This window comes from Bacteroidota bacterium, from assembly GCA_016183775.1.
Lineage (GTDB): Bacteria > Bacteroidota > Bacteroidia > JABDFU01 > JABDFU01 > JABDFU01.
In genome coordinates this window covers 1-57671 of record JACPDY010000098.1, presented here as the reverse complement: position 1 = coordinate 57671, position 57671 = coordinate 1, and the positions used below count along the sequence as shown (strand labels likewise).

49 protein-coding genes, 1 tRNA gene and 1 pseudogene (1 of these 51 running past the window's edge) are annotated in these 57671 nt (G+C 38.5%); 26 read left to right on the top strand and 25 right to left on the bottom strand.

All coding sequences use genetic code 11. The features are described 5' to 3' along the window. The 10 genes from HYU69_12685 to HYU69_12640 all read right to left on the bottom strand — a co-directional run. Positions 1–710, bottom strand: partial view of an enoyl-CoA hydratase/isomerase family protein gene (locus tag HYU69_12685; protein ID MBI2271193.1) — the 5' portion only. It extends 64 nt beyond the left edge of the window; 710 of the gene's 774 nt are visible here — the first part of the coding sequence; the start codon lies at positions 708–710; its stop codon lies off the left edge, out of view. A gap of 2 nt (positions 711–712) precedes the next feature. After that, positions 713–1813 carry a 6-oxocyclohex-1-ene-1-carbonyl-CoA hydratase gene (oah, locus tag HYU69_12680; GenBank protein MBI2271192.1) on the bottom strand — a complete coding sequence of 367 codons (1101 nt, stop codon included), beginning with the start codon at positions 1811–1813 and terminating at the stop codon, positions 713–715. Between the two features lie 16 nt (positions 1814–1829). Continuing rightward, a complete protein-coding gene (had, locus tag HYU69_12675; protein MBI2271191.1) occupies positions 1830–2894 on the bottom strand; it encodes a 6-hydroxycyclohex-1-ene-1-carbonyl-CoA dehydrogenase in 1065 nt (354 codons plus the stop codon). Next, positions 2884–3075, bottom strand: a complete 192-nt coding sequence (locus HYU69_12670; GenBank protein ID MBI2271190.1) for a hypothetical protein — start codon at positions 3073–3075, stop codon at positions 2884–2886. The genes had and HYU69_12670 overlap by 11 nt, the downstream gene beginning before the upstream one ends. Before the next feature lie 3 nt (positions 3076–3078). Beyond that, positions 3079–4341 (bottom strand): thiolase family protein, encoded by a 1263-nt coding sequence (locus HYU69_12665; protein MBI2271189.1) that lies wholly within the window; start codon positions 4339–4341, stop codon positions 3079–3081. Next, positions 4338–6167 carry a 2-dehydropantoate 2-reductase gene (locus HYU69_12660; protein ID MBI2271188.1) on the bottom strand — a complete coding sequence of 610 codons (1830 nt, stop codon included), beginning with the start codon at positions 6165–6167 and terminating at the stop codon, positions 4338–4340. Before HYU69_12660 ends, HYU69_12665 begins: the two co-directional genes overlap by 4 nt. Further along, on the bottom strand, positions 6164–7381 hold the full coding sequence (locus HYU69_12655; GenBank protein MBI2271187.1) for a 2-hydroxyacyl-CoA dehydratase: 1218 nt from the start codon (positions 7379–7381) through the stop codon (positions 6164–6166). The genes HYU69_12660 and HYU69_12655 overlap by 4 nt, the downstream gene beginning before the upstream one ends. Before the next feature lie 2 nt (positions 7382–7383). Further along, positions 7384–9129 (bottom strand): AMP-binding protein, encoded by a 1746-nt coding sequence (locus tag HYU69_12650; GenBank protein ID MBI2271186.1) that lies wholly within the window; start codon positions 9127–9129, stop codon positions 7384–7386. After that, positions 9129–9968, bottom strand: a complete 840-nt coding sequence (locus tag HYU69_12645; GenBank protein MBI2271185.1) for a benzoyl-CoA reductase subunit D — start codon at positions 9966–9968, stop codon at positions 9129–9131. The genes HYU69_12650 and HYU69_12645 overlap by 1 nt, the downstream gene beginning before the upstream one ends. 336 nt (positions 9969–10304) lie before the next feature. After that, positions 10305–12986 carry a TonB-dependent receptor gene (locus HYU69_12640; GenBank protein MBI2271184.1) on the bottom strand — a complete coding sequence of 894 codons (2682 nt, stop codon included), beginning with the start codon at positions 12984–12986 and terminating at the stop codon, positions 10305–10307. 287 nt (positions 12987–13273) lie between these two features. On the opposite strand from HYU69_12640, the gene HYU69_12635 reads away from it, so the two are divergent. Beyond that, the gene (locus HYU69_12635; GenBank protein MBI2271183.1) at positions 13274–13942 is read left to right on the top strand and encodes a response regulator transcription factor; all 669 of its coding nucleotides are present in this window, start codon (positions 13274–13276) and stop codon (positions 13940–13942) included. Here the strand turns inward: HYU69_12635 and HYU69_12630 are convergent. The 5 genes from HYU69_12630 to bcrC all read right to left on the bottom strand — a co-directional run bounded on the left by HYU69_12630 (position 13931) and on the right by bcrC (position 19702). Further along, positions 13931–14533: a 1-acyl-sn-glycerol-3-phosphate acyltransferase gene (locus HYU69_12630; GenBank protein ID MBI2271182.1), complete on the bottom strand. Its 603-nt coding sequence runs from the start codon at positions 14531–14533 to the stop codon at positions 13931–13933. The genes HYU69_12635 and HYU69_12630 overlap by 12 nt on opposite strands. A 185-nt stretch (positions 14534–14718) precedes the next feature. Then, on the bottom strand, positions 14719–15537 hold the full coding sequence (locus HYU69_12625) for a 1-acyl-sn-glycerol-3-phosphate acyltransferase (protein MBI2271181.1): 819 nt from the start codon (positions 15535–15537) through the stop codon (positions 14719–14721). A gap of 72 nt (positions 15538–15609) precedes the next feature. After that, complete coding sequence (locus HYU69_12620; GenBank protein MBI2271180.1) at positions 15610–17028, bottom strand: benzoyl-CoA reductase subunit A; 1419 nt, start codon at positions 17026–17028, stop codon at positions 15610–15612. Positions 17029–17054: 26 nt separating this feature from the next. Continuing rightward, on the bottom strand, positions 17055–18356 hold the full coding sequence (gene bcrB / locus HYU69_12615) for a benzoyl-CoA reductase subunit B (GenBank protein MBI2271179.1): 1302 nt from the start codon (positions 18354–18356) through the stop codon (positions 17055–17057). 182 nt (positions 18357–18538) lie between these two features. Further along, complete coding sequence (bcrC, locus tag HYU69_12610) at positions 18539–19702, bottom strand: benzoyl-CoA reductase subunit C (protein ID MBI2271178.1); 1164 nt, start codon at positions 19700–19702, stop codon at positions 18539–18541. 109 nt (positions 19703–19811) lie between these two features. On the opposite strand from bcrC, the gene HYU69_12605 reads away from it, so the two are divergent. The 7 genes from HYU69_12605 to HYU69_12575 all read left to right on the top strand — a co-directional run bounded on the left by HYU69_12605 (position 19812) and on the right by HYU69_12575 (position 29232). Next, positions 19812–20432, top strand: a complete 621-nt coding sequence (locus HYU69_12605; protein MBI2271177.1) for an NTP transferase domain-containing protein — start codon at positions 19812–19814, stop codon at positions 20430–20432. Next, positions 20416–21204 (top strand): XdhC family protein, encoded by a 789-nt coding sequence (locus HYU69_12600; protein ID MBI2271176.1) that lies wholly within the window; start codon positions 20416–20418, stop codon positions 21202–21204. Before HYU69_12605 ends, HYU69_12600 begins: the two co-directional genes overlap by 17 nt. Beyond that, the gene (locus HYU69_12595) at positions 21180–21920 is read left to right on the top strand and encodes an SDR family oxidoreductase (GenBank protein MBI2271175.1); all 741 of its coding nucleotides are present in this window, start codon (positions 21180–21182) and stop codon (positions 21918–21920) included. Before HYU69_12600 ends, HYU69_12595 begins: the two co-directional genes overlap by 25 nt. A gap of 1 nt (position 21921) precedes the next feature. Continuing rightward, positions 21922–24723 carry a molybdopterin-dependent oxidoreductase gene (locus tag HYU69_12590; GenBank protein ID MBI2271174.1) on the top strand — a complete coding sequence of 934 codons (2802 nt, stop codon included), beginning with the start codon at positions 21922–21924 and terminating at the stop codon, positions 24721–24723. Positions 24724–24733: 10 nt separating this feature from the next. Next, positions 24734–25657 (top strand): FAD binding domain-containing protein, encoded by a 924-nt coding sequence (locus HYU69_12585; protein ID MBI2271173.1) that lies wholly within the window; start codon positions 24734–24736, stop codon positions 25655–25657. Positions 25658–25674: 17 nt separating this feature from the next. Beyond that, on the top strand, positions 25675–26901 hold the full coding sequence (locus HYU69_12580) for a HAMP domain-containing histidine kinase (GenBank protein ID MBI2271172.1): 1227 nt from the start codon (positions 25675–25677) through the stop codon (positions 26899–26901). Positions 26902–27231: 330 nt separating this feature from the next. After that, positions 27232–29232, top strand: a complete 2001-nt coding sequence (locus HYU69_12575) for a T9SS type A sorting domain-containing protein (GenBank protein MBI2271171.1) — start codon at positions 27232–27234, stop codon at positions 29230–29232. Here HYU69_12575 and HYU69_12570 read toward each other — a convergent pair. Beyond that, on the bottom strand, positions 29219–31198 hold the full coding sequence (locus HYU69_12570) for a 4Fe-4S binding protein (GenBank protein ID MBI2271170.1): 1980 nt from the start codon (positions 31196–31198) through the stop codon (positions 29219–29221). The genes HYU69_12575 and HYU69_12570 overlap by 14 nt on opposite strands. A 380-nt stretch (positions 31199–31578) precedes the next feature. Here HYU69_12570 and HYU69_12565 point away from each other — a divergent pair. The 6 genes and pseudogenes from HYU69_12565 (at position 31579) to HYU69_12540 (ending at position 36982) form a co-directional block, all read left to right on the top strand. After that, positions 31579–31741, top strand: a pseudogene (locus HYU69_12565) (ferredoxin). A gap of 34 nt (positions 31742–31775) precedes the next feature. Beyond that, complete coding sequence (locus tag HYU69_12560; GenBank protein ID MBI2271169.1) at positions 31776–33623, top strand: 2-oxoacid:acceptor oxidoreductase subunit alpha; 1848 nt, start codon at positions 31776–31778, stop codon at positions 33621–33623. After that, positions 33620–34651, top strand: a complete 1032-nt coding sequence (locus HYU69_12555; GenBank protein MBI2271168.1) for a 2-oxoacid:ferredoxin oxidoreductase subunit beta — start codon at positions 33620–33622, stop codon at positions 34649–34651. The genes HYU69_12560 and HYU69_12555 overlap by 4 nt, the downstream gene beginning before the upstream one ends. A 15-nt stretch (positions 34652–34666) precedes the next feature. Beyond that, positions 34667–35200, top strand: a complete 534-nt coding sequence (locus HYU69_12550) for a hemerythrin domain-containing protein (protein ID MBI2271167.1) — start codon at positions 34667–34669, stop codon at positions 35198–35200. 12 nt (positions 35201–35212) lie between these two features. Continuing rightward, complete coding sequence (locus HYU69_12545) at positions 35213–35419, top strand: hypothetical protein (GenBank protein ID MBI2271166.1); 207 nt, start codon at positions 35213–35215, stop codon at positions 35417–35419. 351 nt (positions 35420–35770) lie between these two features. Further along, the gene (locus HYU69_12540; GenBank protein ID MBI2271165.1) at positions 35771–36982 is read left to right on the top strand and encodes a radical SAM protein; all 1212 of its coding nucleotides are present in this window, start codon (positions 35771–35773) and stop codon (positions 36980–36982) included. A 62-nt stretch (positions 36983–37044) separates the two neighbouring features. On the opposite strand, the gene HYU69_12535 is transcribed toward HYU69_12540, so the two are convergent. The 7 genes from HYU69_12535 to HYU69_12505 all read right to left on the bottom strand — a co-directional run bounded on the left by HYU69_12535 (position 37045) and on the right by HYU69_12505 (position 43784). Next, positions 37045–39012, bottom strand: coding sequence for a glycosyltransferase family 39 protein (locus tag HYU69_12535; GenBank protein MBI2271164.1), 1968 nt, complete (start codon positions 39010–39012; stop codon positions 37045–37047). A gap of 149 nt (positions 39013–39161) precedes the next feature. Beyond that, positions 39162–39884, bottom strand: a complete 723-nt coding sequence (locus HYU69_12530; GenBank protein ID MBI2271163.1) for a Crp/Fnr family transcriptional regulator — start codon at positions 39882–39884, stop codon at positions 39162–39164. 143 nt (positions 39885–40027) lie between these two features. Beyond that, a complete protein-coding gene (locus HYU69_12525) occupies positions 40028–41407 on the bottom strand; it encodes a tryptophanase (GenBank protein ID MBI2271162.1) in 1380 nt (459 codons plus the stop codon). Positions 41408–41418: 11 nt separating this feature from the next. Further along, positions 41419–41880, bottom strand: coding sequence for an acyl-CoA thioesterase (locus tag HYU69_12520; protein ID MBI2271161.1), 462 nt, complete (start codon positions 41878–41880; stop codon positions 41419–41421). Continuing rightward, positions 41877–42293 (bottom strand): hypothetical protein, encoded by a 417-nt coding sequence (locus tag HYU69_12515; protein MBI2271160.1) that lies wholly within the window; start codon positions 42291–42293, stop codon positions 41877–41879. Before HYU69_12515 ends, HYU69_12520 begins: the two co-directional genes overlap by 4 nt. Before the next feature lie 31 nt (positions 42294–42324). Beyond that, the gene (locus HYU69_12510; protein ID MBI2271159.1) at positions 42325–42552 is read right to left on the bottom strand and encodes a ferredoxin; all 228 of its coding nucleotides are present in this window, start codon (positions 42550–42552) and stop codon (positions 42325–42327) included. Beyond that, on the bottom strand, positions 42549–43784 hold the full coding sequence (locus HYU69_12505) for a U32 family peptidase (protein ID MBI2271158.1): 1236 nt from the start codon (positions 43782–43784) through the stop codon (positions 42549–42551). The genes HYU69_12510 and HYU69_12505 overlap by 4 nt, the downstream gene beginning before the upstream one ends. A 145-nt stretch (positions 43785–43929) precedes the next feature. Between HYU69_12505 and HYU69_12500 the strand changes: the two genes are divergently transcribed. Next, on the top strand, positions 43930–44004 hold the full coding sequence (locus HYU69_12500; protein MBI2271157.1) for a hypothetical protein: 75 nt from the start codon (positions 43930–43932) through the stop codon (positions 44002–44004). A 152-nt stretch (positions 44005–44156) separates the two neighbouring features. Here HYU69_12500 and HYU69_12495 read toward each other — a convergent pair. Next, positions 44157–44230 (bottom strand) — tRNA-Ala (locus HYU69_12495). Positions 44231–44480: 250 nt separating this feature from the next. On the opposite strand from HYU69_12495, the gene HYU69_12490 reads away from it, so the two are divergent. The 9 genes from HYU69_12490 (at position 44481) to HYU69_12450 (ending at position 54099) form a co-directional block, all read left to right on the top strand. Next, on the top strand, positions 44481–45023 hold the full coding sequence (locus tag HYU69_12490; protein ID MBI2271156.1) for a heme NO-binding domain-containing protein: 543 nt from the start codon (positions 44481–44483) through the stop codon (positions 45021–45023). 9 nt (positions 45024–45032) lie between these two features. Further along, the gene (locus HYU69_12485; GenBank protein MBI2271155.1) at positions 45033–47450 is read left to right on the top strand and encodes a response regulator; all 2418 of its coding nucleotides are present in this window, start codon (positions 45033–45035) and stop codon (positions 47448–47450) included. An 82-nt stretch (positions 47451–47532) separates the two neighbouring features. After that, a complete protein-coding gene (locus HYU69_12480; protein ID MBI2271154.1) occupies positions 47533–48225 on the top strand; it encodes a response regulator transcription factor in 693 nt (230 codons plus the stop codon). A 185-nt stretch (positions 48226–48410) separates the two neighbouring features. Further along, positions 48411–49046 (top strand): response regulator, encoded by a 636-nt coding sequence (locus HYU69_12475; protein MBI2271153.1) that lies wholly within the window; start codon positions 48411–48413, stop codon positions 49044–49046. Positions 49047–49085: 39 nt separating this feature from the next. Continuing rightward, on the top strand, positions 49086–49595 hold the full coding sequence (locus tag HYU69_12470) for a response regulator (GenBank protein ID MBI2271152.1): 510 nt from the start codon (positions 49086–49088) through the stop codon (positions 49593–49595). A 16-nt stretch (positions 49596–49611) separates the two neighbouring features. Next, on the top strand, positions 49612–49977 hold the full coding sequence (locus HYU69_12465) for a response regulator (GenBank protein ID MBI2271151.1): 366 nt from the start codon (positions 49612–49614) through the stop codon (positions 49975–49977). Between the two features lie 69 nt (positions 49978–50046). Then, positions 50047–51609 carry a hybrid sensor histidine kinase/response regulator gene (locus HYU69_12460; protein MBI2271150.1) on the top strand — a complete coding sequence of 521 codons (1563 nt, stop codon included), beginning with the start codon at positions 50047–50049 and terminating at the stop codon, positions 51607–51609. A 286-nt stretch (positions 51610–51895) separates the two neighbouring features. Continuing rightward, complete coding sequence (locus tag HYU69_12455) at positions 51896–52687, top strand: hypothetical protein (GenBank protein ID MBI2271149.1); 792 nt, start codon at positions 51896–51898, stop codon at positions 52685–52687. 20 nt (positions 52688–52707) lie between these two features. Beyond that, the gene (locus tag HYU69_12450) at positions 52708–54099 is read left to right on the top strand and encodes a T9SS type A sorting domain-containing protein (GenBank protein ID MBI2271148.1); all 1392 of its coding nucleotides are present in this window, start codon (positions 52708–52710) and stop codon (positions 54097–54099) included. Between the two features lie 94 nt (positions 54100–54193). On the opposite strand, the gene HYU69_12445 is transcribed toward HYU69_12450, so the two are convergent. Beyond that, positions 54194–55213 carry a SprB repeat-containing protein gene (locus HYU69_12445; GenBank protein ID MBI2271147.1) on the bottom strand — a complete coding sequence of 340 codons (1020 nt, stop codon included), beginning with the start codon at positions 55211–55213 and terminating at the stop codon, positions 54194–54196. Positions 55214–55529: 316 nt separating this feature from the next. On the opposite strand from HYU69_12445, the gene HYU69_12440 reads away from it, so the two are divergent. After that, on the top strand, positions 55530–56207 hold the full coding sequence (locus HYU69_12440; GenBank protein MBI2271146.1) for a response regulator transcription factor: 678 nt from the start codon (positions 55530–55532) through the stop codon (positions 56205–56207). Next, entirely contained in the window at positions 56204–57466 is a 1263-nt protein-coding gene (locus HYU69_12435) for a HAMP domain-containing histidine kinase (protein MBI2271145.1), read from the top strand. The genes HYU69_12440 and HYU69_12435 overlap by 4 nt, the downstream gene beginning before the upstream one ends. Positions 57467–57671: the final 205 nt, after the last annotated feature.

Genomic DNA, 57671 nt, shown 5'->3' with positions numbered 1-57671 from the left:
TGTGTTTGCATCAGTTGATTTGCATAGATTGATTCTAACTGCGGTAAGAAATTACTGATAACATGATTAAATTTTATTCTTACAGCTTTTACAGCAAAATGAAGCGAAGACGCGCTTTTGGGAAGGATATAACTCTCCACCCATTTTTCAACCCCTGAATCCATAGTATCTCTCGTATCAAATAATTCATTTACAAGCCCGATTGACTTTGCCTCCTCAGCGGTAATTATTCTTCCGGTAATAAGCAGATCCTCGGCTTTTGCCAATCCGATTTTCTCCGGAAGAAGTATGGAAGCGGGAGGAGGAAATACTCCCAGCGAAATCTCGGGCTGTCCAAGCCTGGCAGTCTTGTCGGCAAACATGAAGTTGCACATGAGCGCGAGTTCTAACCCTCCTCCTAAACAACTTCCGCTGATTTTGGCAGCCATAGGTATTGTTAAATCACGAATAATATAAAACAATTGATGAAATTCGCGAATCATTGTCGCGGCGAATTCCCTCTTATGCTCCTCAATACTGGCTCCAAATGAGAAATGCTTTCCATTTCCTTCCATGGTAATCAGCTTTATTTGAGAACTGCTCTTAAATGAATTCAGAATCTGTTTTAACTCTTCCATCATAACATGGTCCAACACATTCCCTTTGCCGTCATCGAGAATTATCCGTGCGACAGAATTATCATTTTTAAATTCAATTTTTATCTTTTCCATATTCAAGAATTTACTTTTTGATATTGTGGAGAAATTATTCTGTGTAATTCTTCATTCCATTCATGGCCATTGGCAAGCAATTGCCGGAGTTTAATAAAATCAACTTCGCGGTTTTCTTTAGGCCCCTCATTAAATGCTTTAAAGCCGGCTTTTGCTTCGGTCATCATATTTAATGCGAGCCATTCCCTGCTGCTTTCCTTGTTTTTATCCCAATGCTCCAATTTGAACTTACGTACTTCCGAAATAGTTTTATTCGTACAATTGGGGAACGTATTCAGGAGTTTAGCTATGAGTTTATTCACTGCCGAATCCAGCATACTTAAATCTATTTCCGATGCTGCTATAATTTCCTTCGCCGCTTTTAATGCGTCACCTGTTTTGGATGTACCAAAAACAAGCCGTCCGAATTCATCAACGATCCTATCCGTGACCACCATTGGATTAGAAATAAATTTTCCATTATGCCTGAGTACAGGTACTATTTCACTGATAACTCCATAATAATATGCCTGATGCGCACTCCATGGCTCACATAATGTAAGCGACATCATAGCACGTTCCACACCTATAAAAAGAGGAAGAAAATCAGTAGCACCCCCGATAGGTGCGCTTCCATGTTTGGGTCCTGCCTGGCCGAATCGTGCCATATCGCCCGCAATACTGAAATCGCAGGCCATTCCAATTTCTTGTCCACCACCTATACGCATTCCGTTTACGCGACATATAACCGGCTTCTCACATTTTAAAATGGCACTCACCATATCATTAAAGAGGCGCATGTATTGTGAATATTCCTGTGGATTTCCGGAATAGTATTCCGCGTACTCTTTTGTATTTCCTCCTGTGCAAAATGCTTTATCACCAACGGATGTAAATACTACCGCAACAATACTTCTGTCATTTGAAGCCTCTCCGAATGCAAGAATTACTTCCTTTATGGCCTGTGTAGTATACGAATTGAATTGCTTTGGATTGTTCAGAACTATCCATGCGTTGTATAAATCTTTGACAGGTATCCCTTCCTTATCCAGGCAAGCCCTTTTTTCAAAAATAATTTCCTTGTAATTTACATCAACAAGTTTGTGACTTTTTAAATTTTCCATTTTGTATATTTTTTATTTAATTAAAATCAGGGACAAGGACGGAACGCTTATTGTATTTGTGCTCCAATGTATTTTTAAATACTTCATTTATTTTTGACATAGGGAATGTCTGAACAAATCCGGAAATTTCAAGTTTCCCGCTTTCAATTAGGTCCAGAACTTTAGGATATAATTCAGCTCTGCATCCCCATGTTCCGATTAGTTTCGCATCGAAAGCCATTAAATTACTCAGTCTTACTTCTACTTTATCCATTGTGAAACCAACTATAGAAAGCGTTGAAGTAAAAGTGATCAGATTAAATGCAAGATCCTGACCGGCCTTTGTACCGCTTATCTCAAATATCTTCCAGCCAATCTTCGGGGCTTTGATACTCTTTGCAATTTCTTTCACCCTTTCCTTAATCGCTTTTATGTCCATTCCTTTTATATTAAGAATGGCATCTACCCCGTTATTCAAAGCAATGTTCAGCTTCTCGTCACTGAGATCAAGAGCGATAACTTTTGCTCCGAATATCTTTGCAATCAACGCCCCATACAAACCGACTCCGCCAACCCCGATTACAATAGCCAGGTCGCCCGCTTCCAGTTCAGATTTTTCCACTACCTGGTAAGGAGTTGATATAGCATCCGCAATTACTGCTAATTGTTCGAGCGAATACTTTTTTAAAATATTTTCAGAAACAGGACACAAAAACTTTGAAGGAACCTTAATGTGTGAAGCAAAGCCTCCATGAAAATCATTTCCAGGCATTAGCTGGTTGCGACAAATATTGCTTCGGCCCTTTTTACATAATTCGCATTCTCCGCAGGGTAGAACGGCCGGAATGATTATTTTTTTCTTTAGCCAGTTTTTATTGCCGGCAATCACTACTCCACTGATTTCGTGTCCGAGTGTAAGTGGCAATGCATGCTTGGTTTGAACACCCGAGTGCCAAAAGCTTAAATCAGTGTGGCAGACCCCGCATCCGGAAACTTTTACAAGCACCTCTCCGTTTTTCACTTCAGGTAAATTGCTTTCTATTAAGCGAAATTCCTGATCGGTTTCCACCATTTGCCATTGATATAATCGATTAGTGCCCATGTCCTGTACTTTTTTTCTTTTGATATTCTATATATTCAGTCTCAGATGAAAATATTTTAAACACATGCGCTCTGGTTGAAACCTGGCGAATGAAACATCTTTTTCCTGTCTCCTGCTCTGCCTGTTTCAGGTATTTCTCAGCATGCGCCTTTGTATTAAATGGGTATTTCCAACGGCTCATTTCTCAATAATTTACATTTTCAAATAGTAGGGCTGTTCCTTGTCCACCGCCGATACAGGCTGAGGCAATGCCATATTTCACTTTCCTCCGGGTCATTTCTTTTGAAATTGTAAGTGATAAGCGTCCGCCAGTAGCTGCCAGCGGGTGACCTATGGCAATTGCTCCTCCGTTAACATTAAGTATACTCCTGTCTATATTCAGTTCGCGTTCGCATCCAATAACCTGAGCTGAGAACGCTTCGTTAATCTCAAAAAGACCTATGTCATCTATCTTCAACCCTGTCATCTCAAGCAGGAGCCTGATAGCAGGAACAGGTGCGAGTCCCATAATTTTCGGATCAATCCCACAACTTGCAGCGGCAACAACTCTTGAAATTGGTTTTAATGCCCGGTTCTCTATGAATAAACGATCCGCGATAATAACCGATGCAGCTCCATCAACAATCCCACTTGAATTTCCTGCAGTAAGAACGCCGACATCACTAAAAACAGAAGGAAGTTTCGACAATGCTTCAAAGGTTGTGGCCCGGATGTGTTCATCAGAAGCCAATGAAGCAATTCCTTTTGGAAGAGTTATTTTCCTTGATTTTAATCCCTCGATTTCAAATACGGAATTTTGTATGGGAACAATCTCTTCTTTAAAAACTCCTCTTTCGGAAGCAATAACTGCCCTGTCAAACGAAAGCTTCGCGTACTCATCCGTGTCTTTCCTGGTAATATTATACTTTTTAGCTACATTTTCTGCTGTATATCCCATTGGATAGCCTGCAGCAGTATCATCAAGAGCTTCCCAAAGCATGTCTTTAAATACCGGGCGCCCTAAAGGATATCCCATCCTGTTTCCAAAACTTACAGTAGGTGCCAATGACATATTTTCGGTTCCTGTGCATAACACGGCCTGTGCTTTATTAAGAGTAATCTGTTCCGATGCGGTTATAATCACCTCAAATCCGGATCCACAAATTCTTTGCACCATCAGCGCCGGTACTTCAGTGGGAATACCGGTGAATAATCCAATGTGTCGGGGCAGAAAATAGGCATCGCAGGAACTTTGACCGATGTTGGCAACAATTATTTGATCAATGTCATTAGGCGATAAGGTGCACCTGTCGAGGGCTCCACGGCTTGCATATATACCCAAATCGGTCGGAGAAACATGTGAAAGTGTCCCACAATACCTTCCGAACGGAGTACGGGCTCCATTTACCAGAAAAATATTATCAAAGATTATTCCGACTCCCTTTTGTTTATGATGATACCCTTTCATAATTTTTTAATTATTTTTTGTGATTCTGAGAATGATTCCTGTTTGGTCTGCATCAGAAGCTGTTCGCGGGCAATAAGTGCTGCTCCGAATGAAACAATATGCTGAGGATGCTCCAAGACGACAATCTGCCTTCCCAACTTTTCCTCCAGTAATATTTTTAAATATGGATGGTATGCAACTACCCCGCCAATCATGACAATAGGTACAGAAGGATGTATTCTCATTTTGGCTATGCGATTCCCGATAGAGAGATAGATTCCTTTCGCGAGATTCTCAATCGGCTGCCCGTCAAAAATCCATTTCATGATTTCAGTTTTTGCAAATACAGTACAAAAACTGTTTAATTCCTGTTTGTATTCTGACTGCGCTGCGAGGCGACTCATCTCGTTTATGTCGATTCCTGCACGTTCTGCAATTTCAATCAGAAAAACACCTGTTCCGGCAGCACATTTATCGTTGAGATAAAAATTTTCCACCCGTCCCTGAGTGTCGCAATGAATCATCTTAATATCTTCACCTCCAATATCAAGTATGTTCTTTTCTCCGGGTACAAATTCATTAGCCCCCAGGGCCGCACAATTAATCTCGGTCTTTACAATATCAGCATCTGTAAATGTTTTTCTTCCGTAACCGGTAGCACAACTATATTTGACGGGAAATTCCTCGTGTATAGCATTAATAATATGCCTGGAGGCTATTTTATCACGGTTTAGCGTCTTTAATGTATAGCGGAATACAACATTTTTATTTTCATCAATAACTGTCAACTTTGTATATGCAGAACCTAAATCAATGCCAAGGAAACAACTTCCTTTAGGGTTGATTTTGTTTTGTATATTCAGTATCGGCTTCTGTGAGATTGACGGCCTGGATGAAAATTGGGAAAGAAGCGTTTTATGTGTCATGGCTTTTACCATATTCACCATCGAAAGATTGAGCGAAGTCCGGATATAATGCTTCCTTCCGTACTCTACAATTTTTCCATTCATATAATCAATCTCTGTTTGTCGCTTGTTCATTAAATCGCCGGCGAGTGATGGATAGTGATTTCCGCCATTTTTCAGATAGCGAAGGCAATTTCGGATAAAATCATCAGGGAAGCGGATTTTTTCGGCTTCCGCCACTTCAATGGCTTCTTCAATAATTTGTTCCACAAGTTCAATTGTATCCGGAAATGCCATTGCCTCAGCCATCGTAAATCGCCCGATTCCGCAGAGCGGACTGAGGGAAGCATTTAAAATGGTCTTCTCCCATGCGCACCTGGTCAATTCGAAAGGAGTAATTGCCTTTGTTTGAAGACCCACTTTATTAAACAAATCGGAAATAACTTCGGAGCTTTCTTTTTTATTGTCGTCAAGGCAAGCCAGATAATTTGGGGGATTAAAAAAAGTTACTTTAACACAATTAGGCGACAGTGAATTACCTGCGAAATTGATAACTAATCGCATAGTCCTGGCGGCCCCTACCTTTTCCGCAATTATATTCTCTATGTCAATTCCATTTTGGGCACTAATGAAAATGGAAGTATTATCTTCCGGGAGATCTTTAAGAACACTTTCCACCTGGTAGGATTTCAAAGCAATAAAAACATAATCAGGATTTTGATCAAGCAATTCTGAAGTGGAAGCATAAATGTGTTCAAATTTTTCTCTCTTTTGAATTATATTTTCAAGTTTAATTCCCTCATTCTTTATCTGATTAATCTTGATCCTGTCATTGTCGCAAATCAGGACATCACATCCCGATTCCTGTAAATGAACAGCCAGTATCATCCCCACAGGACCTAAGCCTATAACACCTGCTTTTATTTTTTGTTTGTTACTCACGAATGTATTTTTGAAGATTCAATTTGCTCAATAAACGTTTCAATTTTTGTGATGCTTTGTCCTTCCGAGAAAAATCTCAAATCACATAAATCTCCTTCTATAATAAGGTAGGGCATACCTGTTTCTTCCTTTAAACGTAATGGCATTCCGAATTTTGCATTCGAATTATTAAAGCATGTTTTCGTATCATGAAATAAAATACCATCACACTTGTATTCGTCAAGCCAGAGTTTTAACATTTTTAATTTTGCCTTCTCACTTCTGTTTATAAAAATTTTTGTATACGCAAGTGCTGACGATTCGAATGGGTTCCTTTCATCAAACTCATCAAACACCCAACTGCTGCAATATGTGGAAGCAACAACAGCGGTATTATTCTGAACAAATAAATCTGAAAGCATCCGGATTTTTCCCCAAATTGGCATTCCCTCCCAAAAAATACGTAATTGTTCGTTTTTTACGACCCCATTCTTGTTCATCACATTCTCTTTCAGCTCCTTCAGAAGTAAAGTGTAATAATCTATTGCTTGTTCTGTTCCCCGCATCACTACAATGGGACCCATGTGAATCACTCCGTCAAAAAAGCTGATTGGCGCAGGTGATGCCGTGGAAGTTTTAAGGACCTCCTGCCAAAGATGGGTCGCTTCTTTACTTAATCTCAGCGTTTCACGGAACCTGTCAATATCAAATTTATTACCACTGACTTTTTCACATAGTGTAATTATTTTTTTATGCTGGTCAACAACAAGCGCTATCTCTTCTTTTGACACGTCATCTATATATCTCGGAGGGTGAATTCCAACAATAGGGCAATTAAATTCTTTTGCAAAAAAACCGAACCAATCCTGAACCTCACGGCACTGATTGGTATTGTATACAATCAAATCCGGCTTTGGTACACCTTTCATCCCATATTGATTTTTAAGCGGAGATATTTTTGCCAGGTACGAGCCAATATCAGCAGTAGTATATGAGCATATATGATTGGAATAGCCTAGTTTGGCGGATTCAGGAATAAGATCCATTGCAGTACGTGTTGCACCTAAAAGCGCTCCATGATTTTCAGGAAAATAAACCTCAAAGCCAAATGACCTGAGTAATTCTGCAGGACCCACGCTTGTACACCACGCAATTTTATTTTCACCGCTATCAAGCGACAGAAAATAATCGCGCATTACCTTTTTTAATTCCTGTGTGGCTTTTATCTCATACATAATTACATGCTGTGTTTTTCCTTCATCACTCCTTCTGTCTCCAGTTTTATGATATAAACATCCCCGCTCAGGAAGTTTTTCCCACCATAAAGATTTTCGATGTGAGCTTTATATGTTTCCATTAACTTATTGGGTGCCACTTTCATTGATGGAGTAAGTGTATTATTTTCGATTGTCAACTCATCATCAATAATCATTGCATATTTTACTTTAGAAAATTTTTGTGTGAGCCCGCAATTAACATCGTGCAAACAACCTTGAAGACATTTTCCTAATTCATTCATGCTTTTGGGACAAAAACAGCCCTCGTCCGGTGAGATTTCATAACTGGGATTATCCAGAGCCCTTTTGTTTGGAAACAACAGTGCGACCGGATATTCTTTGCCCTTTCCACAAATGACAGCAAAAGTGATATAATGACATTTAGTTTGAATAAGCTCCTCCACTTCCGATGGAATAACCTTTTCTCCATTAGTCAGTTTAAAAATCCTGTCCTTGCGTGATATAAGTTTTAATCCGGTGGGGGTAAATTTTCCTATGTCGCCTGTGCAATACCAGCCGTCATCAGTAAAGGCTTCTTTGTTTGCTTCATCATTATTATAATATCCCTTCATTACATTGGGCCCCTTTACCTGGATTTCTCCATCATCAGTTATCCGCAAACAAACTCCGGGAATGGGTTTTCCAACTATACCATTTTCTCTTTTCAGGGCAGGATCGGTAAGTGTGCAGCAGGGTGAAGTTTCTGTCAGGCCCCACCCTTCTATCACCGGAATTCTTTTGCGTTCAAACTCTTCAGAAATTTTTTGAGGAAGGGCGGCAGCGGCTGTAAAAATGAATTTTAAGCCGGAATGAAAAAATAACTTTTCAGCTTCTTTATCTGCTTTAGTGAGATCCACAAGTGATTGGTATACTTTAGGAACACTAAAAAATAAGTTGGGCTGAACGAGTTTCCAGTTTTCCATTATAACCTTTGAATCTTTCCCATACCCCGATTCCTGGTATATAGCAGCCCCATTATAAAGTGCAGAGAATCGCTCAAAAATGCCTCCAAAGCTGTGATGCCATGGTAAATAGGAGAGAAAGCGATCTTTTTCATTTACTTCCCATATCTTTTTCAGCGCGGCTTGCTGAGATAGTATATTTTGGTGAGTCAGCTGCACACATTTCGGAGTTCCCATGGTACCGGAAGTATACATGTTCAGACAAATATCATTGGCCGGCGCATTAAATAATAAAGAGGATGTAGCCTCGCTTTGAGGGGATAGCAGTTCACTAAAGGGAATAAGATTTCGGCGATTATGCTTTTCAAGTTTATCGAAGGAAATAATTTTATGAAGAGGAATTCCGGAACCAGTCCTGCTTAGTTGTAATTCCCCGGCTACAGCTAAAAACCGCGCGCTGGAATGTTTTATAAGAAATTCCGCTGTTTCCTTATGAAAGAATGCAAAAATAGGAACACTTATCCCCCCACTGGCCATAACTGCCAATTCAAGCTCAAGCATCTCAAGTCTGTTTGGAGAAAACATAACCATTTTATCTCCCTTTTTAAATCCGATATTGGTCAGGTTGACTGCAATATTCTGAATTTGCTCAAAAAAGATCTTCCAGGTAATGCCATTATAGCTCCCATTTTGTTTCTCCGCATAAACGATGTTGTCCGGAAAATGGACAACATTCCTTTCCAGCATCAATGCGATATTCGGAATCACATCTCCTAAATCTTTTTCTGACCTTAAATATTGCATTATGATATTACAGCTTGCTTTTCTTTCAGTTTAATATGTCTGAATCCTCCCCATAATGCAGCACCAATGGCCCCTGCATAAATAGCATCGGAATGAGTTTTAATGACAAATTTCTTCCCCGTCTCCTTTAATTGCTCTTCGATAGCCTGAATCATTCCTTTGTTAAGAGACATACCCCCCGTCAGGATTATAGGCGATTCTGCCTTGAGTGAACTCAGAAGCTTGATAATTCTTCCTGCTATAGAAATATGAATTCCTTTAATAATATTAGGAGTAGTTATACCACGTGAAACCATGTTGATAACATCTGTTTCCGCGAGTACCGCGCAAATCCCTGATGAAACTTCAGCTTCATCGGCCATGAGAGAAACATCTCCCACTTCCTCAATAGATAAACCCAGATAGCGGGAAATGTTTTCAACGAATTGACCAGACCCGGATGCGCATTGACCGGTCATCTTATAATCCAGTACCCTCGCATCTTCTGCAACTTTTACTGCACGGACATATAATGCCCCCATATCTACCACAGACTTTGCGTCAGGAAAAAAAAAGTTTGCGCCCTTGGAATGTGTCGTCATTCCATAAAAATGACCGCGTTTACGCTTTACTAAATCTCCCTCACCGGTTGAAGCCAAATATGCAATATCACAATCCTTCAATCCGTTTTTCTGAAGGATTGTTTGAATCATCTCATCTGCAACAGTTGTAGGATTCCGTTTTCGTATCTTTTCTGTATGCTTGTCGATGATTTTTGGACTCTCAGAGTAGTCCACAAGAGCCACCTTTATAAAATTACTTCCTACGTCGACTCCCAGTGTATAAAAAGATTTTACCATAGTCTTTAATATATTGAGGTTAATATGCTATTTGTATCAATCGTGTTGCGAATGAAATATTTCATTCTGGGGAAAATGACCAATTAGGTGTAATAAAGAAACGCTGAAATGCACAGTTATTCTATGATGTGCATCATATTTTATAAGGGATGAATATTACCGAGGAATACAGCTCTGCCGCAGCACTGTTAATATCCTTTGGGCAACAATTATCTGAGAAGAATGAGACTGATTACAGACTCCTATTATGAGTTGTAATGGGGGTTTTTATGTCGGATCCTACCGGCGCCATTTCCCTGCATTAGTATTTTAACGAAGTCCTGTCTCCGTTTAAAATTAAAATTTGAATTTAAGGCCGGCGTTAATTTGTCTGAATCCGCCGGGCATAATTCCGGAAGAAAGCCTGTGTAATCGGGAAGCCTGATACACTTCATCTGTAATGTTTTTTGCAGCCACAAAAAGACTTAATCCATTTAAGTATTTTGCATTATGTCTTTCAAATGAATAGGCAATATTCGCATCAATAGTTTTAAATGCCTGTAACTTTCCAATGGCACCCTCTGCTGTCTCACTATCAAAATTCAAATAGTCGGTGTATTGACTTGCCACATAATTTATATTAGCGCTAATACTTAGACCCTTGAATGCATAGGTAAATCCAGCATTTAAAATAAATGGCGGTAAATATGGGATCGAATTATTTGAAATTCCCGACTCGCCAAAAATAAAATCAAGACGCTTTATTTTACCGAAATCGACCACCGACAAATTACTTGTTATCAAACTATCCTGTCCAGCAACATTCGAAAAATAAACATCAAACCCTTTTCGTTCTGAATTGATCTTAGTAATAAGCTCAGCTTTTGTAGCGTCAGTATGCTTGGCTTTCAACAAGTCTGCATCTTTAAGTAACCCGCTTAAAATTGTCCCGTTCATCAGTGTCCCCGACAGATTTAAAACCAACTCATGGTTCTCGGCATTAAAAAGCTTATGCAAATACAGATTTATTGATGATTCAATTCCGTTAATATTTACAGCACCTAATGTCTGAAAAGCCTCATTCCTTCCTGCGGAATAATAATTCTTAACGTTGTTATTAAAATATGTTAATTGAACATTCGCAAACTTATTCAATAGATCACTCCTGATCCCGACCTCAAAATTTAAACTTACTTCAGGCTCACGGTTTATCGGCTTGGAAGTGGTTGGGGAAGAAACAATACCGTCTTCAACGTTTAAAAAGGCAAAGTCGGCTATCGGCGCGGTATAGCCCTTGTAAATACCTCCAAAAATATTTAATTTATTCGAAGGTTTGTTTATCAGATCATACGCGATCGCAGCACCCGGAATAAAACTTGTGTAAGTATTTTTTTGACTTCCGAAATATTTGCTGCCATCATTACCGCTCATTTTGGAAATGGCCAATTTATCGAAGCCATACATTTTTACAAATTCATAGCGTATAGATGGCGTAAAAGCTATTTTGCTATAGGTTAATTTATCCTTAATAAACCCTGAGTAAGCCGCCAATTCATAATATTGGTCCCTGTCAATTGTCCCGCTTCTGGCAAAGCGTGAAGAGTCATTTTTTATTTCAACATTAGCGAATGATTCCCAGTGGCCCTTTATTGTTCCTTCCAGGTTCATTTTAAACTTTTCCTTATCTACATTATACCTTAATGTTTGCTGGGCTCCTCCTACTCTGAACAAACGATTACGGGCCCTTGTACTTTCCTTACCTCCGGTTACTTTCCCAACTCTTATGTAATCGTTAATCCCAAAAGATTGGCCATCCAGGTACGAATATCTTTCATTGTATAAATTATTTCCAAGGTACGCTTTAGCAGTCGACGCTTTGATCAATGTATTTTCCTGTCTCCACCAGTCGCGCTGAAATTGAGATACGTAAATTTTCGAAGACAGAATAAAGTTGTTGCTAAGCTTGTAATTGTATGACAGATCAACGCCATAGCGTTTGGTGGTCAGGTCATCAGCATCAAATGGATTCTGCCATGGATCCATCTTAAATGTATATGGCGTAAGCGCGCTATAACTTGCTTTTGATTCCTCCTGGTGATAATTTAATTTCATATACACGGATGAACGCGCAGTTAATTCAGAATGTAATTTTGCAGTAGTGTTAAAGATGGATGATTGGGAATTATCCTGAAATCCATCAAAATATTTGTTCAACACCTGTAGCTCAGCTCCAACTTTATCCCAGGTTCCGCCATAGGTAACATACTCGGAGTGATACCCATTTTCGCCACCGGACAGATTAACTCCCAAGGTTGGTTTTAACGGTGGTTTCTTGGTTATATAATTTATTGTTCCGTACATAGTATTACTGCCATAAGCCAATATATCAGTTCCCTTCATTATTTCAATTCCATCCAGCCGGTCGGCCGGAGGATTATAATATGCTTCAGGAGCCAAATAAGGAGCAGGGGCAATTGGCGTTCCATCTTCCATCAACAGTATATTGACCGAGCGACGGGGATAAGAACCTCTGATGCCTACATTTAACCGGTTGGAAATTCCCATATCTCCGGAAACATTGATCCCGGAAACCTTTTTTAAAATCTCTTCTGTTCCAACAGGCTTGCTAAGTTCAATATCCCTGGAAGAGATTATAATATTAGAGCCCTGGTATTTATATGAATAATTGGAGAGGCTTTCAGAAATAACGATCTCCGGAAATTGAATCGCACTTGATTTTAATTTTATTTCCGGGATTTCAACCACTTCAAGTTCTGAAATAATATTGATTATACGCTCGGCCTTTTCATATCCCAAAAGAGTTATGGACAATTTATGCGTTCCTATTGCGACTTCGGAAAATTGAAATACGCCTTTTGAATCTGTATTTGTATTTGCTGTCCCGTTAATTATTACAGCAACATCTGACATTAACGCCCCATCGCTTTCGTTTCTTACAACACCTCTAATAACGGCATGCTGTGCAAAGGCTGTCACTGAAATGATCATGTACCAAAATATTACTCTGCTTTTTTTCATATTACGGATTCTCTTTAATCGCTTTACTCTAGTCACAAGTGAAAATGAAATGCGGCAATTATATTTTCCGGATCAAATTAATGAGAAAACAAATGGAATTACAATACCCATAACAAGGTATTTATAGTTTGTTCGGATAATATGCTTGTATACACTGACTTCTGTTAGGTTTGCTAAGGTTTAAGCCAATTCATGAGAAGGAGATGATTTATATCATATTTTTTAAAAGTAATAAAGTGCAGTTTAGCATGACATTAGCTTCGTAGCGGATGAATATGGATTGTTTTATGAGAAAAATAAAAATACTTATTGCTGATAATAGCTACCTGATCCGTAAAGGACTTCAATCCATTATTGACCAGGTTGAAGATTTTTCTATAGTAGGCGAGGCGGAAAAGGCGGAGGAACTTAGTGAAAAATTGTTGCTCAATAGCCCGGATGTACTTATAATGGACTACTCATCACGCTATTTTTGTTTAGATGACATCTCTATTATCCGGGAACATTTTCCAATGGTAAATATTTTGGCCATCACGTCCCTTCAGCCTAAATCTATAGTTTCAAAGTCAATTGAATATGGAATTACGAGCCATTTATGGAATGATTGTGGGAAAGAAGAAATCATAGAATCTATTTACAGTACTTCAATGAGTAAAAAATTTCTGTGCGGGAAAATTGTTGATCTGCTAATGGAGCAGAGTATGCTCATTTCATCAAATGTTTCCTGCAGCGGAGTTAAAATTTCAGAGCGCGAGATTCAGATATTGCAACTTATTGCAGATGGGCTTCCAAGCAAGCAAATCGCCGATAAGCTTTTTATAAGTGTGCATACTGTAACAACTCACAGAAAGAACCTCATGAGTAAACTCAATGTTAACAACAGGGCATCACTTGTAATGTTTGCGATTCGGGAAAATCTCATCGGCACATCAGGCATTTCCATTTCAACTAACTGATAGTGGAGTATTAATTATCGCCTGTACATCCATTTGAAGCCGGTTAATGCTTTTCTTATTTAATCCAGTTGTATTGATTGGTTTATGGATAATGATCTCAGCTATTCCAGGCCTTGCCCGGCCCTTCCAGATACCTCCGCGCTCAAGCAGTTTATAATTGGTAACGAATGTAACAGGAAGGACAGGTACCTGTTTTTGAATTGCAATAGCAAAGGCGCCTGATTTAAAAGGGCCAAGTTTTGGGGCCTCTTTGGATATTGTACCTTCAGGGAATATTGCAAGGGGATGTCCTTTATCAATCTCGGTACACATTTTGCGTAAGGCGCTAACAGATCCTGCAGCATTCTGTCTATCTACCAAAATATTCATTCCGGATGTATAAAAGATATGGAAGAGCGGCCATTTTTCAATTTCTTTCTTTCCTATAAAAACAAAGTACTGATCAAATATGCTATAAAGACAAAAAGTATCAAAAAATGAACTGTGATTCGGACAAATAATATATGCTCCATTTTTTGGAATGTTGCCGGCGCCCTTGATTTTCATAAAAACTCCCGCGAAAAGCAGTAATACAAATGCATGAAGTCTCATTAATATAAAGGCTTTGGGAAATCGCTTTGAGTCTGACAACAGGAAATAGAAGAAGGGAAATAGAATAATGAGCGAGAGCGCAAAAAAGATGAAGTAGTATATTTTATAAATGATACGAAAGGGCGCTACAATATATTGCATGTTTTCGTGATATATGGGGAGTATAAATTAAACCGTATTTTACTCTAACTTTCTTTTAAATTATATACATGTTCTTTTACTTTCCCGGCCCAATAAAGATCTGTGTGCATTTTTGTAAATGTGGTGTATGAAATAGGCTTGCCGATAGTTAGTTTGATAAATTTTCCCTTTTGCTTGTAGACTTCGTCAACAAGGTAAAACATCTCCAGGTTCGCTTTTATCCCAACTATCCTGCGAATAGATGCCAGGGTATAAAAAAAATTGCTGTTGCAGGCATCAATGTGCACAGGAATGACGTTACGTTTATATTTTATGGCCTTGGTAACAAAACTCTTTTTCCAATCAAGATCTTTGATTATTCCATTTTGCCTGCGTGAAACAAGCCCGGCCGGGAATACAATGACGCACTCATTTGATGCATACACATGGTCTATATGCCTTACATTGTCGGCGTTGTTTTTCCCGTGCTTGTTTATCGGAACTAATAAGCTATTCAGATTTTCAAGATTCATTAATATATCATTCACCAATGCTTTAATATCTTTTCTCACTCTTCCTATTTCTTTCATCACTGCAATTCCATCAATTCCGCCAAGAGGGTGGTTGCAGGCAACAATGCACCCTCCTTCCCCGGGTATATTCTCCAACCCTTCAGTAATCACCTGTATCTGGAAGTTTGCAAGCGCGGCATTTACAAAATCGTGTGCATATTCATTCCTTGTGAGCCGCAGGAACCGGTTGAATTCTTCCTGGTGAACAATTCGTTTAATGTATTGTAAAACCGGTAGAGGGAGAAGCCTGAGCAGTACGGGGTTTTTACTCGCAATAATATCTTCAACGTCTATTTGTCTGATGTTTTGCAATGGCACTTTTCAGCGAAGGTATATCTTGAATACCCCATAAACTATGATGAAACGGAAAGGAAAGTATTTTATTTATATTACCTTTTCTTTTTTCACAATTGGTAAATCTGCCTGAATATTTCTTCTGGCAAACATTGCACCGCCAAGGGCTCCCATGAATATGGAATCAGCATGAATATTTATTTTTATGCCATCTCCGTAATTTTCTTTTACAAGCTGACCCAGGTATTTTATAACTGCCGGATTCCGTGCAACTCCGCCTGTAAATGTAAATTCATTAAATACTCCTCCGGAGCGTGCAATTAAGGACATAGCACGCATGATTATTGCCTTGTGCAATCCTCCAAGTATGTCTTCCCGTTTCTCTCCAAGATTGGTAAGTTCACGCAATTCTGCTCCGGCAAATACGGTACAGGTAGAACAAATGGTCACTTCCTTTTCTGCCTTCATGGCCATGGGACCAAGCTCATTCAGTGAAATGCTCATTTCATCAGCAATGTAGCCCAGGTATCTTCCGCATCCTGCCGCGCATCTGTCGTTCATCTGGAAACTTGTAACAAGGCCATATTTATCAACTTGTATAGCTTTGGTATCCTGCCCGCCAATATCAAGTACTGTTCTGGTTTCCGGGAAAACTGCGTGCGCGCCAAAGGCATGACACAAAATTTCGGACCGAATACAATCCTGTGGAAAAGGTAATAGCGCACGACCATAACCTGTTCCGGTCATGCTGGTAATGTTGAATTCGATCTCAGCGATCTCATCAATATGTTCGCGAAGCGTTTCTGAAACATGGTTGAAATTACCCTTAAGTAAATTCATTTCCGCGTCAAAATTTACACTTGTGTTATCCGCAACCGTATCAGGAAGATTTTTATACTTATCCTTCAGTTCTCCCATCGCTTTGTGAACAAGTTCCTGAAAGTTGAATTGAATACGCTCATTTTCGGCGGGACTAATACTTTTGTCCCATACAGTCATGAGTGGCTCAAATAGAGACATGTCAAGTTTATTCACTTCTTCATTATATTTTTCCGAAACAATATCCCTGAAGAATTGATTTTTAGAACCCAGGTTATTGTAGAGATAGTCGCGTTTGATTACCGGCTTGAATGCCTTTCGGATATTTCTCAGGTGGCCGATGATTTCTTCCTTCTGTTTTTCATCTTTAAAAAAAGTATTGCACGTTTTCAATAACTCCAAGCCCAATCTATCAAGGCGAACTTTGAATTGCTCGTATTGAAAAACACTTTCGAGGTCGGTGATGTATTTCCTGTACTCAGGTTTTGCTTTTATTTCTTCCTCCAATTTTTTTTGAAGCACGAAGAATCGGGCGTTATAAAGGGCTTCATCGCGGGCAATATCAGCAGCAACTGCATAGTTAGCGCGGGTATTAGTAATTCCACGTCCGATAATTTCATCCCTTTCGTCGATGATGACCGCTTTTGAGGTAGTAGATCCCAGATCAACCCCGAGATAGTATTTATTCATTTTAGTATACAGTTTTTATTTATTAATCAGGCAGCTATGCCTTCCTGCTTCAAAATAATTTTTCGTTGTTCCAGCATCTGGAAGTACGATTCCAGGCGGTTTTTAATATTCGCATATGAGAAATACCGCGGATCGACCAGGTCGCTTTCGATAAAGCCAACCGGAACTCCCGTTCGTTGTTCAATTTCACGCATAATCATAAGCTGTCCGGCCGAAAAGGAATTACAACTTTTAATGGAATTAATAAGGAAGCCATCCGCTTTATACTCCTTCACATATTTCTCAAGAAGGCCAACACGCTGCGGTAAATTCATGTTGGTATAGCATCCCATACAATACCTGGATAAGCTTTCCAATGGTTCTTTGGGATCATGTCGGAATCCTAAGTCATAAACACCCCCTACTTTTGTATAGGAAGAAGCCACAATAACTGCACCCATGTCGTAAAATATTTTCCAAAATTCCCGAAAATTTGTCCAGTTTGGAGGGCCTTCCACTACTAAGCGAAACTTTTGCTCTTTCATCTCGCCTTCCGGCGTAACCGGTCCCAATCCAAGTTTCATCCGATCCTGAACCTCATTCCAAAGCTCTGTATAATAATTTACCGATTCTTCCGTTCCCCGAAACGCAGTGAATATGGGGCCTATATAATACACCCCGGCAAAATATGCATCAATTGGCGAAGGAACATTTTTTGCACTTTCCAGAACTTTTACAAGCAGATCTTCGGCCTTTACCGAATTCTCCATCATTTTCGACAATCTTGAAGGATCATACTTTTTTCCTGAAACCTTTTCCATTTTAGGAATTACATCTTCCTTCAGCTGCTTTACCATATACTCGATCTGATCTTTGGTTATCTTTCCGTCCTCTTGGTAGGGCGTATGAAGCATAGCAACCGGAACTCCCGGATAAAGCCTCTCCAGGTTTTCGAACCACTTGAGAAAAGTAAAGCAGCCTGTGTAACTGAGCAGAAGTAAATCGGGACTGGGAAGCTTTTCTCCTGTAGGTCCGATATTTCCATTCAACATCATGCCTATGTCGCATTTTACATATGTACACACATCTTCCGAAAACCCGATTTTTTCAGCATCCTTTATAAATGAACCTGATTTTTTTCTCATTCCCGATTGAAGTGCATTAATTTCAGGATACACAGGGAGCATATCAAATGAAAGAATCAGCTCAGTAAGATTTCCGGGAACAAAAGTGTATACAACTTTTTTCCCAAGTTCTTTTGCCATACTTAACTCGTGAAATTGCTTTGCCAGCATTTCCTTCTGGAGATTCATACTTTTCTCCTTGATAGCCTCTTGTGGATTTGCCATTATCTGTTTTTTAAAAAATAAATAACTGCCGAAGAAAAATTTAATCACCCCGGCTTTTAATACAGTCCTTTAACCAAATGAAATGACTTTAATTATACATTCCGATATCAGGGCAATTTTCATCGATCCAAAAATCTCTTTATGGAAAATTATTGCAGAATAGCCGGTATTATTGACTTGCTTCAGGCCCATAGTTTAATCGAATCTGAGAATGTACCTGCCTGTTCTTTAATAACCTTAAACTGTCCTGTGTTTTCATGAAACTGAAAATTGATATGGGGAATTCCCGCTTCATCACATTCCTTCTGCATCTGCGGCCTATCGAGCAAAGCCGGATCACAGAAGCTGGCCGCGGAAAAAATAATTCCGTCTGCATTTCTCGCTTTTGCCAATTCAACCAATCGTTTTCCCTTCGGATTTCCCACATCATAATACGCGGATGAAAATGTACTTTGATTGATATACGCATTCGCAAGGGATTTCAAAGGATTATCAGCAGCCGAATTAATTTCGCCCTGTATCCACCGTGACCCAAGCATAAAGTCATCATCCACAATATAACATCCTGCCATTTCTATTGATTTTATTAACCCGACAGGAGGTTGTTCACAAAACGAGCCCGAAACAACAACACGAATATTATCCATTGGTTCACCCCGTTCTTCATTAATATAAACCAATACCTGATCTAGTATTTTATTATGCTCTTCAACAGGTATTGTGATTCCCGCCCGGAGGATGAAATATGTTTCTACCGCAGATAACCTCCAGGGATATTGTTGCCGGATATTATATATTTCTTCGATCAACTTTCGATTTCTATTATAGAGTATAATCGCCTTATTTATATTTTCTTCAGCAACTTTAACTTTGTTAATATTATACATGTCTTCCATTACTTTTTCCATTTCCTGAACGTAAAAAGTTCCACCAACGAAAGCGTCAAAGTTTTGAGGGTAATCAAAATATCTTTGAAATTTTCCTTTATGAGAGAGCTTAAACATTCCGGAAAGATTTCTTACGCAATCGCAAATCGCAGGAAACAGGAACCCGTCAAACCCGCTTAAATTAGTATCGAGTGCCATTTCAATAATGCCACGGGGCAAATGGCAAATATAGGACTGATAATAGGCGTCGCCTTTGATTATTTGTTTTCTGTCGCCCGCCCCCATGATGCCAACCGGAAGACCACTTGCGGCATGTATGATCTCGCGCGGAATATAAATCGGTAGATACCCTACTAAAATCCGATCCTTGTGTTCCGCTTTCCATTTTTTAGCACGTGAAAAATTTAAATCGAAAGCAAGCTCTTCGCATTCTTTCAGTATGGCATCAAGAGATTTCATTTCAAATTTATTTTAAACAAAATAACTCCAATGCCAATGAAAATACTATGATTTGAATCATAATATTAAAAGGCGAATAAGAATACTTTCGTATATAAATGGACTGAGAATGAATAATATGACCGGAGCACTCATTTTGGCAGGAGGGAAATCAGAACGGATGAATTTTCCGAAAGCCTATCTCTTGTACCAGGGTGAAACGTTTCTGAAAAGAATTGTTGACAGATATTGGAATGCGGGAATAAAAAATATCTGTGTTGTATTGAATTCAGATTTCTGCAGTGATGAGTGGAGCAAATACATTGACGAAGTACTGCCAACTTCTGAAATAGTCAGAAGCCCTGCACGTGAAGCCGGAAGATTTCATTCTATTAAACTCGGGATGGAAAGGATGATGGACATGGATTGTTGTTTCATTCAGAATATTGATAACCCCTTTGTGAATATGGAAACCATTAAAAATTTGCTGGAGAACAGAAATTCATATGGATACACTATTCCTTCTTACCAGGGCAAAAACGGTCATCCTATCGTAATCTCAAAAAATATTATACGGTATGTGAGTTCAGTAATTCCTGATCAGGATTTAAATCTCAGAAGTGTTTTGTCGGGGTTTCCAAGGCGGAACATTATTGTTAACGACGAATATATATTGACCAATATAAATACTCCGGATGATTACGAAAGGGCTATTGAGCAAAAAGTAAAAATAAGTGAAGGACTTATATAAAAAGATAGCTGAAGCTGAAGCAATTAATCAGGGAGTGGCACTATGCACCGTTGTGAATACACATGGAAGTACTCCCAGAAAGATTGGTGCAAAGATGATAGTTTATTCCGATGGTCAAATTTACGGAACCATAGGAGGAGGAGAATTAGAAAGAAAAGTTATTGGTAATGCATTGTCGACAATTAGTGAGAAGAGGCCAAAGCTTTATCGGCATGATTTATTGAACCAACATAATATGTGTTGTGGAGGAACGGTGGACATTTACATTGAGCCGATTATGAAAATGAACAAATTATACATTTTTGGTGCCGGGCATACCGGCCAGGCACTTGCTAGGTATGCCAGCAATCTCAATTTCGAAATTGTTTTAATTGATGAACGTAAAGAATACATTAACCAATGTACTACTGAGGAGGTCAATAAAATGAATATACCCTGTCAAAAGGCATTGCAGCTGCTTCCATTCGATGAAAACACTTTTATCTGTATTATGACTCACAGTCATCCAAAGGACAGAGATATTCTGGCCTTTTGCCTAAAAAAGCCATTCGCATATTTGGGCATGATCGGGAGCCGGCGGAAAGTTGAAATGACAAAAAAAATATTTGTACAGGGGCTAAACATACCGGAAGAAAAACTGGAAACAGTTGATATGCCCATGGGTATTAATATCGGAGCCGAAGGGCCGGATGAAATAGCGTTTAGCATTTTGGCGAAATTAATACTAGTTAAAAACAATGTGAAACAATGGGAAAAAGAATTGCACTCGTAACCGGCGCAGGAAAAGGTATTGGAAAAGCGATCGTAAAGAAACTCATTGCAGATAACTGTTTTGTAATCGCGATTGATATAGATGAAAATGGCGGCAAAAAGCTTTTGGCTGAATTCGGCAAAGACAAATTGAGCTTTGCCAAAGCCGACATCACCAAAGAGAAAATCATCCAACAATTATTTCAGAAAATTATTTCGAAGCACAAACAGGTTGATATACTGGTAAACAATGCCGGCGTTATTCGTGATAACCTGATCTGGAACATGACTACTGCCGAATTTGATACAGTAATAAATATAAACCTGAAAGGTACCTGGTTAATGTGCCGGGAAGCGGCAATAATTATGAAAAGGCAAAATGGGGGGCGAATCATTAACATATCTTCACGCGCATGGCTTGGGAATCGCGGACAAAGTAATTACTCCGCATCCAAAGCAGGTGTTGTTTCGCTTACACGAGCTTTAGCCCTCGAGCTCGGCAAATATAATGTGTTTGTAAATGCAATAGCCCCGGGGCTAATTGACACACCGCTTACACAAAAATTGGAAAAGGAAATTTTAGGAAAATTAATTGAAGCGCAGCCAACAAAGTCCATGGGAAAACCGGAGGATGTGGCAACCGCAGTTTCCTTCCTGGCTGCAGAAACGACACAGTTTATAACAGGTCAAACAATTTATGTGGATGGCGGTAAAAGTATTGGAAGTAATATGATTTAAAATGAAAGAACTTCAACTCAGAATAAACGGAAGTCTTATTACCCTGCTTGCAGAGGAACATGAAATGCTTTCGAAAGTGATTCGTGAGAAAGTAAGATTAACGGGGACTAAAATTGGTTGTGAGCAAGGCAGTTGCGGAGCATGTACGGTATTAGTTAATGGAAAACCAGCCTTAAGTTGCATAACTCCGGCTCACCGCTGCGGGAACGCTGAAATAATAACTATCGAAGCGCTCTCTAAAAACGGTGAACTCCATAAACTACAGCAAAAATTTATTGAAAAGGGTGCGATTCAGTGCGGATTTTGTACTCCCGGTATGGTAATTACCGCACTCGAATTTGTCAGCAAAACCGTTAATCCGTCAACAGAAGAAATTAAGACGGCTCTTTCAGGAAATTTATGTCGCTGCACGGGATACAAGAAAATTATAGAGGCTGTTGCTGAATATTCATCCGAAATAGCGGGAGGAATAGTTCCATCGGAAAATATTGATACACCCGAGTTAAATACTTTGAACGTTATTGGTAAACGAAAGCCCTATATTGAATCTGAAAGGAAAGTAAAGGGAACAGCTGAATATGCAGACGATATAGAGATTAAGAATGCCCTTCATTGTAAATTTCTGAGAAGTATTTACCCTCATGCCAAAATTGAAAGCATTGATATTTCTGCAGCAGCGGGAATGGAAGGCGTGCATTATATTGTAACAGGAAAAGAGTTGCCGGTTACGTTCGGCGTTCTGCCTATTTCACAGGATGAAACAGCACTCGCAATTGACAAAGTACGGTATGTTGGAGAAATTGTTGCAGCAGTGGCGGCTGATACAGAGGCCCTGGCTCTTGAAGCATGCAGGAAGATCGTGGTTAAATACAATACCATTAAAGAATTTCTACACATTGAAGACTCTTTGAACGATGTCGGAACTAATGAGAAGATACATGAACATTGCAAGTTTAATAACAACATACATAAGAAAGCCGAACTGCGTTTTGGAAATCAGAAACAAGGACTGAGTGAATCGGATGTTACAAGTAAAATGTCATTTGAATTTGAAGGTATTAATCATGGCTTTACCGAACCTCACGCTGCAACGGCTTTTTGGAATGAAAACGGGTTGACAATAATATCAGCTACTCAGGTTCCTCATTACCTTCATCGGTCGCTCGCCAGGGTTATGGAACTGCCACTAAGCCGCGTCAGGGTCATTAAACCTTATGTTGGCGGCGGGTTTGGCGGGAAAAGTGATCCTTTTCCTCACGAGATTATTATTTCTTACCTGGCAAAAAAAATCGGACGTCCTGTGCGCGTAAGGCTTTCCCGCGAGGAAGTTTTTATTACGAATCATGGCCGACATCCTTCAAAGATGACAATAGAAATGGGACTATCAAAAGATGGCACCTTCACGGCTCTTGATGCGGATATTGCGATTGACGGCGGAGCTTATGGCAGCTTTGGAGTAGTTACATCTTATTACAATGGCGTATTGCTGCAAGCTCCCTATAAGCTTAACAACTTTGGTTTCCGGACCTTTCGCGTGTATACCAATAAACCCCAATGCGGGGCAATGCGGGGTCACGGCGCTGTAAATTCCCGGTTTGCCGTAGAGTCTGTTATTGATGATCTGGCACATGAAATTAAAATGGACCCCTGTGAACTCAGAATGAAGAATTTTCTGGACTCAAACACTCTTACAGTTGGCCATTACCGCATTACTTCGAACGGAAGCCGGGAATCCCTGCTAAAAGTCATGGAGCAGTCCGATTGGAAGAAGCGCTTTGGAAAGCTGGAATATGGTTATGGTCTCGGAGTAGGCTGTGGTTTCTTTATCAGTGGAAGCGCTTTACCTATTGTATGGAACGAATTACCGCAATCAGTGGTTCACCTTAAAGTTGATTTTGATGGACGCATAGTGATCGCTTCCGGGGCAAGCGACATAGGCCAGGGCAGCGATACAATGCTTGCCATGATAGTGGCTGAGGTATTGGGTATAAGTTTTGATAAAATATTTGTCCTTTCCGCCGATACACTCCTTACTCCTGTTGACTTAGGAAGTTATTCAAGCCGTGTAACATTTATGGCGGGAAATGCCGCAAAAAATGCTGCTGAAAATCTCAGGACTGAAATTTGTACTGCAATTGCAAAAAAAACCAGGGTGGCAATTGAGGAGTTGAATTTTTCCGGCAATCGGATTTTTAGTAATAACAGGGAAATTAACTTAACCTGGGATGAAGCGATTGATATTCTTACAGCACATCGTGGTGCGGTAAGTGTGAGCGGCAAATATATCTCACCAAAGCTCGGCGGCGATTTTAAAGGATCAGGTGCGGGGTTGAGTCCATCCTATTCCTTTGGCGCTTGTGTGGCAGAAGTAAAAGTAGATGTGGAAACCGGATCTGTAAAAGTATTAAATGTTTGGGGAGCCCATGATTGCGGGAAGGCGATAAATCCGCTCGCTGTGGAAGGTCAATTGGAAGGCTCATGGCACATGGGAATCGGACAGGCAATGTCTGAACAAATGAAATATTTCAATGGCCTATTACTGAACAACAATTTTCTTGATTATAAAATCCCCACCACGCTCGACACCCCTGATATTCACACAAATATTATTGAATCAAATGATCCGGAAGGCCCATTCGGTGCAAAAGAATGCGGCGAAGGCGCTTTGCATCCGGTAATTCCGGCCATAGCAAATGCTGTATTTAATGCAGTAGGAGTCAGGATAACCCGTTTGCCAATAAGTGCTGAAGATGTATTAAACAAAATAAAGAAGAAGCGCCTTGAAAAAAGGGCTATAGTGTAAAATGACTGCGATGGAAAAATATATCCGGCCAAAAACAGTTGAAGAAGCTGTAAAACTGGCTCACGAATGCGGAAGTGATTTTAGTTTCATTGCAGGCGGAACTGATGTCATTGTAAATACGCTGCACGGTAACAATTCATCATCCTGCCTGATTGATATATCTGATATTGATGACATGAGACAAATCAACCGGAACGGCAAACACCTGAAAATTGGCGCAGCCGTTTCCTTAGATGCTTTAAAAGAGAATCCGGATATCGTAAGTGAATTCCCATTGCTGATAGAAACCTCAAATGCAGTGGCAACGCCCGTGATACGAAAGACAGCTACTATCGGGGGGAATATTTTATGTGAAAATCGCTGTACATTTTACAATCAAACCAAATGGTGGAGAAATGCGGTCGGTAATTGTCTCAAATGTAATGGAGATACGTGTATTGCGACAGGAGGGAAAAAGAATTGCTTTTCAAAGTTCGTTTCTGATATGGCTATTGCATTAATTAGTATGAACGCATGTGTAGAAGTCATTGAATATAGCGAAGGCTATATGTCTCGTCTCGAAGACATCTATAGCCGGAATGGAATTAATTCTCTCAAGATCAAAAGAACATCACTCATCAAGGCTATTTACCTCCCGCTTCATGAAGAACACCGTTCGCGGTTTATAAAATTAAGGCCACGGGAAAGCATGGACTTTGGATCTTTAACTAGCGCAGTAACCATTAATAAACAGGGGAAAATTAAAATTGTATTAGGCTGCATTGATCCCGGACCAATTGTTATTGAAGGAAATCAATCGGATAATAAAGAGGAAATGATCCGGATAGCAGTTAAAAAGTCCAGGATTGTGGATAACGACGTGTACTCCCGGGAATACCGGAAGGAAATGATAACCGTATTTCTCAACAGGAGTTTTAAGGAATTGCAGCTATAAGCAAATTATCTGAAAAAATGCCGCCTAACAAAAATTCAAGTTCGAATTTTATATTTATTACAGGGCTATCCCTCTCGTTGATAATATTCGCTATTGACCTGCTTACACCCCTTGGTGTTGCGGATGGCATCTGGTATGTAGGTGTTATGCTTCTTTCAATGTGGGCTAATGATAAGAGATACATTGTTATCTCTGCCCTGACGGGAGTTGTACTGATAATTTCCGGGTATTTTTTTTCGCCGCCAGCTTCTGTGGGTGCGGTTGCCTATATAGCCATTGCCAATCGTCTGCTTTCTATTATGGTTGTTATTACATGCGCGATTGTTATTGTCAGGTATAAAAAAATTGAACGGAAAGCTATAGAGCAGCATGAAGTCCTGCAGCAATTGACAGCAGATCTTAAAGAGTCAAATTTTTATCTTGAGGAGCGTGTTAAAGAACGAACTGTTGTTCTGGAAAATGCACTTAAAAATCTTAAAAAGTCGGAGGAAGAGCTGCAGAAATCTTTAGAGCACGAAAAGGAATTAAATGAGCTTAAAACACGATTTGTTTCAACTGCGTCCCATGAGTTCCGGACACCTCTTGCCACCATTCTGTCTTCGCTATCCCTGGTCTCGAAATATGGTGAACAAAACGAAAAAGCAAAACAAAACAGGCATATTGACCGGATAAAATCTGCTGTAGTCCATCTTACTGATATATTAAATGATATCCTTTCTGTTAGTAAACTCGAAGAAGGAGGAATGACAACCTCATTAGAGCAGTTTTCGATATACAATGCGGTGTCAGACGTTGTCCGGGAAATGCTTTTAGTGGCCCAACCCGGGCAGAAAATCGAATACCATCACTTTGGCCAGGATGAAATTATCCTTGATAAGAAGATATTAAAACATATTTTATTAAACCTTATCTCAAATTCAATTAAGTTTTCGAAGGAAGACTGCAGAATAAGCATTAAAAGTGAAGCTCTCCATTCAAATTTAATTCTTAAAGTTGAGGATAATGGAATGGGGATTTCTGATGAAGACCAGGTACATCTTTTCGAAAGATTTTTCAGAGGAGAAAATGTTTCCGCCATACAGGGGACAGGCCTTGGACTCAATATTGTTGCAAAGTATGTGGAACTATTGAACGGGAAAATTGATTTTACCAGCAAGCTTGGAGAGGGGACTACGTTTATAATAAAATTTGATCTAAATGAAAGCGTAATATCTTCAGGTCAAAGGGAGATGAATTTAGGATGATCGGCTGTTCCCATATCTGATTTTGTTTCTGTTCATAAACAAAATCTTCTATTGCGTTTGATCATAATTTTTTCGGCCTGCATCAAATATCTTTATACCAACTTGCCGATTTCTTCCTCCCCTGGAAGTACTCATACCTGCTATTTTGAACTGCGATTTGCAAGCCTGTTTTTTCAGAAAAGTTCACATACTTAAAATGTTTATCAAAAATAATTTGTATTCCCAACTTACCAAATAACATAGGCGATGCTTTCATTCGTATTAAATTTTTCACATTTAGTTAAACGTTCAATATCCTTTTTACTTTGTTATGTTTCTTTATTACTTGCTATGTATTCCCAATCCTGCACAACTAAAGACGCCAGAGGAAGCAAATGCATTAATGAAACCACTATAAACTGCGATTTGTTGCCTGACATGACTATCTCCCGCCAAATTCTGACGGATACGGGAGGGTATATTGAATATCCTCAAAAAAACGCCGATTTTAGTATGAATGATGGCAGGCTGAGGCTCTCTGTTTCAACACCAAATATCGGATCAGGACCTCTTGAATTACGTACTACAAATTTTTTGGTATGCGGCAGTGATACCTTCTCTACCGGGTATATAGGTAAATGCCCGGATGGTCTTGAGCCCAAGCATATAGTGATACAGCGCATCTATCAAAAAACATCGGATTCTGTTTCTTATTTTGATCACGTATTGGGTGCAATGCCATATAACGTGCTGAGCTCAAGTTTTTATATTGGGAATTTTGAATTTCTGAGCTTACGGCTTAAAAATCCGAAAGAGCCTAATCCTAAAAAATGGCCAATAGTCGCAGGAGCCTACAAAAATTCATTCTGTTTAGATGATGAGCGAAAATGCTCCTCCTATCCCGGTATCTGCCGGGATTCAAAAGACAATATATTGCTTGACGATAAATTCCCCAACTCCGGAAGGGAAGGATATTATGACTGTGCTTTGGGATTTCAGGGCATATCTCCCGGCTATACTGACACATATGATAAAAATCTCTATGGTATGTGGATAGACATTCCACCAGGAACATGTAACGGAAATGATTACTATCTGGTATTAGAAATCGATCCTGACAATCATTTTCTTGAATCGGACAAGAGCAATAATATAATAACAGTACCAGTTAATTTGTCCAGGCAGGACAATGTCGGAAATCCTACGGCTATTATTTATCCCCAGGGGCCCACTACTATTTGTCAGGGAGACAGTTTAAAACTTCTTGCAACAGCCGCCTATTCTTACAAATGGTCAACCGGTGATACTACTTCATTTATTACAGTGAAGTCAGGAGGAATATACTATGTGACGCTTACAAGCCCGTGTGGGACCGCTACATCAGCACCGCTTACTGTGAATATGCTTGATCCACCTGCTCCTCCCATAACTATTGGCGATACAATTTGCTCAGGTGACTCTGTGCTGTTGAAGGCATTTGGCACTGAAAGCCTTGTATGGTACGATAAGCCAATCGGGGGGAGAGTTGTAGCAAAGGGAAATTCATATATGACCCCTTCTCTTACAAACTCAACAACCTTCTTTGTAGAAAATGTGAAAACAATACCAGGGCTGTCGGGTCATGTTGGCAAATCAGATACGAGTGGTGAAGGGAAATACTATAAACGTTCATCATACTTGATATTTGACTGTATGTCGCCCTTTACACTTGAGGCTATAACAGTTTATGCAAAAAATCCAGGAACATTTACCCTGTCAATGTTGGAGTGGAGTGGCAATGAACTTAATACAAAAAGAGTAAGTCTGGTTACCGGAAAGAATCGTATTCCACTTGGATTTCCTGTCATTCCTGAATTTAATTATATGCTCTTCATTAAAGCCGATTCTGGTCATGCCTTTTATGGAAACACCGCCAACCTCAGCTATCCATATACTATACCCGGTGTTTTATCAATAAAAACTTCAGGATTAGGGAAAAGTGATTATACCTGTCTTTATGACTGGGAGATAACAACTGCCGACTTTCATCCGGCAAGCGCCCGGGTATCTGGGACAGCATTTGTTGACAAAACCTGCCTCCTAAGAGCAAAGCGTTTTGATAAATCTATGCCAGATTACACGCTTACCCGTAATTTATTCACAGATGTATTAAACATAAAAATTGAGGAGGGTACAGTAATTAATTATCGTCTTGTAATTTATGATATTACAGGACGAATTGTTAAGACAGCGACAAATATATCTTCCGGTACAACAGTTATTGGCAAGATGGGTCTGACAAATGGCCTTTATTTCTACAAAATATTTTCAGAGAGAACTACTTTGGCAGCAGGCAAGATTACTGTTGAATAATATTATCCGACCTGTGGCTTTCCTTCTTTTCATCAAGCACCTTGGCCATGTAAGAATATATAATAGCTGAATTTGGATCCAATTCCCCTGCTTTGCCAAGAGCAACTTCCGCTTCATTAAATTTGTGCTGTTTGAAAAAAAGTATACCGAGATTACAGAATGTTTCTGCCCTTTTAGGGTTCAATTGAGCCGACAAGCGGTAATGCAGTACAGCATCTTCTGTTTGACTCATGAGCGCGTAAACTGTTCCCAGGTTAAAATGTGCTGGTGCACAGCCGGGATCAATTTCCAGGCTTTTTATCAGGCAGTCTTTTGCCCGGGAGAGTTGTCCGTTTTTTACCAGGGCGGATCCATAAGAAAGCCACAGAACAGCATTGCAGGAATCCATTGATAAAGCAGCAGAATAACAAAGAAATGCACTTCTGTATTTTTTTTGAGACACTAAAATATCTCCCAATTGCGAATTTGCACCCGCAAATATCGCTGTATCTCGTTTCGAAAATAGTTGTCCAAATCCGGAGATCAGATTCCGAAATACGTCGGAAGCTTCAGCGCTTTTACCCCAAAGGTGATATGCATTTCCCAACCGCAACCGCGCCTCATTATCAGCGGGTGATTGCAGTAAGGTTTTTTGCAAATGCTGTACAGCCAACGGATAATCCCTCTGCATCAGATATAAGGAAGCCAGCTGACGATTTATGCTCGCCGGCGTCAGTAAACCCCACCTGTCAATTTTTTTAAAATGTACTAATGCCAGGTCTGCAGTTTTAAACAGGTGAGGCGACATATAGCCCCCTGCCGAAACTTCAGCATATTTTTTGACTAAAAGATATGCCCGTGTTCCTGAATAATAATGCCAACGGATAAATATACTGTGTAACATGAAAGATAATATAAACAACCCTATGATCAGCGAAAATTTGCCGACAGAAGTATATCTCCCCATTTTTTTCAGGGTGTTGTTATTAAAAAGACAGATCCCCTTTTCTTTTATAAGCCGGTAAGCGAAAAGGAAATAGCTGGCAAATAAAATAGAAATCGCAATTGCAAGCAGAAACGGAATTGTTTCATAAAGTCCCCTGAGGATAAACAGGCTCAGCAAAAAAATTATACCGATTACAAAATCCTCAAAACGGGAGTAAGAATAATATTTTTTTACCTGGGTATCTTTGCCAAATAAAGGAGGCGAGGTAAAACTGAAATGAATGGCTTGTTCGTTGCAAACACTCACGCAATCAAGATCTTTCAGACATGCAGGATTAACTACCATTCCAAAACGGTTAATTTCTTCATGTACCCTGATATCTGACTGGCATCGGGCGGTGCATAACCCGCATTGAGTACAATCACCGGTAAGTGCAATCCGGCCGGGAGCCAGGCGATCTACAACTGAGAAAATAGCGCCATACGGACATGCGTAATTACAAAAGCTTCTGGATCCCAAAAAGTAAATCATCAGAAATCCACAGACCACAAAAGTTAATACTGTAATACCGGGACCGGGAAGATTTCTCCAAAGGTTATTGGAAATAAATGAAGACCATTGATGTACATCTGAAACAACATGAAAATCGGGCAATCCATTTCCTTCCCATAGGCGTTTTGCCAGTGGAAAAATAAAAAGATTGAACATGGCAAGTATGGGTATCCACAATAACATACGGGATCGAACAGGCTTCGGACGTATGCCGGCTTTAGAAAGTAACCATGATGACAAATCCTGTAGGGCGAGCAGATGACATCCCCAGGAACAAAAAAAACGGCCCACAATAAGTGTTGAAATAACAGCAGCAGACATAAAAATAAATCCGGCAGTTATCATTCCTAAATGAAGCGTATACGACACTTCATTAAGTTCCAGTGGTGCCAGGGAGCAGCCTGAAATTTTCCAGTGCGCAATATGCAGACCAATTAACAGGTATACACTTCCAAGAACTATTGATCGCCGAAGACTGTAATCAGGCATTGCTCAACATTTCATTTAATAATTTCTTTTTATAACGAAATTTCCGGAACTCTCCGGTGTGCAAAATATTGGGAATGGATTCATGAAGTATGCCATTCCTCCTTAATTCAACATATAGTCCTCCATACAATCTCCTGGATATCATCATATGCGCATGATATAATTATTCACAATAAGTTGAACTCAAACGATGAAAGTACATTACGAATTTCACCATTGTATGCTGCTATGCACAAGTTAATTTATCTTTTGCGCCTATTATAAACTATGACCTGCATCATAGTAATTATTTTCGGAAACAAGTTTATTTACAAAGTTTTATTGGAGGGTATTTAGGAATTACAGCGGATGCTGATACCGCGCAACCAGGCTTAAGCCAAAATATCTATTTCATTGTTCCGGAAAAATGCACTGAGTGTGCCGGCTTTTATGATGAACCCCAATGTTTTACGGTATCCTGTTAATTGTTGCATACAGGATGAGGAAAGAATGGAATCGAAAGAAGAACTCCAATTAAAAAAGAAGACATTACTTGCAGGATAGTGTGGACATATTGAAAGGACAGGAAAAGAAAATCATAAATAGTGTGGAATCGGAAAGCATAGTTATCCGCATTTCCGGCGATTCTGGTGATGGTATGCAGCTTACAGGCATGCAATTTACAGACACTGCAGCTTTTCTGGGCCAGGATCTGAATACATTTCCGGACTATCCTTCTGAGATTCGTGCGCCGGCCGGCACAGTGGCAGGTGTTTCAGGCTTTCAGGTACACTTTGGGAGCAAAGAAATCTTTACTCCGGGAGATCAATATGATGTATTGGTAGCCATGAATGCCGCAGCATTAAAAGTGGATTTCCCCAAATTAAAAATGGGCGGGATTCTGATAGCCAATACATCCGGATTCGATGCTAAAAATTTAAAGCTGGCCAATTATACGACGGGTACTAACCCCCTCGAAGACAACTCGCTTGACAATTACATCATTTATAAAGTAGAAGTAAGCAAGCTTAATAATGAAGTGCTTTCGGGCACAGGCCTTGGAACAAAAGAAAGGGAACGTTGTAAAAACATGTTTGTTCTGGGTATTCTTTTCTGGATGTTTAATAAGCCGCTTGATTATACTTTGAATTTTATAAAGGAAAAGTTTGGAAAAAATCAGGATATGGCTGACGCGAATATCAAATCGCTGCAGGCAGGTTGGAATTTCGGAGAAAACACGGAAATTTTTACTACCCGATTTAGAATCTCCTCAGCCAAGCTGCCAACCGGGAACTACCGGAACATTTCAGGTAACCACGCTACAGCTATTGGATTGCTTGCGGCTTCTGAAAAAGCCAGATTACCTTTGTTCCTTGGGTCATACCCAATTACCCCGGCATCTGATATATTGCATGAGCTTTCAAAATACAAAGCGAACGGAGTATTAACGTTCCAGGCAGAAGATGAGATATCCGGAATATGCTCAGCGATTGGCGCATCTTACGCTGGAAACCTGGCTGTAACCACAACATCGGGACCCGGTTTTTCGTTGAAAACAGAAGCTCTCGGACTGGCTGCAATGCTCGAGATTCCTTTGGTTGTTATTAATGTTCAGCGAGGGGGACCTTCAACAGGACTTCCTACAAAAACCGAACAATCAGACCTCTTAATGGCAATGTATGGAAGACATGGAGAATCTCCACTCCCTGTATTGGCTGCATCTTCCCCCTCCGATTGCTTTGATGCGGCTTATGAAGCATGCAGGATCGCGGTTGAACACATGACACCGGTGATTCTTTTAAGTGACGGATACATCGCGAATGGCTCGGAGCCCTGGCGTTTCCCTACCGAAGATCGGCTCAGAGAAATTAACGCAGGTTTTCTCACCAAACCGCATTCAGAAGCAGAAGGCTTGCTCCCATACAAGCGAAATGAGAAACTCGCACGCTCATGGATTAAGCCAGGCACAAAAGGACTTGAGCATCGCATTGGTGGACTGGAAAAACAAAATGATACAGGCAATGTCTCCCACGATCCCCAAAATCACGAATTGATGACACAGCTGCGTGCGGAAAAAATACAAAAAATAGCCGATTATATTCCGTTAGCCCAGGTAGACACAGGCAGTGAAAATGCCGGCGTGGTTGTATTAAGCTGGGGCTCTACATACGGAACAATTAAAACCACTGTGCTTGAGCTGGCCGAAGAGGGATATGATGTAGCGAATATACATCTCCGGCATATTAATCCATTCCCGAAAAACCTCGGTGAGCTTCTCAGAAATTTCAAAAAAGTATTGATTCCCGAAATAAATTCAGGCCAGCTCATTCAACTCATCCGGGCAAAATATCTTATTCCTGCTACTGGCTTCAATAAAATACAAGGGTTGCCTTTTACTACACGGGAATTGAAGGACAAGATTATTAAAACACTAAACGATAAATGAACAGTATTACAAATACAGGTTCAAAACTCATTCCCAGGGATTTTATCCCGGATCAGGATGTGAAGTGGTGTCCGGGCTGCGGAGATTACTCCATTTTGAAACAGGTGCAAACTGTATTTCCGGAATTAGGAATTCCAAAAGAGAATTTCGTTTTTATTTCCGGTATTGGCTGCTCTTCGCGTTTTACATATTACATGGATACATTTGGCATGCACAGTATTCATGGAAGAGCTGCGGCCATTGCCTCCGGTGTTAAGATGGCTAATCCCGAATTGAGTGTGTGGATTATCAGCGGCGATGGAGATGCCCTATCTATCGGGGGGAATCACTTTATCCATTTTATGAGAAAGAATTTTGATATCAAAATGCTTGTGTTCAATAACCAGATATATAGCCTTACAAAAGGACAATATTCTCCGACTTCAGAAAAAGGTAAAATCACTAAAACAACTCCCTATGGATCTATTGAAGAGCCCTTTAATCCGATAGAGTTGGCGCTCGGTGCTAAAGCAACATTTATAGCCCGCACACTCGACAGGGACCCGAAACATATGCAAGCTGTTATTAAGCGCGCTCATCAACATAAAGGAGGAGCGTTTGTTGAAATATATCAGAACTGCCCGATATTCAATGATGGCGCCTTTTTCCCGTTTTCTGAAAAGGAAACAAAAAAGGAAGAAGCGATTTATATCAATCACGGGAAACCGCTTGTGTTTGGCAACAGTGAAGAAAAAGGAATAAAGCTGGACGGATTAAAACCTGTTATTGTAAATATTAAAGAAGCCGGCCTATCTATTGAAGATCTATGGATACATGATGAAAGGAATAAAACAAAAGCCAATATCATAGCACGATTCTCAGATAGTACTGAAGTTCATTTCCCGCGGCCATTTGGCGTAGTTTACACTGAGGAAAGGACAATTTATGAAGAGGAATTGAGACTTCAGGTTGAAAATGCTAAAATCAAAAAGGGGAAGCTTCCCTTAAACAAAATATTGTCCGGAGAAAAAATCTGGCAGATAGTATAGAAATAATTTTAGGTGATGAAGGATCCGATAAAGACACTGTACAATGAACATGAAACTATAGTCCTTGCGATAGATATAGCAGGGAAATTAGATTCGCTGCTTGTAAAAGACGAAACAAGATATATAACAATTCTTAGTCAATTGATTAAGTTTTTCAAATGTTATGCGGATCAGTATCATCACCGTAAGGAAGAAGATATTCTTTTCCCGGAAATGAATAAAAAAAATGAGTTGTTGGCAGACGGTGTAATAAAGGAAATGTTTGAAAATCACGAAGACTTCCGCGGTCTGATCAGGAATATTGAAGCGTTTCTTGGTAAAAAGGATTACCTCCGTGTACAACAACAACTCCGTATTTATACAGAAGCGCTGCTTGATCATATTGCTGTTGAAAACGATGAAGTATTTCAAATGGCAGAAACCCTTCTGACTAAAGAGGAACTTGAAAAAATATACTTCAGGTTTGAAGATTGCGACCGGGCAATTGGTGAGCAACAAAAAGCCGCATTCAAAGATCAATTAAGGGAAATACAAAATAATTTGATATAAAAACATGTAATTATGGCCATCAGCAGAGCACAATTAAAATTGACAATAACGGAAGACTTACTTTTCAGGGCTCCACTATGGGCGTTAATTATTCTGACTATTTGGGGCGCAATAACTTTTGTGATGTTTTGGGTTTTAATCAATGTTGTAAAACCATCTATTGATAAAAGGATTCAGGATAAAAACAGCACCAGCGTTTCAATCACTCAGGATCGGTGAGTGATTGAATTATAGAGTAGATGAGGACCGATTAGATTTTGGAAAAGGAGACGTATGTTGGAAAGCAAAAAGGGAGATAACAGGGAAGTAAATAAAAAAGTCTTCTCTGGAGTATTGATATTGTCCGGTGTTTTTTTTATCCTGATGCTGTTTTTGCTTCTTATGATTATAGGGCTTATGGAGCTAAGTGTTCTCTTCAAGTGAGCTGTTGGATTTGTTCCATAAGCTAAATATGGGGTAGAGTAAATGTTATCTATTGTACTTTAACGGCTGTGCCCTAATATTCTAACTAAACTACAAGGTTTATTAATTACTTATTGGGTTTAAAAATTTAAGTCAAGCACCCGCCTAATGCTATTCAAAGATATTCCAGACAATACAGATCATCCTGTAATGCTGCCATTTGAAGGCAAAGATGTGCCGCACCTGATAATCGAGGTAAATCAAAAATGCAATATAACCTGCAGGGCTTGTTATAAATCCAAATTCGACTATACCAAGCCGCTGGATGAAATTAAATCCGAAGTTGACTACGCTGTTTCCCGGAGAAATTTACATGTCATTACACTGGCAGGCGGCGAGCCCAGCCTGCATCCCAAACTACCTGAAGTCATTAAATACATTGCTCAAAAGGGTGTTATGGTGCAAATGCTAAGCAATGGTTTTGCCTTAACAGATAAAAGGTTGAAGCTATATAAAGAAGCGGGCCTTTTTAAAATCTTTCTCCATATTGATTCTCAGCAACAACGGCCTGATGTTGAAAGCGGAGCTTCTGAAAATGAATTAAATACTTTACGCGAAACAATTTCAAATAGAATTTTAACTCATGGGATTAAGTGCGGCCTGGAAGTTACATTGTATCAAGATAGTTTAAAGGACTTTCCCGCTTTTTTTGAGTATTACCTGAAATCGCCAGGCTACCAATGGCTGCTTGTCACTTGCTGCTGCGACTCATCAAAAATCAGTGAAAAATTTGGGAAAGATCGTCATTACAAATCAGAAGCAAACAAAGAATCCCTAGTTCATCAGCAGGTTACTAACAAGGAAGTGTTTCACAGCTTATACGGGAATTACAAAATGCTTCCTTATGCATACATCGCTTCAAGTGAAAACTCAGAAGATATGCGATGGCTTATATATTTTTCTTTTAGCATCAGTAAAAAAAATGGCAAAACAAAAATTTTACATGTAAAGCCCTCCTTTAAGCGACTTGCCATTTTAGGGAATATGCTTCACCAAAAAAAATTCGGAACTTATTCGTTCGATGTTGTCTGGACGGAATTTCAAACATTTTCGGTTTGCCTTCTGTATGGTTTTATCAGTCTTAATTTTATTACCTTATTTCATACAATTGGGTTCTTATTAAATCTATTATTGCCGGGATCTAAAATAACATATAAGCTTACCTGTTTTCAGCAGGGCCCAAATTTGACAGCATCAGGAAGTATAGAGTACTGCAAAGATTGTCCGGATATTACTGTCAGAAACGGAAAGTTAATTCCAGTTTGCATGGTAGACCTTCTTTCTGAAACACCGAAAAATCAAAAAAGCTTCGGCAGTTAATATACTCCGGATTTGAACACAGCGTATTTAACACTTCTAAATATTAACGGCCATATTATAGCCTATCTTTTTTGTATTTGATACGCTTTCCCCCGGAGCGTATCACCTTTTCGGTAAAAGTAATTGGAAACAAAATCACTTAACTGGCTGTCGCCTTTAATCTTAAGGGATAACCCAAAATACTTTACGGATTCAAGAGTGTCTCCTTTTGCGATATATTGATTTCCCATTTCCCTATATGGCACTTCGGAATCCGGGAAAAACTTCACCGCTTCTTCAAATAATCTTATCCCCTTTTCTGAGTTTCCTTTTTCAAAATATAAAGCTATTAAAGTAGTGTACGAGATCATGAATTTTCCCCGTTCAATTGTTATTCCGCGCTCCAGCATGCTGATCGCATCATCAATTCTTGACTGACGGGTGTAGCACAATCCGAGATTGATCATTGCCTCGCCGAAAGAACTGTCAACTTCTATAGCTTTTATAAAAAGAGGAATGGCATTTTCGCAGTCATTATAAAGATTAGCGTAAAAGGTTCCAAGATTATTATTACCCATTGCAAAGTCCGGATAGATTTCCAATGTGCGCTTATAGTGTCCTATGGCTTCGGCTACTATCCGCGCACGCTCTTCCTCACTTTTTGCGAAATTACTCTCTTTCATTAATGAAGCACCTAGCGTTTCATGCGCTTTTACCGAATTGTCCAGATATTGTATGTCGTGGCGGAAAAGTGTGAGCTGGTCCTTCCAGTCATTGTTTCGCGAAATTGTTTGCCACGTAAATAGCAAAAGAATAATACCTGAAAGAAAAACAAAAGTTGGATTCCCTGAAAAGCGTTTGGATACTGATTCAAAATGCACCTTTGAAAATTTCAACAGGAAATAGGCAAGTATAATACAAAATCCGAATGAAGCGCCAAAAATAAAACGCTCAGCTACAATCCCTGCAGCCGGGATAAGAATATTTGCAATTATTGAAACGTAAACGAGATACCAAATAATTCCAAATGAAAGAATACTTTTTTTTCTCAAATTCAGAAATGCAAAAACCGCCATGCTGAGATGAATGAACAAGGATAAAAGAGGAACTACATTAAAAACACTTTCAATAGGAATTGTATTGTATCCGTAAAAATAAAGCAATGGATAATGTACAATAAGCATCCGCAGGTAGTAATAGAGTGAATTAAAAGCCACACCCAACCGGATCGACCAGTCCTTTATAAAGTATAGCGGATTATCGTGAAACTCCATAGTATTCTCTGGTCTCCCGAGGTATGGCAGATTAACACTTATCATTAAATGCACCAATATCCCCAGACCAGTCAGGAGAAGCGCGATCCAAATACCTTTCTTTACCGAAGAATTTGTGAAAAAATATACGACAAATGGAATAATAACTGCGGCCGGAGCAGTTTCCGGTTTCGAGAGGAAAGCAAAAACTGCAAAAAGAATTGAAAGCAGAAGATAGGTAAACTTGTTTAATTCAATATACCGGAGCGAGAAATATATCATAATAAAACTTCCGAGAAATGTTAACAATACATCCCGGTTTTTTATAGAGGCGACAACTTCAGTATGTATGGGATGAGATAGGAATAAAAGCGTAATTAAAAAGGGGAAAACAATGTTATAATTAGTAAGCCACTTTTTGAGCATACGGAAAATAACCACTCCGATTAAAGCATAAATAATAATATTGATAAAATGGCTCACATGAGGATTCTCTCCAAACAAACTATATTCAATCGCATAAGTTGCTTTTGTAATTGGACGATATCCATATAAATGTGTTGTATTTGAACCGGCCGTATAATACGTCGAAAAAATTTCGGCTATACCGCTTATGCCTTTCTTTACCTGATCATGATTGCGTGAAACATATTCATCGTCAAGAGAAAATCCATTCTTAATGGTGTTTCCATAGAGTAAAAAAGAGAAAGCAAAAATGAAGAAATATAGTTTTCTGTCGGAAATGGAGCCGGCTGATGATGTGTTGGAAGATTTATCTTTTCTTTCCTTTTTACTCACAGTACTTAAATAGGAAATTCGAAAAAACAGACTGCCGTACCCACTCTACTCTTTCTGATTTATTGAGCTGACCGGGCATATTTAACCAATACAACGAGAAGAGATGCCAACGAACTACTTTACTTCGGTGCCGAAAAGAATAGAGAATACTACTCATTAATATTGGCAATTTTTATCAATTCCTTGCTATTCAGGATTTTTATTCTCTTTCCTAATAACTCTATAGTTTTATTTTTATTAAGCTCGGATAAAATTCTTATCGCAGTTTCAGTTGTAGTACCTGCAATATTTCCGATACTTTCCCGCGTAAGAACAGTATTTATGGTAGCATTATCAGACTCAAGCCCGAAGAACTCTTTTAACATCAGAATAGTTTCAGCAATTCGTTCACGCACCTGTTTTTGTACCATATTCATCGCTTTATGTTCTGCTAATTTCAGGTCGGCAGAGAGCAGTCTTATAATCTGCATTGAAAGCGAGGCATTTGAAATGATTTGATTTTGATATACCCCTTTAGGGAAGAAGCATATTACTGAATCTTCCATTGCTGTAGCCGATGCGTGATAGCTATCATCGCCCAACAATGCACGATACCCAATCACATTCCCCTTTTTTGCAAGGCGTAAGATCTGATCTTTCCCATCATGTCCTAACTTGTGAATTTTTACTTTTCCGGAATATATGCAATACAAACCCTGGGGATGATTCCCTTCATAAAATATCATCTGCCCCTTTTTATATGAAATATATGACTTGCTTTCTGAGAGCTCAGCTAACTCTCCCTTGTTTAAAACACAAAAAATAGAATTATGCGAAGATTCACACTTGTCGCATGAAGGTGCTTCTTTTTGTTTGTTTGAAGGAATTATCATCTGCACCGGATATCGAATGCCCAAAGATGTAACTATTCCTCATAATATAATATGATTTGAATCATATTTTTATAATAGGAAAAGAGTAGAGAAAAAGTCATTCTTGTGCCTGGGAAACTTAAAATCCGTTGAAATAAAGCAAGTCAGGAAGCCGGCATGAAATGAGCGGTAAAATGTCTTAAAAATTCAGGTTCTTCAATAATCCTATAGCCTTTGGTGTTTTTTCGATTTAGCAAGAGCCTTTCAAAAATTTCTATTACATATTCTATGTGACTTTGAGTATAAACTCTCCTTGGAATAGCCAGCCTAACGAGTTCCATTGATGCGGGAATGAGTGCCTTCTTTTTGTCATATTTACCGAACATTACAGAACCTATTTCTACAGAACGGATGCCTCCTGCCAGGTAAAGTTCACATACCAGGGTTTGTCCGGGGTATTGATTAACCGGGATGTGCGGATAAAGCGATTTCGCATCAATATAAACCGCGTGTCCTCCAATAGGCATTATTAATGGAATACCCATTTTATTAAGCCTTTTCCCAAGGTAAGCCGTACTGCTTATTCTATAATGCAAATAATTGGCGTCAAAAACTTCTTCCAGGCCAATGGCGATAGCTTCCATATCCCTGCCTGAAAGTCCTCCGTATGTTGTGAAGCCTTCCGTAATTATTAAAAGATTTCTACAGGCATCTGCGAGCTTTTTATTTTTTAACGCCAGGAATCCTCCCATATTCACTAATGCGTCTTTCTTTGCGCTCATAATAGCTCCATCTGTGAGTGAAAACATTTCCTGCGCGATTTCTTTGTAAGTATATTTTTCAAAGCCGCTCTCCCTCTGTTTGATGAAGTAGGCATTCTCGGCAATACGGCAACAATCAAGGAAAAAATTCACCTTATATTTTTTGCATATCCGGCTTATGCCTTTCGCGTTATCCATACTTGCAGGCTGCCCACCACTACTGTTGTTAGTAACCGTAAGTATAACTCCTCCAATATTTTTCGGGCCTTTTTGCCTGATCAACCTTTCTAATTTTTTCAAGTCCATATTTCCCTTAAAGGGATGTATCAATGACGGATTAAGTCCTTCGGCAATTGGAATATCAATCGCTTCAGCACCCGAAAATTCAATATTGGCACGAGTGGTGTCAAAATGTGTATTACTGATAAATGTTTTTCCTTTGCCTCCGAGGTAACCATACAAAATACGTTCGGCTGCCCTTCCCTGGTGAGTCGGAAAAATATACTCCAATCCGGTAAGTGAATGGATTGCAGCTTCCATTCTTTGCCAGCTTTTAGCGCCTGCGTAGGATTCGTCACCCATCATTATACCGGCCCATTGATTGGAGCTCATAGCCGATGTACCACTGTCCGTAAGCAAATCAATCATTACCTGTTCCGAACTTAGCAGAAACGGATTATAGTGTGCCCGTTCTAAAAAGATCTTTCGCTCTTCACGCGTTGTCATTTTAATCGGCTCAACCATTTTTATTTTAAATGGTTCTATTATCGTTTTGAATTCCATAGTTAAGTTTATTATTGTTTTATTCTGCTCTTTCTTCTCTTCAATGCCTCGGCATATTGTATTATTTCATGGGATGTTACGGGTTTCAATGGTATAACGACGGTAGGCCTTGCGTTCTCGTCAAGAGCAACAAATGTAAAGAAGGCTTTATTTGCAAGGAACGGTTTCATATCCGGCAAGCGCTTGGCCCATACTTCCGCATAAATCTCCATAGAAGTAGTAAATGCCCTTGTAATTTTCGCCTTCACAGTTAATATATCCCCTAATTTTGCAGACTCCTTAAAGGAAACTTTATCAATAGAAGCGGTAACAGCTACCTTTCCCGAATGTGTTTGAGCGCAAACGGCACAAGCTATATCCATTAATTGTATTATTCTTCCTCCCTGCACAATTCCCATAGGATTAGTGTCATTTGGGAAAACAACTTCAGTCATAATTGTTTCCGATTCATTTGGACTTTTCGTTCTCTTCATAAAGTTTGTTTTTCAGATACTGATCTCTCCCAGCTCAGCTTTTTTCCAAATCCAAGCGTATTGTCGGTCATTTTAACCGACTGCAATTCTATTCCCCATAAATCTCCGGCAAACGCCAGGGCAAAAGGATATTTGCCATAATACTTTTTTTTCACCTGTTCGGCAAAAGCTCCGGTTGGCACAATAAATTTTCCGATAAATTGAATGCCTTTTATGGTTCCTGTTTTATCAATATCCGGAATAATTGTGCCGGCAACTTTATCATTAATAAATGCGTTATATACATGTTGTGTTTTTTTATCAGATTTAAATACAACAAAATGGCCTTCGCTTACATAAGCGTAAAAACAACTTGCACAATGAGGCGCATTATCAACCGCCGTACACAGGGTTAAATTTTTCTGACTTTCCATAAAGGATTCCATCTTTTTGTCCATTCCCATTTTACATTTGTATTAATTGTATTATTCCTACAGGGCAATTCACGGATGCCTGAATATTTTCGCTTCGCTCGTCATCGCCGACAACTGCCGAATAAATATATTTTTTTTTGATCCCGCCAATCAAAATACTTTTCCCGTCTTTCCGCGACATTCTCCATCTTGACCAGGCTGCTTCAACGCAGGCATTACATCCAATGCATTTATCGCGCTGATGAATAATCCGTATCATTCGGCTTCAACCACTTTATACAATTTATCAGAAGGACGTATTTTTTTCTTTAACGGAAGAGAAAAAACCGCTCCTTTGCTTACCGACTGAACCGATGTATCCTGTAAACGTAATTCTGCTACTTTATCGCGGATTATACCTGTTGTCGGCCCTATTATCATTATACTATTACCTATAGATAGCTGCCCGGACTCAAGTTTAAATTCTCCGACTTTTTTGTTACTGAAATACTTTATTCCCTTTCCCATATATATTTTTCTTTTCGTCGCTTTTGAACCGTAAGTATCCGCCCATTCCCCGGTTTTCTTCCCCAGGTAATAGCCCTCCCAAAAGCCCCTGTTAAAAACTGTGGCTAATTCATGTTTCCATTTATCAATTCCTGTTTTGCTGTATGTTCCATTGATATAAGAATCAATGGCCTCACGATAACACTTCGTTGCAGTATATACATAATCAGCGGAGCGTCCTCTCCCTTCAATTTTCATAATATTAACGCCGGCCTCAATAATTTTATCAATAAAGTCGATTGTGCATAAATCTTTGGATGACATGATATACTCATTGTCAATTTCAAATTCAATTTCCTCTTCCTTGTCCTTTACAATATAACTTCTCCTGCAATTTTGAATACAGGCTCCCCTGTTTGCCGAAGCGTAATGGGAATGCAAACTCATATAGCATTTTCCGGAAACAGCCATACATAACGCGCCATGTACAAATACTTCTATTTTTATCAGCTCTCCTGAGGGGCCTTTGATGTTTTTTCTTCTGACCTGCTTTACAATATCTGCAACCTGCCGCAAACTTAATTCCCTGGCAAGTACAACAGCATCAGCATATTCAGAGTAGAATAGTACACTTTCCAGGTTACTTACATTTGCCTGGGTAGATATATGAACCTGCATTCCAATCTTTTTTGCATATCCCAAAACAGCCTGATCACAGGCGATAACGGCATTAATATGATTTTTCTTTGCAGCCATTACAATTTTCTTCATTAAAGAAATATCGTGATCATAAATTATTGTATTTAATGTCAGGTATGTTTTTACCTTTTTCCCGGAACATATTTTATATATTTCTTCCAGATCATATAAAGTAAAATTATTGCCTGACCTGGCCCGCATATTCAATTGCTCTATACCAAAATAAACAGCATCAGCCCCTGCTTCAATAGCGGCATGCAATGACTCAAATGACCCTGCAGGTGACATCAGTTCAATGTTACCCATCTTTTAGTTTTTGAACTCTAATGTGGCAGATATTAAGCAGAATGAATATGATTAAAATCATCCTTTATTACATTAAAATTTATTCTTAGCAGTTACGAAGTGAAGAGAAATGTAAGTATACAGGAAATTCTATGAGCGCAATAGGATACGAGATAATGCAGTACATCCGTTACTTGTTTATACTGATTTGATAAACACAGGTGACAGAAGATGCATATAAACCGCCGAAAAAATTTACGAAAAATTTGAAACGAAAATAAAACAAACGTAGACTTCCCCTTCCGAAATTATTCAATCTGATGTCTATTAAAAACTAAGCCCCCCTTCGCTCCTCTCATCCTGTCGGATTCGAGGAGCTTCGGAGGGCGAAGGTGGAGAATACCGGAATCGAACCGGTGACCTCTTGCATGCCATGCAAACGCTCTAGCCAGCTGAGCTAATTCCCCATTGAGTTCTATGATTTAAACCTTTCATTTGCAAATAATTTGCAGGTGATTGAGCAGGTTTTAATCAAAATTAAGTTATTAGATGCAAATATAATCATTGTAGTTATAGTAACGGCTGATTTATTTAAGCATAGATTCTTTACTTTTTAGATTCTAACAAATTTCCTAACAACCACTTAGACGTTGGTTTTTGTTGTTTTTATTAACTTTAAATTAAAATAATTACTTATTATTACCTTAAAATTCAATCATGTACGGAATAGTAAATAAAGCTATACAGGGACTTGTAACTGAAAATTTTGGGGAAAAGGCCTGGAATGAAGTAAAAATAAAAAGCGGAGTGAACGTAAAATCATTTTTAAGTAATGAACCTTATCCTGATGATATTACGTATAAGTTGGCAGGAGCTGCATCAGAGGTGTTGAATATTTCGCTTAGGGATGTGCTTATTTCTTTTGGGGAATATTGGGTATTAAAAACAGGACAACAGCATTATGGATCACTGATGCAGGCCGGTGGAAATAATTTGAAAGAATTTTTAATTAATCTGCCCGGTTTTCATAGCCGGGTTATGCTTATTTATCCTAAACTTACTCCTCCTGAGTTTAAAATATCTGATATTGAGGAAAATTCTTTACATGTGCATTATTATTCACAACGAAAAGGACTAAAAGATTTTGTTTTCGGCCTCTTACAAGGGCTGGGCAAAATGTATAAAACAGAAACACAAATAACTTTGCTGCAAAATACAGACGAAGGATTTGATCATAATGTTTTTTTGGTAAAATGGTAAACAATACGCATGTCTCCGTTATCCAATATTGATCCTAATAAGTTATTTCCATTCTATTTTATTATAGATAAATCCTTATGTATTATTGATGCCGGCAAAGGTTTATTAAAATTATATCCTGCAATAATTAATGATCAATTTCCCAACCAGTTTAAGTTTGAACGTCCGTTTAGCATATTGCCTGAGTTCAATTCTATTTTAGAATATTCACAACAAATCTTTATTCTTAAATCCACTAAGGAAGAAAAGCTTATGTTCAGAGGTCAGGCTATCTGTATGGCTACGGAAGAAAAAGTAATATTTCTTATTTCCCCCTGGATTACTAATGTTGACGAACTTAAAAAACATAATTTATTACTAACGGATTTTGCGCTGCATGATACAATTACAGATATGCTCCAAATTTTGAGGTCCAATGAAATCGCAATGAATGACATAAATGAATTGGTTGACACATTAAAATATTCAGAGGGACAAATTAAATTAAACGAAGAAAAATTCAGAAGCATAATCGAAAACATGGGATTGGGATTGTTAGAAATAAACAATGATGATGTTATCATTTATCCTAATGAAAGATTTTGTAAAATGACAGGGCATATGAGGGAAGATTTGATTGGGAAAAACACATTGGATGCAATTTTTACCGGGAATAAATATAAATCAAAAATAAGCCTTCAGAATATCAAAAAAATGCTGGGTCAGGAAAATGTGTTTGAAATACAGATGAGAAAAAAAGGAGGGGAAATAATGTGGGCATTAATCAGTGAAGCTCCTCTATATGATATAAAACAGAATATCATAGGTTCTATCGGTATTTATCTTGACATAACAGAACGTAAAAATTACGAGCAGGAACTTCGTAGCGCAAAAGAACTCGCCGAAAATTCAAAAAAAGTAAAAGAACAATTCCTGGCTAATATGAGCCATGAAATTCGCACGCCAATGAATGCAATTATAGGAATGGCTAAGATATTAGAAGAAAATAATCTTAATGAGGAACAAAAAGAATGTATTACAGTAATTAACCTATCTGCTGATAACCTGCTTTCAATTATCAATGATATTCTTGATTTTTCAAAAATAGAATCCGGAAAAATTACATTTGAAAAACACCCTTTTAAGCTAAGGAAAGTAATAGAAGGGATAATACAAACCCTGCATTTTACAGTAAATTCCAAAAGTATTATACTTAATTATTCTATTTCTGACAATGTTCCCCCTGTTATTATCGGTGATATTGTGAGACTAAGACAAATATTATTAAACCTTTGCAGTAACTCAATTAAATTCACTGAGCAAGGAACGGTCAGTATTGATGTTCAGTTAAAAGAACAAAGGGATAATGACTATACGCTTCTTTTTACCGTAACTGATACAGGAATCGGAATCCCGGCAGATAAGCTGCCAACTATTTTTGAAAGTTTTGTACAGGCAAGTGGAGATACGACCCGTAAATATGGAGGGACGGGACTTGGTTTAACAATAACAAAACAATTAATAGAACTTCAGGGTGGCTGTATTTCGGTTAAAAGTAAAATTAATGAGGGTTCTCAATTTTCCTTTACTATCACTTTTACAAAAGGCGAAGAAGATCAGTTAGAGTTGGGTGAAAATGAAAAGGAATTTGCATTTACAGGACTGGAAGGAATAAATGTTTTACTGGCTGAAGATAATCCAATGAACCAGATTTTAGCAAAAAAAATATTCAATAAATGGAACCTGAAATATGATATTGCAGAAAACGGAAAGATCGCCATTGAAAAGTTAGCTCAAACTGATTACGACATTATTCTGATGGATATGCACATGCCGGAGATGGATGGATACGAAACAGTGAAATATATAAGAAAACAACTATCCCCTCCTAAATCCCTGATTCCTATAATCGCTGTTACTGCTAACGCAATTATTGGTGAAGAAGAAAAATGCCTGGCAACCGGAATGAATGACTATATTTCCAAACCTCTGAATAATAAAAAATTATATCAAAAAATGTTAAAATTGTTACGGAAGGATCCGGTTTCAGAACCCCAACAAGTTACTTTAGAACTAGAACCCAAAATAAATACCGAAAGTGTAAAATGTGTTGATCTCACCTACCTGAAACAGATTGCAGAGGGTAGCAGGGAATTTATGATTGAAATGATTAATTCTTTCATTGCTGACACTCCTAAAACACTTAGTGATATGGATAGTGCATTTGCCGGAAAAAGATGGCCTGAATTAAAAATAATTGCCCACACAATGAAATCATCCGTTGATTTTATGGGAATACATAGTATTAGAGAAGTTGTACGCAATATCGAAAAATTTGCTGAAAAAAGAACAAATCTTGAGTCTTTGCCTGATCTTATTGAGACGACAAAGTTTACCTGCATAAAAGCACTGGAAGAATTAAAAGTTGAAATTAAACGTCTCTCCTAATTTTTTTTAATGAACATATGGCGTATTCCCTGTCTGCCGACAGGCAGGCATCTGACCATTAAACGCTTAAAAATATACACAGATGAATTGTATTATTATTGACGATCACGAATTATCAAGAAAAGCATTGGAACATTTCATTGAGAAAGCAGGGTTTCTCAATTTAATCCATTCATTTTCAAACCCTATCAGTGCCTTATCTTTTATTTTAAATAACAAAGAAATAGATTTAATATTTCTTGATATTGAAATGCCTGAAATGAACGGAATGGAATTTATTAATACTGCAAAACAACATTTACCACAGATTATTTTAACCACCCACCATAAAGAGTTCGCATTAGATGCCTTTGAACATAACGTTACAGACTATATAATGAAACCTATAACATATCCAAGGTTTTTTCAGGCAGTATCAAAAGCAAGAAATATATTTGAAAAACAAGCCACGTATCATATAAGTAACGATACTGTATTTGTGAAAAGCGGGACTTCCATTTTAAAATTAAAAAAAGCAGATATTGTATATGTTGAGGCTTTAGTTGATTATGTGGTTCTGCATACAGCAAAAGAAAAATTTATTATTCACTCCTCCATGAATGCAATGGAGAATAAATTATCCCCAAAAGAATATATGCGCGTCCATCGCTCATATATCGTTAGAATTGATGCCATTGACAGCATTGAAGATAATGCCATTTCCTATAACGAGAAACTCATCCCAATTGGCAAAACATACCGCGAAGAAGTTTTAAAGCGGTTGAATATGTTTTAAATAATCTTAAGAAATTTCCGCTTAATTTTTAGTCCCTTCTTTCCCTTTCGTTTCAATACTTCCTCACCTATCCTGCCCTTTTTTATTTCCATTCACAGAAAATTTATGGCTATTCACAGAAAAATGGAATAAAGGGGAAATAATTTCCGTACAACCACTCAGAAGTAAACTAAATCATAACAGTCATGGAAACGCAAACATTAACAGTCAAAACCTCAGTTCCTTCTAAAAAGAAAGAGGTAAAGATTTTTGTAGTCGATGATGATCCAATGTATCGTCAGGCACTTGAACACAGGTTCAGGAATTATCCTGGATATCGGGTTTATTCATTCAAAACCGGCGAGGAATGTTTTAAACATATTCATGTTATTGATCCTGATATAATTATACTGGACTACTCTCTTAACAAGTCAACCCCCAATGCCATGAATGGCGTAGAAATACTCAAACGGCTAAAAAATATCAAACCCCAGATACCCGTACTCATGTTATCCGGGCAAGAAAATATTACAATTGCAACCAATTGTATTAAATACGGGGCATTTGACTATATCATTAAAAGCGAAAGCGCTTTTGTCCGATTGCAACATCTCATCACGAGAATTCTCGATAAAATAAAACTGCAACAGGAAATGAAAGAACAGGAACTTTTTGGTAAAGTGATAACAATTTCGGTAATACTCGCAATGTTAGTTCCCATAGGAACATCCTATTTCATTCCAAATTACACCCACCTGGTGATATTAGCAGCGCTCATAAGCATTTTTACATTGGTTGCAATTATCAATGCAAAATTTACAAAAGGGCATAGATTATTATGAATAGACACTGAAAATTATTTGTTATTAACTTATAATATCATGGAAGCGACAGACAACATAAAAATATTTTTGGTAGATGATGACAAGATGTTTGCCAGTGCATTAAAACATTCATTGGTCAAGAATAATATTCATCCACATGAAATTATGACTTTCCCTACCGGGGAAGAATGTATTAAAAATTTGCACAAGTATAATCCTGAAATAATCATCTTAGACTATAACCTGAATAAAAATTATCCCGATGCGATTGACGGGATCCAGGTATTAAAAAGGGTCAAACGGATCAGGCCTCATTCAGAAGTGATAATACTTTCTTCACAGGAAAATATTAATGTTGCAATGGATACATTAAATCATGGTGCTTATGATTATATTACTAAAGACGAAAGTGCTTTCATTAAAATAAAAAATATTATTACGCACATTTCCTCTGACATAGAATCGTTTGAAACGATGGACAAAGAAAGCAGGCGCTTTGGCAAAGTGACACTTCTTTTTGTAATTGGATTAATGTTGCTGTTTTTTTTACTTACGAACATATTTTAAAATGGAGGACTATTCTATGAAAATATTAATTGTTGATGACGATCAGTTGATCCGAATTGCTCTTTCAAGCAAACTGAAAGGGAAAGGATATGATGTTTTAACAGCCTCGAATGGGATCCAGGCTCTTGAAATCATAGAAAAACAAAAACCCGAATTAATTATTTGCGATATTATAATGCCGGGAATTTCGGGTTTAGAATTATTGAACCTGCTCAAACAATTTTATTTCAGTAAAACCCCCTTAATTATTATTTCGTCCTTAAGTGATTCACATATTCCCGCAATAACTGTTGATTGGGGAGCGGAGAATTTTATTCCAAAGCCCATTAACTTTAGTGAATTGTACAAAAAGGTTAAATGGGCAATGAATAATAGAATATAGCAGTACATCTTTCATACAACCCATAAACAAAGAGCTCGGATCCTAATATCTATTCAAAGGAATACTCAGATGAATACTCAGCGGACAAAGACCTTTACAGCTTCTCATAAGAAAGAGGTGAAAATATTTCTCGTAGATGACAATAAAATGTTCGTTAACGCTCTGAAGCATTCTTTGACAAGGGGAAGTAATAATATAACGGACATCAAAACGTTCTTTACCGGAGAAGAGTGTCTTCAAAGTATAGATTATAATCCAACGATAGTTATATTGGATTATTATTTAAACAGCAAATTTCCTGATGCTTTAGATGGACTGCAAATTTTAAAATCTATAAAACAATCACATCCTGGAACAGAAGTTATCATGCTTTCCTCTCAAGACAGTATTCGTTTAGCAGCGGATACCTTAAAACATGGAGCGTATGACTATATTACGAAAGGTGAAGGATCGTTTATTAAAATCCGAAATCTGGTAAAACATATCTCGGACAATATTGAGCTGAATGAGTGTATTGATTTTCATATTTATGAGTCATTGAAAATCAGAACTCTTCTTGAAGCAATTACAGATATTCTTATTGTACTGTCCCCTGAAGGAGAATTAAAATTTATTAACAGAGAAGGGGCGAATATTCTCAATATTAATCTGAGAAAGAAAGGGCAGCACAATTACTTTTTACGAAAGCTGCTTGTCAATAGCAAATGTTTCGACCGTTTTATGCGGAAGCTATTTACCCCTGTCATTAATGGTGAAAAAATAAGTAATTACTCTGCTAAACTGGTGGCCAAATCAGGACGGAAAATTTCCGTTTTGATTTCTTCTACATCCTTCAACACTCCATTAAAAGAAAAACAGATTTTGTTACTGATCCGGGATGTTTCCGGTTATATTCAAACTGAAAAACAGCTGAAGGAGCGGGAAGATCAATTAAAGGAAAGAACTGATGAATTGAATACATTCATGTATCGTGCCGCACATGATTTGAGAAGCCCCAACGCATCAATTTTGGGACTTTTAAACCTGGCTAAAAACAAATATACCGACTTGCCTGTCGAAAAAATACTTGAAAAAATTGAATTAAGCGCAGTGCGATTGGATAATATTCTTTCTGATTTTATTAAAATGATTCACCTTTCTCACGCAGAAAATCAAATAATAAAAATCGATTTCGTTAATAACATTAACGAGATATTGGGTGTTATAAAAAATTCAGAAATAGTGTCAGGAACTGCCATTAATTGGAATACAAATATCAAAATACAATCTCCTTTTTATTCAGACAAAAATCTAATAGATACTATTTTATACAACCTTATTATGAATTCTGTTAAATATAGTAAAACCGGAACTCAGGTTGTTCCTTGTATCTCTGTTGATATTAATGAGGTTGAAAAGGGGATTGAAATTACCGTTAGTGATAATGGGATCGGAATTAGCAAAGAAATCCAAAAGAAAGTTTTTAATATTTTCTTCAGGGGCACTGATAAATCAACGGGAAGCGGGCTTGGATTACATATCGTTAAACGCGCAGTAAAGTTACTTAAGGGAAAAATCAGCCTTAAAAGCGAAACGGATACCGGAACGAAATTCACAGTTCTATTACCCAGTTTGAGGCAAACTATAAACTGAAGATCTCTTTATACTATCCGCTGTTATAAAATAGCCTGTGGTATAATAGCGATCGAGAGAGAAAAATATTCAAATTAGACTACAGTATCGGGTATCGCATCAGTATTACCGCTGTATCCAAATTACATTTTCCTCTACTTACCTCTTTTTAATCCTCTTTTCCGTCACTTTCCCTATCCCATAGCGTCATTAGCAGAATATTTACAGCTGTTAACAGAAAAACGGCCTCAATGGAGCGTATTGCTTCGTACAACTTATTAGAAAAACAATTATAAAGCCATATTATATGAAAACAATCATTAAGCCAATAGAGCCAATAGCTTCACAGAAGGATGCTAAAATTATAATCATATTTTGCGCCTGTTTTATTTTATTGATCTTTAGTCTGGATGCACAGGTTAAAATAGGCGATAATCCTAATACGATCAATGCAAACTCCCTGCTTGAATTGGAGAGTACAAATAAAGGCTTACTCCCACCCAGGGTAACATTACAAAACGTAGATTCCGTTACACCATTAACCGCACCTGTCCCCGCAGGAATGCTTGTATATAATAACGGAGGAGCATTAGCAGTTGGCTATTATGCATGGAATGGAACAAAATGGGTAGGAACAATGGGGAATCAACCAAATGCCTGTTTTTCAAGCAGTGTTAGCCAGTTTGTTTCATCTACAACTACTGCAAAAGCAATAGCCTATGAGACGGATGAAGTTATTAACCAGGTAACACATAGTACAACCGTTAACCCTTCCCGTATAACAATACAAGTTACGGGAACATATCTTGTCACATTTTCTGCACAGTTACACGGGGCATCTGCCGATATTGATATATGGCTCCGCCAAAATGGTGCAGATGTGGCTCGGACAAACAGCCGCAGTTCATTACAAAATTCGGGGGATTATCGTATTCTGACAGTAACATTTATTGTTCCTGCAGTGGTAAATGATTATTTTGAATTAGTGCAATCTTCCACAAGCACTTCTGCCGGATTATTTGCCGTGAGTGCAGGAACAAATCCAACACGGCCTTCTATTCCCTCGATTATTATTACCATAAATAAAATAAGCGACTAAATACCGAAAGAAAAATAACTATGAAAAAGATATATATACAAATTGTATTATTACTTATGTGCAGTTATGCAAAAGCTCAGAACCAATTTACCAATAATGGTAATTTTAAAATCTCCAACGGAGCTAACATAACATTTTATGGAGATGTGCTTAACAACGGTTCATTTGTGGATTCGGGACAAGTGGTAAATATGAGCGGCACAAGCGGCCAAAATATTGGGGGCAGTTCTGCCATCACATTTAAAAATCTGACTGTTTTATCAGCCAATAATATAACATTGAATAATGGAATGACGGTTAGCAATGTACTTACCTTAACAACGGGATATGTTACATTAGGAACCAATGATCTTACAATTGGAAGTAATGGCAGTATTTCAGGAGGGAGCAATGCAAGTTTTATCGTTACCAATGGTACAGGTCTTTTACGACAGCAAAACATCGGTAGTGGAGGAAGAACAGGGGCTGTTTTTTTCCCTGTAGCCTATTCCGCCAGCTCAACTTCATACTCTCCTATAACATTGGATAATTCAACCGGCACTGCTGACAGGTTTGATGTAAAAGTCTGTAATTATATCAGCACCGGAGGCACCTGTAATGGCAGCACTCAAATCTCTTCCAATACCGTCAATAATACATGGACTATTAACGAAGCTACTGCCGGAGGCTCGAATGCGTCCGTTACAGCACAATGGAATGGCAGCGAAGAACTTAGTGGATTTGACCGAACCAATTGTTTTATAAGCCATCACAATGGAACAAAATGGGATGCGCTTCAGAGTGAAGGTACGTCATCCGGAATCAATCCCTATACACGAAGTGTTACGGGAATTTCAAATTTTTCTCCTTTTGGAGTGGGAAGTGTGGGTTCTCCATTACCAATTGAATTGATAATCTTTGAAGCAAAACCAAATAATAAATCCGTTGATCTGCACTGGGAAACCGCGACGGAAATAAATAATGACTACTTTACTATTGAGCGATCAGTTGACGGGGTTCACTTTGAAGAGCTGATGAAAGTAAAAGGCGCAGGGAATAGCAGCACTTCCTTAAATTATTATACCGAAGATAATAACCCTGTAAACGGGCTATCATACTATCGTTTAAAGCAAACGGATTATGATGGGAAGTCCCAGTATTCCGGAATTGTCAATATTGAGTTTATCGGCGATGCCATCATAATCGAAACCTATTATGATTCCGGAATTAATATTATGCTTTCAGGACTGAAAGATGAAAAAGGGGAAATTATTATTAATGATATGTTAGGAGAAAAATATTATTCAAAGGTAATTGTTGTCAGCAATGCTGCCACTTTGATTAAAATAAATGAAAGTTTACCGGCTGCTGCTTATATAGTTACTTTTATTACGGATAAGAAAATGTACAGTAAAAAAATTATTGTAAAATAAATTACTCTTGCTCAAACGAAACAAATTTGATTCTTGAAAAGAAATTGGCTCTTAATTATGGGATAGAATCGGAAGTGCAAAAAAGCAAACAACCTCAATGAATATTTTGCAAATCAAGCTTTCGTGCAAATACAGATCCATCAGCTTGCTGCAACAAGAATAAATACACTCCGGATGATAAATGATCAACCTGGATAGCTCTTTTTGAATCGTTATTATTCCACTCTGATTGATAAACCTGCATTCCAAGCAATGTTGAAATACTAAGTACCGCATTTATGGGAGTAGGAATTTCAATCATTATATAGCCGGGAGAAGCGCCCTGATACACTTTGATTTGTTCGGACAGAGTTTGATCGTCAATTCCAACAGGAGCGTTGACCGTCCCTGACGTACAAACGGTGCAGCCATTCTTATCGGTAACACAGACAGTATAGGTTCCGGGACCCATTGACATTAATTTTGCAGTGGTAAAATTACCAGGCTGCCACAAATAGTTATAAGGCTTGTTGCCTCCGTCTGCCGAAACAGTCATAGAACCATCATTACAGGTCGAACAACTTGCATCAGTTACCACAATGCCTGCAGTAAGTAATTGAGGCTCTGTTATAGATACTGTTCTTACAATTACACAACTTTTAGAATCAGTAATCGATACTGTATATGTACCCTGACATAAATTATTCAGATTGTCAGTTGTTTGTCCTCCGGGCGACCAGGAATATGTGTATACCGGTGACCCACCAGACGCGTCCGCATAAAGGCTTCCATCACATTGCCCAAAACAAGTAAGGTTTGTTTTGATGATAGTTAAAATATAAGTCGATGGCGCGATAACATATACTGACGTATCAGCACAGCCTGCAAAATCGCTAACAACACAGGTATAAGTACCAGGGCATAGATTTTTAGGCATGGATATGGTTTGTCCGTCAGACCAGCTGTAGGTATATGCCGGTGTACCGCCTGTAACCGTCAGTTTAATCCTTCCATCGCATGAAGCAGGACAACTTTCATCCGAAACATTAGCAGCTACCTGTAAAGTGCATTGCGGATACATAATCCTGAAAAGCATGGCAAACGCAAAAGAGAAGATATATTTAAGACCTGACATATTTGAAAACTACGAAAAACCCGGGAAATAAACAATGTTCTTGAAAAATGATTTATGATAAATAGAGATTATACCGAATTAGATTATTATATACAATTTCAAAAATATATGGGGGAAAATTTAGAGCTTTCGTGCTTTAGTGGCCAAAATTCAATTGCCACTAAAGCACAAAAACACTAAAACCCACAAAAAAGCTTATTCGATATAAACTCTAATTCTAAACCCACTATTTTAAATAATACCATCAGCTATTATAAACATGACAATGAAAACCCCGGTTTAACATTCCTTCAGAATCTATCCTTACTTTTATGACATGAAGATCCTCATTATAGAAGATGAAAAAGGCATTTCGGATTCTATTTCTACCTACTTAAGCCAGGAAGGATATAGTTGTGAATTTGCAGGCGATTTTAATAGCGGAGAAGAAAAAGCATTACTGCATAATTACGACTGCATCCTGCTTGATATTACTTTACCGGGAGGAAACGGGTTGACTATTTTGAAAAATCTAAAAAAAGAAAAGCCCGATGTCGGTGTTATAATTATTTCAGCGAAAAACTCACTGGACGACAAAGTTACCGGTCTTGATTGGGGAGCCGATGATTACCTGACCAAACCCTTTCATTTGTCGGAGCTTAATTCCAGAATTAAATCTGTCATCCGCAGAAGACATTTCAAAGGGCAGAATGAAATCACTTTTAATGAAATGCGACTCATACCCGATGAGATGCAGTTGATGGTAAACAACCAACCTGTTGTACTTACAAAAAAGGAATACGACCTGCTGCTGTATTTCCTATCAAATAAAAACAGGGTACTCACCAAGGAATCCATAGCGGAGCATCTTTGGGGTGACCACATGGATATGGCCGATTCCTACGATTTTATTTATGTACACATCAAAAATCTCCGAAAAAAAATTATTGAAAAAAGCGGGAAAGATTATATTCAGACTGTGTATGGCGTGGGATATAAATTAAATGCCACATGAAGCTATTAACCAAAACCAACCTGTATTACCTGGTTATATTGCTTGCTGTTTTCACAGTTGGCGGAGTATTATTCTATTTCTCTTTGTTATCTGTAATAAATGAAAATACTAATGAACGACTGCAACAGGAAAAACTACAAGTAACCGGGTTCATAAAAAATAAAGATGTATTGCCCGAAAACGTCTTTATGCTCGCCGATTCGCTGACATTTGTTCCTGTTACCGGACAGGTGAAAGAACAAATGAAAGACACTTTCCTGATGGATAATTTTGAAGGTGAACTTATCCCCTATCGTATGCTCCTGTTTCCTGTCAGCATTGGGAATGATTACTACCAGGCAACCATATTTAAACCAACACTCGAATCGGACGATCTGGTTGAAAGTATTATTTCGACGATCGGCTGGATACTGGCCATTTTAATTGCGATGCTGTTGTTGTTTAATTACTTTTTCATGCGAAATGCCTGGGCGCCTTTTTATTCAACACTTGAGCGCCTTAGATCTTTTGAACTTTCCAGGGGGCCCGTAGAATTTGAAAGATCAACAACCAGGGAATTTCAAGAGCTTAATACAGCACTCGAACAAATGACCTCAAAAATAGTGAACGATTACCGCAACATGAAAGAGTTCACCGAAAATGCTTCACACGAAACACAAACTCCTTTAGCGATTATCAGATCCAGGCTGGAGCTCATGATCCAGTCAGGAAAACTGGATGAGAAGCAAATGAAAGAGATACAAGTCATTTACGAATCCGCTACCCGTTTATCAAAACTTAACCAGGCCTTGCTCCTCCTCACTAAAATTGAAAACAACCAGTTTACCGGCATTCAACCGGTTAACATTAAAGAGCTCATTGAAAAAAAATTAAACCTGTTTGATGACCTGATCCTTCACAAAGAGATCAGGGTTCAAAGATCTTTGCAGGCCGGGCTAATTGTACCTATGAATCCTATCCTGGCCGATATACTGATCAGCAACCTACTGAGTAATGCCATAAAACACAATATCAGGGGAGGCGAATTATTTGTTGAAACAAGCAAGGACACACTCACAATATCCAATTCAGGCCTGCCTCTAAAACAACAGACCTATGAATTTTTTCAACGATTTAGAAAAGCAAACCCCTCTTCCGATTCCCTGGGACTCGGACTGGCAATTGTTAAGCAAATTTGCAGTTCGTATGCTTTTACCGTTCAGTATAATTACACCAATGATCTTCATGAAATAAGAGTGAATTTTACAAAACAAGCCTGATCCTTATCAACTTCAAAATTAAAACAGAATTATGTATTAGTATTGTATACTAAACCAAAAAACATAAACATGAAATGGTCATGAGCTAGAATGAAGCACACCAACCGAGGATGAATATTTAACTTCGTGCAAAACATGAAACGTAATGCAAGAAATAAAATTCAAACAGGTTGTAACAACCGGTTGCGGTATAGATGTCCATAAG

What these genes read in the sequence shown, in the direction of transcription:
- oah (MBI2271192.1), bottom strand. Translation starts at nt 1,813, where the DNA reads ATGGAAAATTTAAAAAGTCACAAACTTGTTGATGTAAATTACAAGGAA.
- had (MBI2271191.1), bottom strand. Translation starts at nt 2,894, where the DNA reads ATGGGCACTAATCGATTATATCAATGGCAAATGGTGGAAACCGATCAG.
- HYU69_12670 (MBI2271190.1), bottom strand. Translation starts at nt 3,075, where the DNA reads ATGAGCCGTTGGAAATACCCATTTAATACAAAGGCGCATGCTGAGAAA.
- HYU69_12665 (MBI2271189.1), bottom strand. Translation starts at nt 4,341, where the DNA reads ATGAAAGGGTATCATCATAAACAAAAGGGAGTCGGAATAATCTTTGAT.
- HYU69_12655 (MBI2271187.1), bottom strand. Translation starts at nt 7,381, where the DNA reads ATGTATGAGATAAAAGCCACACAGGAATTAAAAAAGGTAATGCGCGAT.
- HYU69_12650 (MBI2271186.1), bottom strand. Translation starts at nt 9,129, where the DNA reads ATGCAATATTTAAGGTCAGAAAAAGATTTAGGAGATGTGATTCCGAAT.
- HYU69_12645 (MBI2271185.1), bottom strand. Translation starts at nt 9,968, where the DNA reads ATGGTAAAATCTTTTTATACACTGGGAGTCGACGTAGGAAGTAATTTT.
- HYU69_12640 (MBI2271184.1), bottom strand. Translation starts at nt 12,986, where the DNA reads ATGAAAAAAAGCAGAGTAATATTTTGGTACATGATCATTTCAGTGACA.
- HYU69_12635 (MBI2271183.1), top strand. Translation starts at nt 13,274, where the DNA reads ATGAGAAAAATAAAAATACTTATTGCTGATAATAGCTACCTGATCCGT.
- HYU69_12630 (MBI2271182.1), bottom strand. Translation starts at nt 14,533, where the DNA reads ATGAGACTTCATGCATTTGTATTACTGCTTTTCGCGGGAGTTTTTATG.
- HYU69_12620 (MBI2271180.1), bottom strand. Translation starts at nt 17,028, where the DNA reads ATGAATAAATACTATCTCGGGGTTGATCTGGGATCTACTACCTCAAAA.
- bcrB (MBI2271179.1), bottom strand. Translation starts at nt 18,356, where the DNA reads ATGGCAAATCCACAAGAGGCTATCAAGGAGAAAAGTATGAATCTCCAG.
- bcrC (MBI2271178.1), bottom strand. Translation starts at nt 19,702, where the DNA reads ATGAAATCTCTTGATGCCATACTGAAAGAATGCGAAGAGCTTGCTTTC.
- HYU69_12605 (MBI2271177.1), top strand. Translation starts at nt 19,812, where the DNA reads ATGAATAATATGACCGGAGCACTCATTTTGGCAGGAGGGAAATCAGAA.
- HYU69_12595 (MBI2271175.1), top strand. Translation starts at nt 21,180, where the DNA reads ATGGGAAAAAGAATTGCACTCGTAACCGGCGCAGGAAAAGGTATTGGA.
- HYU69_12590 (MBI2271174.1), top strand. Translation starts at nt 21,922, where the DNA reads ATGAAAGAACTTCAACTCAGAATAAACGGAAGTCTTATTACCCTGCTT.
- HYU69_12585 (MBI2271173.1), top strand. Translation starts at nt 24,734, where the DNA reads ATGGAAAAATATATCCGGCCAAAAACAGTTGAAGAAGCTGTAAAACTG.
- HYU69_12580 (MBI2271172.1), top strand. Translation starts at nt 25,675, where the DNA reads ATGCCGCCTAACAAAAATTCAAGTTCGAATTTTATATTTATTACAGGG.
- HYU69_12575 (MBI2271171.1), top strand. Translation starts at nt 27,232, where the DNA reads ATGTATTCCCAATCCTGCACAACTAAAGACGCCAGAGGAAGCAAATGC.
- HYU69_12570 (MBI2271170.1), bottom strand. Translation starts at nt 31,198, where the DNA reads ATGCCTGATTACAGTCTTCGGCGATCAATAGTTCTTGGAAGTGTATAC.
- HYU69_12555 (MBI2271168.1), top strand. Translation starts at nt 33,620, where the DNA reads ATGAACAGTATTACAAATACAGGTTCAAAACTCATTCCCAGGGATTTT.
- HYU69_12550 (MBI2271167.1), top strand. Translation starts at nt 34,667, where the DNA reads ATGAAGGATCCGATAAAGACACTGTACAATGAACATGAAACTATAGTC.
- HYU69_12545 (MBI2271166.1), top strand. Translation starts at nt 35,213, where the DNA reads ATGGCCATCAGCAGAGCACAATTAAAATTGACAATAACGGAAGACTTA.
- HYU69_12540 (MBI2271165.1), top strand. Translation starts at nt 35,771, where the DNA reads ATGCTATTCAAAGATATTCCAGACAATACAGATCATCCTGTAATGCTG.
- HYU69_12530 (MBI2271163.1), bottom strand. Translation starts at nt 39,884, where the DNA reads ATGATAATTCCTTCAAACAAACAAAAAGAAGCACCTTCATGCGACAAG.
- HYU69_12525 (MBI2271162.1), bottom strand. Translation starts at nt 41,407, where the DNA reads ATGGAATTCAAAACGATAATAGAACCATTTAAAATAAAAATGGTTGAG.
- HYU69_12520 (MBI2271161.1), bottom strand. Translation starts at nt 41,880, where the DNA reads ATGAAGAGAACGAAAAGTCCAAATGAATCGGAAACAATTATGACTGAA.
- HYU69_12515 (MBI2271160.1), bottom strand. Translation starts at nt 42,293, where the DNA reads ATGGAAAGTCAGAAAAATTTAACCCTGTGTACGGCGGTTGATAATGCG.
- HYU69_12510 (MBI2271159.1), bottom strand. Translation starts at nt 42,552, where the DNA reads ATGATACGGATTATTCATCAGCGCGATAAATGCATTGGATGTAATGCC.
- HYU69_12505 (MBI2271158.1), bottom strand. Translation starts at nt 43,784, where the DNA reads ATGGGTAACATTGAACTGATGTCACCTGCAGGGTCATTTGAGTCATTG.
- HYU69_12490 (MBI2271156.1), top strand. Translation starts at nt 44,481, where the DNA reads ATGTACGGAATAGTAAATAAAGCTATACAGGGACTTGTAACTGAAAAT.
- HYU69_12485 (MBI2271155.1), top strand. Translation starts at nt 45,033, where the DNA reads ATGTCTCCGTTATCCAATATTGATCCTAATAAGTTATTTCCATTCTAT.
- HYU69_12480 (MBI2271154.1), top strand. Translation starts at nt 47,533, where the DNA reads ATGAATTGTATTATTATTGACGATCACGAATTATCAAGAAAAGCATTG.
- HYU69_12475 (MBI2271153.1), top strand. Translation starts at nt 48,411, where the DNA reads ATGGAAACGCAAACATTAACAGTCAAAACCTCAGTTCCTTCTAAAAAG.
- HYU69_12470 (MBI2271152.1), top strand. Translation starts at nt 49,086, where the DNA reads ATGGAAGCGACAGACAACATAAAAATATTTTTGGTAGATGATGACAAG.
- HYU69_12465 (MBI2271151.1), top strand. Translation starts at nt 49,612, where the DNA reads ATGAAAATATTAATTGTTGATGACGATCAGTTGATCCGAATTGCTCTT.
- HYU69_12460 (MBI2271150.1), top strand. Translation starts at nt 50,047, where the DNA reads ATGAATACTCAGCGGACAAAGACCTTTACAGCTTCTCATAAGAAAGAG.
- HYU69_12455 (MBI2271149.1), top strand. Translation starts at nt 51,896, where the DNA reads ATGAAAACAATCATTAAGCCAATAGAGCCAATAGCTTCACAGAAGGAT.
- HYU69_12450 (MBI2271148.1), top strand. Translation starts at nt 52,708, where the DNA reads ATGAAAAAGATATATATACAAATTGTATTATTACTTATGTGCAGTTAT.
- HYU69_12445 (MBI2271147.1), bottom strand. Translation starts at nt 55,213, where the DNA reads ATGTCAGGTCTTAAATATATCTTCTCTTTTGCGTTTGCCATGCTTTTC.
- HYU69_12440 (MBI2271146.1), top strand. Translation starts at nt 55,530, where the DNA reads ATGAAGATCCTCATTATAGAAGATGAAAAAGGCATTTCGGATTCTATT.
- HYU69_12435 (MBI2271145.1), top strand. Translation starts at nt 56,204, where the DNA reads ATGAAGCTATTAACCAAAACCAACCTGTATTACCTGGTTATATTGCTT.